This window comes from Geodermatophilus sp. SYSU D00697, assembly GCF_054050175.1.
Window position 1 is genome coordinate 281,214 of sequence record NZ_JBJGYV010000001.1, and the last position, 57,115, is coordinate 338,328.

The window sequence follows — 57,115 nt, forward strand, 5'->3', positions numbered from 1 at the left end:
TCGAGATCACCGGTGGGTTCGTCGGTGACCTCACCGTCCGGGAGAACATCCGCCTCGCGGCCGGCCTGCACGGGATGAGCAAGGCCGCGGTGGACGCCAACTTCGACGAGATCGTGGAGTTCGCCGAGATCGGCGAGTTCGTCGACGCCCCGTACAAGCACCTGTCCAGCGGCATGAAGGTGCGCGTCGCCTTCTCGGTGGTGTCCCGCCTGGAGGAGCCGATCCTGCTGGTCGACGAGGTGCTCGCGGTCGGTGACGCGGCCTTCCGCAAGAAGTGCTACGGGCGGATCGAGGAGCTGCGTGCCCGGGGGACGACGCTGTTCGTCGTCTCGCACAACGAGGCCGACCTCCGGCGCTTCTGCGAGCGCGGCCTCTACCTCAACAAGGGCGAGCTCCTCCTCGACGGCCCGATGGACGGCGTCCTGGACCGGTACCGCGCGGACATGGGCCTGACGGGGTGACCGGCGTGGTCCGCCGGGTCCGGGCGCTGGCCTCCGGCGCGCCCGGCCTCCTCGCCCTCGAGGGCCTGCTGCTCGTCGTCGCCGCAGTCGGGGCGCTCCTCGGGCAGGTGGCGGTCCTGCTGCCGGCCCTGCTGCTCGGCGCGGTGGCCGGCGCCGCGGCGCACCGTGTTCCGGGGCAGCCGGTGCCGGGGCTCGGCGCTCTCGGGCTGGTGCTGCGCGGACTGGTCGTCCTGGCCGCCGCGGCGAGCCGGGACGTCCCCGGCGCCGTCGCCGTCGCGGCCGCGGCGTTCGGGCTGCTGGCCGCGGCCGGCGTGGTCGGCGACGCCGTCGACCAGCGGGTCCGCGGCCTGCGTCGCCACCCCGCCACACGCGGGATCCCGGGGGTCGGGAGCGTCCCTCTCGTCGCCCGCCCGGAGGGGGCGCTCACCGCGCTGCTGCCCGAGTGCCTGCTCCACCTCGCGCTGCTGGTCGGGCCCGGTCGGCCGGTCCTCGTCGGGACCGCTGCCGCCGTGGGGGCAGCGGTCTGCCTCGGCGCCTGGGGTGTCTGGGCGGTCCGGCTCCGGCGCGCCCGCCGACGGGGTCGCGCCGTCCTCGAGGGGGTGCGCCGGTACCTGGAGACGACGCCGCCGGAGGTGCTGCTCTACGCGGGCGACGGCCCCGCGGCCCTGCACGAGATCGCCGTGTGGCTGCCCACGATGGAGCGGCTGTCGAGCCGCGTCCTGCTGCTGATGCGCAGCAGGGACGCCTTCGCCGCACTGCCGCCGACCACGCTGCCGGTCGCCTGCGTCCCGGGGGCCACCGAGCTCCTGGCGCTGCCGCTGGACCGGGCCCGCGTGGCGCTGTTCGTCTCCAACATCGGCAACAACATCCACGTGCTGCGGCTGCCGGGCCTGCGATCGGCGTTCATCGGGCACGGCGACAGCGACAAGAGCGCCTCGGCCAACCCCTACGCCAAGGTCTACGACCAGATCTGGGTGGCCGGCCCGGCCGGCGCGGACCGGTACCTGCGTGCCGGCGTGGGTGTCCGGCCCGACGCGCTGGTCGAGGTCGGGCGGCCCCAGGTGGAGGGGGTCCGCCGCGGGCCGCTGGCGGACCCCCCGGTGCCGACCCTGCTCTACGCGCCCACCTGGGAGGGCTGGAACGCCGACCAGGACTACTCCTCGGTCGCCACGCACGGCGCCGCCCTGGTCCGCGCGGTGCTGGCGAGCCCGGAGCGGGTGCGCCTGGTGTACCGGCCGCACCCCTACACCGGACGGCGGTCCGCAGCGGCCGCGGCGGCGCACCGCGAGATCGTCACGATGCTGCGGGCGGCCAACGAGGCGGCCGGGGTGGGCGCGGCCACGGTGCTGGACGCCGGGCCCTCCGGAGCGGGATCGCCCTCGGCCGCCGAGGCCGAGTCCGCCGCGATCGCCGCCGGGGAGGAGCGGCTGCGCCGGCTGCCGCCCGGCGCGCACGTCGCCGTGCCGTCGGGGAGCGCTCCGCTGGTCAGCTGCCTCAACGTGGCCGACGGTCTGGTCACCGACGTCTCGAGCGTGCTGACCGACTTCCTCGCGAGCGACCGGCCAGTGGCCGTGTGCGACCCACTGGGTCGGGACGTCGCGGAGTTCGTCGAGCGCTTCCCCGCCGCCGCCGGCGCCGTGGTGCTGCCCGCGGGCGACGGGCGAGCGCTGGACGGCGTGGTCGCCGTCGTCACCGGCCGGGCGCCCGACCCCGCCGCCGACCGCCGGCGCGCGCTGCGCGCCCACGTGCTGGGTCCGGACCTCCCACCACCCCTGCAGCGGTTCGACGCGGCGATCGCGGCTCTGGCCGCCCGGCCGGCCGAGTCCGAGGAGGCGGCGACCGGGGATCCGGCGGCGGCCTGACCCCGGGTTTTCTGGGCTCATTCGTCACAGCTGCCTCCCGTGGAGCGTCCTGTCGCGCTCGCTCCCGCTACGCAACGCAGCGGCTGTAACACTCACAGGCATGGCTCCGACGACCTCAGCCCCGGTCGCTCCCCGGCACGACCTGCTCCCGGGCCGCTCCGGCTCGGCCGGGCGGCTGCGCGCCCTCGACGGTCTGCGGCTGTTCGCGGCGCTGTGGGTCGCGATCTACCACTACCTGGGGCAGGACCACGGCAAGCCGCCATGGGGGCAGTGGGCTGCGACGATCTTCCCGGACTGGGACGTCCTCGCGCCGTACGGCTGGCTGGGCGTCGAGATCTTCTTCATCATCAGCGGCTTCGCGATCTGCATGAGCTGCTGGGGTCGCTCCCTGGGTGACTTCTTCCGGTCCCGGGTGACCCGCCTCTTCCCGGCCTACTGGGTGGGCATCGTGCTGACCTTCGTGGTGTCGAGCCTGGCCCCGCAGGTCACCGACGCGCCCACCGTCTGGGAAGCTGCCGTCAACCTGACCATGTTGCAGGACGGACTGCAGGTCCCCCGGGTCGACCCGGTCTACTGGACCCTCTGGTTCGAACTGAAGTTCTACCTGCTGTTCGCGGTCGTGGTGTGGATGGGCCTCACCTACAAGCGGGTGATCGGGTTCTGCTTGCTCTGGACCGTCGGCGGGGTCGTCGCCTCGGGGGCGGACTCGCCCCTGCTGAACATGGTCTTCATGCCGACCTACAACGCCTACTTCCTCCTGGGCATCGGCCTGTACCTGGTCCACCGCTTCGGCAACAGCCTGCTGACCTGGCTGGTCATCGGCGCCAACCTGGCGATGGCCCTCTACCGCGGTGCTCTCAAGACGCACGACCAGGAGGTGGTCCGGGTCCACCAGGAGATGCACGCCTGGGTGACCGCGGCCGCCCTGCTCCTCGCTGTGGCGCTGGTGTACGCCATCGCTCGCGGTCACCTCTCCTGGGTGCGCTGGAACTGGGTGACCAAGGCTGGAGCGCTGACCTATCCGTTCTACCTGCTGCACCTCTCGATCGGGTACGCGATCATCAACTGGTTGTACGTCGGGGCCGGCCTGTCCGCCCACGTCGTCCTGCCAGCCACCCTCGGTGCCATCCTGGGGCTGTCCTGGCTGGTCCACCGGTTCGTCGAGAAGCCGCTGGCGAAGGTCCTCAAGCGGCACCTGACCGACGGCCGGATGCTCACCCCGCGGGACCTGCTCGCAGGACCCGCAGCCGGCGACGCGGCCCGGTCCGGTGCGGCCGGCTCGCTGCCCATCCACGCATCCGCGCGGACCCAGCGCATCCGGTCCGTCGGCATCCCGGCCCAGACCATGACCCGGGCCCGCCACCAGGACGAGCTGACGACCGCAGGCCACTGACGGGACACCGACACCCACGGACGGGCCCCCGATCGGCGAACCTCGCCTCGCCGATCGGGGGTCGCGTCGTCGTCCGGGTCAGGCGCCCGGGCGGCCCCGCAGCCGGGAGGACGTCACGATCGCCAGGAAGTGACCGGCCACCGCCAGCAGGGACGCCGGGAGGAGCACCACGAGCAGGACGCGGGTGCCGACCAGCTCCCCGACGACGAGGTCGACGACCGCCGCGGCCAGGATGATCAGGCTCAGCTCGATCGAGTGGTAGAGCCGGTGGAAGGGCACGAAGCGGGCCAGCCGGCGCAGCCGGGCCAGCCCCCGCGCCCGCGGTGCCGTGGTGGCCTCGTCGTCCCCCACCCGGGACAGGCCCGCGGCGGCCCGGGCGACGTGCACCATGTCGTTGAGCGACTTGTTGAGCACGATCACCACGGCCAGCAGCGCGCCGAGCGTCGTCCAGCCGTAGCCGCCGGGCAGGTCGTCGAGCCCACCCGCGGCGCGCACGCCCAGGCCGATGGGGATGAGGGCCTCGGTGAGGTAGTGGCCCACGCGATCGAGGAAGACGCCGAGCGGGCTCGACGTCCCCCGCCACCGGGCCACCTCGCCGTCGCTGGCGTCCCACAGCATCTGCAGTTGGGTGAGCAGGACCGCCAGCACCGCTCCCCAGAGCCCCGGGACGAGCAGCGCGAACCCGGAGGCGGAGCCGGTCACGATCATCAGCGCGGTGACCGCGTTGGCCGAGAGGCCCGCCCGCACGAGCAACCGGGTGAGGTACGGCGAGATCTGCCGCATGTACAGGTCGCCGGTCCAGTGCTCGGCGTTGCGGCGCCCGCGGATCGCCGGCGGTTGGGTGACCTCCCGCAGCAGGGCGATGCTCGGCCAGGCCGGTCGCTCGGCCCTCACCGGCTCACCTGCGCCGCGGCCGCCTGCAGGGCGTCCCGCTCACGGACGACGTCGTCGCACGCGTCGAGGAACCGGGCCAGCGCGGCGGCCGGGTCGGCGCCTCCCAGGTAGTGCTCGACCAGCTCCGCCCGCTGGTCCTGCTCCCGGTCCTCGGTCAGGCACCGCCGCACCAGCTCCCCGGCGCGGCCGGCCTCCGCCGCCGTCAGCCGGGGGACGGCCGCCAGCAGCGGGGAGGCGCCCACCACCGCACCCGGCTCGGCCGGGACGGTCACCACGAGGGGGCGGCGGGTCGGCAGCCACTCGACGGCCACCGAGGAGACGTCGGTGACCAGCACGTCGGCGTCGGAGAACGCGCGCTCCAGCGGGACGGCGGTGTCGACGGCCGAGCCGGTCGCGCGCGCGGCGTCCTCGGCGAACACCTGTCGCAGCGCCGTGTCGGCTGCCGCCACGTCGGCCCGGTTGGCGCCGGTGCGCGGGTGCGGCCGGTAGACGACCCGGAAGCCGGCCGACAGCAGGGAGCGCACGAGGGCGGTGCCGTGCGTGGCCACCGAGCTGTAGGCCATGGACGGCTGGGCGCCCTCCCAGGTGGGGGCGTACAGCACGGTCGGGCGCTCGGGGACCGGACGCGGGTCGGGTGCCGCCGCCTGGGGCCGGCCGATGCGCACCAGCCGGTCGCGGTCGAACCACATCAGCTCGCGCACCACCCGCTCCTCCGCCGCGGCACCGGCGACGAAGGCCCGGTCGTAGGCCTTGAGCTGGTTGGACGCCGACACCGCCTTGTCGCTCTCCCCGTGCCCCAGGTAGACGTGCGCCACGCCCGCGTAGCGCAGCATCTGGAAGTTGCGGGGGTGGTGGCTGACGTAGAGGGCCAGGGCGACCCGGCTGCGCTGCACCAGGCCGTCGAGGGTGGCGGTGCGGGCGACGCAGAGCACCGGCAGGTCGGTGACCGCCCGCAGCCGCGCGGTGGTGCGGCTGTCCTGGGTGACGACGACGACCCCGTGCCGCCCGTCCAGGGCGCGCAGCGGGCCGAGCCACTGCTCCAGCTGGTAGGCGTTGCGCGGGGGTTCGGGGAAGAAGGCGACGACCCGCTGCTCGAGCACCCGGCCGGCCAGCCGCGCGTCCTCTCCGATGCCGTCGGGTTCGCCTCCGGGCACCAGACCCAGACGCCGCACCAGGCGGCCACCGGTCGAGCGCAGCCGGGCGGGCAGCGGGGGGAAGGGGGAAGGCACGTGCGGCTCCTCGGTTCGGCCGCTCCGCACGCTACCTGTCAGACGACGGGCGGCCGGCCGTGCCCGGCCATGCGGGCGACCGTGCCCCAGCTGATGGGGGACCGGGTGCCGGGGTCGGACTGCCAGCCCTCCCACCAGCCCCGGAACCAGGGCAGCAGGGTGGCGGGGGTGCGCGCCGAGCGGACCACCTGGAGCGCGGTCCAGCTGAGCACGTAGGGCAGGCCCAGCGCCCAGGGCAGGTTCCGTCGGGCCAGCCACACGCGGTTGCGCGCGTTGAGCCGGTGGAAGTCCCGGTGCCGGGTGGGCGCGGTCAGCGGGTGCTCCACGGCGAGGTCGCCGGCGTAGTGGACGCGGGCTCCGGTGTCCCACACCCGCCAGGCCAGCTCGATGCCCTCGTGCGCGTAGAAGAAGGGCGCGGGCCACCCGCCGGCCCGCTCGAACCGCGCCCGCCGGACGACGACGGCGCCCTCCCAGACGGAGAAGGCCGCGCTGGACCGCCTGCGGTCGCCGACCCGCAGGCGCGGCGTCCACCGGCGCGGGCCGGGGACCCCGCCGGGGCCGTCGACGCGCGGCTGCAGCAGGCCCAGTCGCGGGTCCTGGCCGAAGCGGCGCACCGCCTCGGCCAGGAAGCCCGGGTCGGGGAGGGCGGCGTCGTCGTCCAGGAAGAGCAGCAGGTCCCCGGACACGTGCGGGACGCCGGCGTTGCGGCCCGCCGGGATGCCGACGTTCTCCGGCAGGGCCACGCCCCGGACACCGTCGGGCAGGCCGGTGGGCGCCCATCCGTTGCCGACGACGACGACGTCGGTGGCGACGCCGGTCTGTGCCAGGACCGAACCGACCGCCCGGTCGAGGTCCGCGGGCCGGCGCCCCTGGGTGAGGACGACGACGCCGACGAGCGGGCGGTCAGCCACCGTGGACGGTGACCGACTCCACGCCCTCGGGCAGCACGTCGCCGGGCTCCTCCTCGTGGAGCTCCTCCGCGGCGACGGAGGCGTGGAGGTGGGAGGCCAGCGCGTCCTCGCGGCGGACGTCGACGATGTGCCCGGTGAAGGTCGAGATGAGCACGTCGAGCGAGGTCTCGGCGACCGCCTCCGAGGTGAGCAGGCTGTCGGCGGGCTCGTCGCCGAACGCCTTGGTCCGCATCGGCGTCGCGGTGCGCTCGGGGTTGATGCAGTTGACCCGCACCCCGTCGGCCGCCCACTCGTCGGCGAGGGCCTGGGTCAGGTTGACGACCGCCGCCTTCGCCGAGGAGTACAGGCTGTAGCCGCTGCGGCCCCGGGTGTAGGAGCTCGAGGTGAACAGCAGCAGCGACCCGCGGGTCTTCTGCAGGTGGGGCTGGAAGACCTGCGCGATGTGGATCGGCGCGAGGTAGTTGACCTCGGTCGCCATGTACACGGTCTCCTCGGAGGTCTCCGCCAGCTCGCCGCGCGGCAGCACGCCGGCGGTGTTGACCACGTAGTCGACCCGTCCGGTGGCGGCGAGCACCTGCTCGCAGGCGGCGACGATGTCGGCGCGCCGCTCGACGTGGGTGTTGGTCGCCGACCGGCTGAAGACCATGGCGGTGGCGCCGTGCGCCTCGGCCAGCCGCACGATGTCGGCGCCGATGCCGTAGCTGCCGCCGAAGACGACGATCGTCTTGCCCTCGAGCGCCTCCCGGTACTCCGCGTCGAACCGCGGACGGGGCGCCTCGTGGCTGTCGAGCTGGAAGAGCTTGTCGGCGATGTAGACGTCGATCGGCTCGGTGACCTTCATGTTCCGGTCCTCGCCGCGGACCACGGCGATGGGCACCTCGGGGGTGTACCGGAGGACGACGGTGCAGTCGTCGGTGGCCTCGAAGTCGGGGTCCTGCGCGGCGCGCTCGTAGGCGCGGCGGATGACCGAGAGGCGGAAGCACTGCGGGGTCTGCCCCCGGCGCAGCAGCGGACGGCGCAGGACCTCGTCGATGGTCTGCCCGGTGGCCTCGTCGACCTGGATGATCGTGTCGGCCGAGGGGATCGCGGTGTCGACGGCCTCGTAGCGCTCCAGGGCGTCGATGCAGTCGGCGATGACCCGCTGGCTGAGCAGCGGCCGCACGGCGTCGTGGAAGACGACGTTGCACTCCTCCGACCCGAGGGCGTCCAGCGCCCGCTGGGTGGTGGCGTTGCGGGTGTCGGCACCCTCGAGCACCTGGGTGACCTTGGGGTAGGCGCCCGGGCGGAGGATGGCGCGCACGGCGTCCAGGTGACCCGGGGCCATCAGCACGATGATCTCGTCGATCAGCGGCGAGGCGTGCAGCACACCGATCGTGTGCTCGATGATCGGCTTCCCGGCCACCTTGATGAGCTGCTTGGGGATGGACAGGCCGACCCGGGTCCCCGTGCCGCCGGCGAGGACGACCGCCACGTTCCGCAATCTGGTCACCACCTGACTGTAAGGGCGCTCCGTCGGTGAATCCTGCGTGGACGAGTCCCGTGGGACGCCTGGGGCAGACGTCTCGACGGTGACGTGCGGGACGGGTCCTTCACGCTCTCCGGGCCCGCCCACGTCCCCGGTCCCGCCTGCACGGTCGTGCCCAACCGACTCCGCTGGGTGGTCGACACGCCCACGGCGCGGGTCCGTCCGGGTGAACTCTGCCCCAACGGACGCGTACCCGGCCACCTGTCGTGGGCAGGGTGGAGGCGTGTTCCACGACCCGTCCGACCGCGGACCCCGCTGCGCCACCTGCGCACACGAACGCTCGGTGCACGAGCACAACCGTCCGGGCACCGACTGCGGGCGCTGCGGCTGCGACCGCTTTCGCCTCTCCGTGCGCGAACTCGTCGGGCAGCTCGTGTGCGGCCGGGGGCCCCTCGCCGTCCGGGCCTGACCGGCCCGTCACCCCCGGGGCTCCCTCAGTCGAAGTGGCTCTTGTAGATGACCCCGTGGACGCCGACCGTCCGGTCGACCACCTGGGAGACCTCGAAGTCGGCGGCGGCCGACAGGTACGCGTATGCCACCGAGCGGTCCATGCCCAGGTCGTGCTGCAGGAAGTCGAGGGCGTTGACGACCGCCCGGCGCGCGGCCACGTCGAGGTCGACGAACTGGCCGTCGCGGTACCCGTCGGGGTCGGAGAGCCCGATGGGCAGCCACGCGTCCGGTGACTCCCCGAACGGGTGGCGGAACGCCACCGACGGCGCGTCACCGGAGCCCGGCGTGCAGACCGTCAGCCGGAACGTGAGGCGCAGCGACCCCTCCAGGGCGGTGAGTGCCACCTCACCGTGGCCCATGGACATGTGCGGGTCGCCGACCGAGAACAGCGCCCCCTCCGCGACGACCGGCAGGTAGAGCGCCGAGCCGACGTTCAGCCGGCGGATGTCGATGTTGCCGCCGCCGGTGGTGGGCGGGATGGAGTTGAGCAGCGGGTCGTCGAGCGCCGCGGCGTCGCTGACGGTGGCGACGGCCATGAGCCCCGGGAAGCAGTCGACCGGCCAGCTCACCGAGCGCCCGCCGGTCCCCACGGGCAGCGCGGCGCGCGTCCCGTCCCGGCCGGGGGACAGCGGCGTGAACACCGAGACGTTGCCGTAGCGGGTCGGGTCCCCGGTGTCGCGTCCGTCGGTCCAGACCGGCGGCATCACCTCGGCCTCGGTGATCCCGCCCTCCGGGGTGGCCAGCTGGCGGGCGAGCGCCCCCTTGCCGTGCCGGCTGGAGACGACGCCGTAGGGCACCCGGGGCAGCGCGGTGAGCGGCTCGATCTTGAGCACGTCGCCGGGCCGGGCGCCCTCGACGAACACCGGCCCGGTGACGACGTGCGGCCCGTCGGCGTCGAAGTCGCGCTGGTGTCGCCCGTACGAGGCGGCGATGGCGACGGCGTCGTCCAGGACCTGGTCGCGCGGGACGCCGTGCTCCCCGAACCAGGCCACGGGGTCGCGGCCCTGGTCCTCCAGGATCCCCTCGTGGCTGACCGTGTCGACGGTGACCGTGCCGCCCGAGCGGACGCGGGCCACCGGCGCGTCACCGGTGCGGGGCAGGTAGCCCCACAGCACCTCCTCAGGCCGGGAGGGCAGGTAGACCTCGCCGTCGATCGGCCCCTGCCCGGGCTGCAGCACCTCGCCCGGCAGCCGGGTCCGGCCGCCGGGCGCGGCCGAGGCCGGTGCGGCCGCGGCGATGCCGGCACCGAGCAGTGCCCCCGCGGCGAGCGTGGCCTGGACGAACGCACGGCGGCCGATGCCGCGCTCGACCAGCTCGGCGGCGGTTGCGGGGTCGGGGCCGGTCGTCGGGTGCGGGGGCTGCGCCATGGGGTGCTCCGGGGTGCTGGGGACGGTGGTCGCAGCCGGGTGTACGGACCCCGTGTTGCCGTCCTGCGACGCCGCGTGTCGGCCCGGTTACCGGATGGTGTGCCCCGGACGCAGCGTCACGCGGTGTGCACCACGTGGAAGGCCTCGGCCAGCCGGCCCGCGGGCAGGCCGAAGCGGGACGCGGTCTGCCGCATCCAGCCGCCCACGAACTCCTCCAGGTCGTCGCGGTGGCTGACCTGGGTGACGTGGCTCTTCAGCGCCGCGTACTTCAGCTCGACGACGTCGGTGACGTCCACGGCGTGGTCCGCGCGGGGGCTGGCGGTCAGCCAGACCTCGTCCACCGTCCAGGCCTCGAGCCCCTCGTCGGCGAGCAGTTCGGGGAAGGCGAACGGGTTGCGCGCGTCGGGGTAGACCGCCCGCAGGGTCGACTCACCCACGGTCATGTGGTCGGGGTGGCTGGCGCCGATCCGCTCGTAGAACCGCTCCGGCGAGCTGGTCAGCACCCGCTGGGGGCGGACCTCCCGGATGACCCGGCTGATGTCGCGGCGCAGGTCGAGGGTCAGCTCCAGCCGGCCGTCGGGGTGGCCGAGGAAGCGGACGTCGGTGACCCCGACCGCCTTGGCCGCCGCCTCCTGCTCGGCCCGCCGCAGCGGCCCCATCTGCTCGCGCGGGGTCTCGTCGAAGCCGCCCGCGTCGCCGTCGGTGACGATGAGGTAGGTGACCTCGGTCCCGGCGGTGGTCCAGGTCGCGACGGTGCCGGCGCTGCCGAAGTCGACGTCGTCGGGGTGGGCGAGCACGCACAGCGCGCGGTCGACGGACTCGGCGGGACGGCGGGACTGGGGAGAGGTCACCCGGCGGAGCCTAGGAGGACCCCGTCCTCCCCACCCCTCGTGGGGAGGACCCCGTCCTCCCCACCCTTCGCGAGCTCAGGGCGGGCCCCGTCCCGAGGGCCATCACCCCGGGGGCAGGCCGCGCAGCTTGTCGGGGTTGCGCACCACCAGCACCTGCGCGACCAGCCCGTCGACGAGCACCAGCGACATCGTCAGGTACGGCGCGCCACCGGCCCACACGACCACGCCCGGCGCGCCGTTGAGGTCGGCCACCTCGGTGCGCAGGCCGGGCAGGGACAGGCCCTGGGCGGCCGTGGCGAGGAGGAAGCGGGCCACCTTGTCCGCGCCGGCGATCGGCCGCAGTGCCGCCTTGGCCTTGCCCCCGCCGTCGGTCACCAGCACCACGTCCGGGGCGAGCGCGGCCAGGAGCGCCTCGACGTCCCCGCCGGCGCAGGCGGCGAGGAAGCGCTCGGTCACCGCCCGCTGCGCCGACCGGTCGGCGTCGAACCGCGGCTGCCGGGACTGCACGTGCTCGCGGGCCCGGTGGGCCATCTGCCGGACGGCGGCCTCGCTGCGGCCCAGGGTGGCGGCCACCTCCGCGGCCGGCAGCCCGAACACCTCCCGCAGCACGAACACGGCCCGCTCCGCGGGGGAGAGCGTCTCCAGGACGACCAGCAGCGCGAGGGAGACCTGCTCACCGAGCTCCGCGGCGTCGTCCGGGCCCGGTGGGGGAGCGGCGCCGGCGACCGGCTCCGCGCCGGTGAGCAGGGGCTCGGGCAGCCACGGCCCGACATAGCGCTCCCGCCGTGTGCGGGCGGCGTCCAGCCGGTCCAGGGCCAGCCGGGAGGCGGTCCGCACGAGGTAGGCGCGCGGGTCGGCCACGGCGGACCGGTCGGCCGCCGACCAGCGCAGCCAGGCGTCCTGGACGACGTCCTCGGCATCGGCGACGCTGCCCAGCATCTGGTAGGCGACGGTGAACAGCAGCCGCCGGTGCCGGTCGAAGGCGGCCAGCGGGGCGGTCATGCCCCGGCCGGGAGCTCGCAGCGGTCCCGGAAGCCCTGGCTGGTCAGGCCGAGCGCGCTGTTGAACCGCGACCGGACGTTCTCCACGGCGACCATCATCGTGAGCTCGACCAGCTGCGCGTCGTCGAGTTCCCGTCGCAGCCCGGCCACCATCTCGTCGGTCACCGCGGGCGGGGTCGCCGTCACGGCCTCGGCGTAGGCCATGACCTGCCGCTCCAGGTCGGTGAAGACGTCGCTGTCCCGCCAGGTGGGGACGGCGCGCAGCTTCTCGGCGTCCACCCCCTCCTGGCTGCTGATCCAGTAGCCGAAGTCCACGCACCAGGAGCAGCCGATCGAGACCGCCGAGGCCATGACGGCGAGGGCCTTGAGCGTGCGGTCCAGCCGGCTCCAGCGGGCGAGGGAGGTCTCGAACACGGCGTCGGTGACGAGGACCCCCGGGTGGTGGGCCATGGCGGCCAGCGGGTCGGGCAGCACGCCGTAGGTCCGGCGCGCGTACCACTCGGCGAGCCGGGTGACCAGCGTGCGGGGCGGGTCGAGGGGGATGCGGGCCATGGTCGTCGTCCTCTCCATCGGGTGGTGCTCATGGAGACGGGACAGCCGGCCCGGACGTGACACGTCTGCGGGGGTTCCGGTCCCTCTCCGGCCGGAGGACCCTGGCGTCGCACGGGGCCGGTTCCGGTGGCCCGCGCGGCGGGTCCGCCGGGAGAGGAGCGGACGTGGACCCGGACTTCAGCAAGACCCTGCAGCGGACGGCCGAGGCCCTGGCGGCCATGGGGGCGGGCGACCCGGAGCCCTACGCGACGCTGTGGGCCCGGTCGGACGACGTCACGCTCTTCGGCGCGTGGGGCCCGATCGAGAAGGGTCACGAGGCGGTCACGCAGACCTTCCGGTGGGTGGGCAGCCGGTTCAGCGACGGGGCGCTCACCCCCACCCACGAGGTCGTCCACGTCGATGGGGACCTCGGGTACACGGTCGGGTCGGAGCGCGGGATCGTCCGGGTCGACGGCGGGGAGCCCTTCCCCATGACCATCCGGGTCACCCACGTCTACCGGCGGCTGGACGGCGAGTGGTGGCTGGTGCACCGCCACGCGGACTTCCCGCCCCCCGACCAGCGCCGCGGCTGACGGCGCCCCGCGGGACGGGCCCCCTACAGGCGGCCGCGGCCCTGGCGGAGCAGCATCATGCCCAGGGTCGCGCCGTCGCGGCCGAGCGCGTCCTGGAACCGGGAGAGCACCTGCTGCTCGCGGGCCAGCGACAGCCGGGTGCCACCGGCGGCGCGGCGCAGCTCGCCGATCTGCTGCGAGACGGCGAGCCGGCGCTGCACGAGCCGGATGATCTCGGCGTCGCAGTCGTCGATCTGCTCGCGGAGCTCGGCGATGCGCTCGTCGGCAGCTGCAGTGGTGGGGACCGTGGCGGTCATGGGGTTCCTCCGGGGCGGGCGGGAGGCCGTCGGACCCCGGAACGAGGAACGCCCCGGGCTCCTCGGGCCCGGGGCGTCTGTTGCGGCGTGTGCTCAGCCAGCGGTGACGGACACCGGGACCCGGTGGCCGTAGAAAAAGCTGAGCGCGGCGAGCACGGCGGGGAGTCTGCCACATCCCCGGGCGGGATCGCCACGGCGTCCCGGGGACGGGTGTGGCGACTGTTCCGCGGGCCCCGGGACGCGTCACCCGACCGGCTTACAGTGATGTCGTCATGAGCAGCGTCCAGCAGGCCCTCCCCGGTGCCCAGAAGTCCCTTCCAGGTACGGAGGCCCTCCAGCGCTCCGCCTCCGGCCAGGTGGGCCGCGAGCTGGACCGGATGCTGGCCGGCCTCAACGGCCCCCAGCGGCAGGCCGTCGTCCACGAGGGCAGCCCGCTGCTCATCGTCGCCGGCGCCGGCTCGGGCAAGACGCGGGTGCTCGCCCACCGGATCGCCTACCTGCTGGGCGCCCGCGGGGTGCAGCCCGGCGAGGTCCTCGCGATCACCTTCACCAACAAGGCTGCCGGGGAGATGAAGGAGCGCGTCGCCGCCCTCGTCGGTCCCCGTGCCCGCGCGATGTGGGTGTCGACCTTCCACTCGATGTGCGTGCGGATCCTGCGCGCCGAGGCCGCCAAGCTGGGCCTGAAGTCGTCGTTCACGATCTACGACCAGGGCGACTCGGTCCGGCTCATGACGATGGTCGCCCGCGACCTGGACCTCGACGCCAAGCGCTACCCCGGTCGCAGCCTCGCCGCGCAGGTGTCGAACCTCAAGAACGAGCTGGTCGACGAGGAGTCCTTCACCCCGGTCACGGCACCGGAGAAGGTGCTGGCCGAGGCCTACACGCTCTACCAGCAGCGGCTGCGCCAGGCGCACGCGCTGGACTTCGACGACCTGATCATGACGACGGTCAACCTGCTGCAGGCCTTCCCCGACGTCGCCGAGCACTACCGCCGCCGGTTCCGGCACGTCCTGGTCGACGAGTACCAGGACACCAACCACGCGCAGTACGTGCTGGTCCGCGAGCTCGTGGGCACCGGCGAGGGGCCGGTGCCGCCGGCCGAGCTGTGCGTGGTCGGTGACGCCGACCAGTCGATCTACGCCTTCCGCGGCGCCACCATCCGCAACATCGACGAGTTCGAGCGCGACTACCCCGACGCGACCACGATCCTGCTGGAGCAGAACTACCGCTCCACCCAGCGGATCCTCAAGGCGGCCAACCAGGTCATCGCCAAGAACACCGGCCGCCGGCCCAAGAACCTCTGGACCGACGCCGGGGACGGCGAGCTGATCGAGGGCTACGTCGCGGAGAACGAGCACGACGAGGCCGCCTGGGTCGCCGAGCAGATCGACGCCCTGGTCGACGAGGGCACGGCCAAGCCCAGGGACATCGCCGTCTTCTACCGGACCAACAACGCCTCCCGTGTCTTCGAGGAGGTGTTCATCCGCGTCGGCATGCCCTACAAGGTCGTCGGCGGGGTGCGCTTCTACGAGCGCAAGGAGGTCCGCGACGCGCTGGCCTACCTCAAGGTGGTCGCCAACCCGGCCGACGTCGTCAGCCTGCGCCGGGTCATCAACGTGCCCAAGCGCGGCATCGGCGAGAAGGCCGAGTCCTGCATCGAGTCCTTCGCCGACCGGGAGCGGATCGCCTTCGCCAACGCGCTGCGCCGCTGCTCGGAGGTCACCACCCTCGCCCCGCGGTCGCTCAAGGCGATCCAGGAGTTCGTGTCGCTGCTCGAGGAGTTCGAGAACCTGGTCGAGACCGGCTCGGGGCCGGCCGCGCTGCTGGAGAGCATCCTCGACCGCACCGGCTACCTCGCGGAGCTGCAGGCCAGCACCGACCCGCAGGACGAGGGCCGGGTCGACAACCTCAACGAGCTCATCTCGGTGGCCGCGGAGTTCGAGGCGGCCAACCCCGGCGGCTCGGTGACCGACTTCCTCGAGCAGGTCTCGCTGGTCGCCGACGCCGACCAGATCCCCGTCGCGGGGGACGAGGCCGGCGTCGTGACGATGATGACCCTGCACACGGCCAAGGGCCTGGAGTTCCCCGTCGTCTTCCTCACCGGCATGGAGGACGGCGTCTTCCCGCACCTGCGCGCCCTGGGCGACCCGCGGGAGCTGGAGGAGGAGCGCCGGCTGGCCTACGTCGGCATCACCCGCGCGCAGCAGCGGCTGTTCCTCTCGCGGGCGACGGTGCGCACCAGCTGGGGGCAGCCGGCCTACAACCCGCCGTCCCGCTTCCTCGACGAGCTGCCGTCCGACACCGTGCAGTGGGCGGGCAAGGAGCCGGTCCCGGCGCCGAGCACCGGGTACCGCTCCGCCCAGCAGCGGGTCGCCGCCACCGGTCTGTCGACCGGGGGCCTGCGCGGCGGCGCCGGCAACCGCGCGGTCATCTCCGTGGAGGTCGGTGACCGAGTCAGCCACGACGCCTTCGGTCTGGGCACCGTCGTCGAGGTGACCGGCGCCGGCGACAAGGCCCAGGCGACGGTCGACTTCGGCTCGGGCGGTACCAAGCGCCTGGTCCTGCGCTACGCCCCGCTCGTCAAGCTCTGATCCCCGCCGTCCACGGGGCCGGCACAACTGTGCTCCGCGGGTGTTCCCCGTGCTGCGGCGGTGCTGCAGCACCCGCGGAGCCTGAGGAACACCCGCGCAGCGGTGGGTGGGCCGGTCGGATCAGATCCCCACGCCGCGGTCGGCGAGGTACTGCTCGGGGTCGATGGGCCGGCCGGTCATGCCGCCGCGGTGGATCTCGTAGTGCAGGTGGGGCCCGGTCGACTGGCCCTCGCTGCCGACCTTGGCGATCGGGTCGCCGGCGTGCACGATGTCGCCGGCCTTGACCGAGTAGTAGCGCATGTGGCCGTAGATGTGGACGTTGCCGTCGGCGTCCTGGATGTAGATGGCGTTGCCGTAGCCGGAGGCGGCACCGGCGCGGATGACGACGCCGTCGACGGCGGTCACGATCGGCGTGCCGAGCGGCGCGGCCAGGTCGATGCCCCAGTGCATGGAGCCCCACCGCATGCAGAAGCAGGTACTCATCCGGCCCGGGGTCGGCAGGACCGTCTTCGGCTCACGCGCGGCCCGGGACGCGGCCAGCTCACCGAGGCGGGCCTGGGCCTCGGCCTCGGTGATGCCGCGACGCACGCCGGCGTCCTCCATGTCGCTGATGAGACCGACGTCGGAGGCGGTGCCCAGGCCGTACTCGGCGGCGCTCACGCTGATGTCGGCGACGTCGGACCCCAGCGCGCTGGGGAGCGCGGCGACCACCGCCCCGGCGACCAGGGCGGCCAGCCACAGCGGGCCACGCCGACCGGGCGGGCGGGGCACCGTGCGGCGCCGGGCAGGTGTCTCGGGGACGTCGACGTCGTCGGTCGCGGGTTCGGGAGCCGGCGTGGCCGCGATGAACTCGGGAGAGGAGCGCGGGGTCGGGACGACGGGGCCCGGCTCGCGGTCGGTCCTCGGTCGCTCCAGGAGTGCGGGCCCGGTCTGCGGGGTCACGGAGCACCTTCTTCGTGAGCGACCCTCCGGGCGTGCCGCGCGGGCACACCGTCGGGGGAGCGACGGCGGATGAGACGTCCGGGGGACGCCCGCCGGCGGGTGCCGGCGCCGTGATCGGACCGTAACGATCTGTCAGGTCGCCGACGGTCAACGACACTCCGTGTCGCCTTGTCTGCAACGTGTGATCTGCATGGGGCGTGCCGGGGCCCCGGTGAGCGCGAGCCGGGCGTGCGCCGGCCGGCCGTGCGGGGACCCGGTGCGGCGACCGGGTGCGGCGACCGGGCGGCGCGCCGACGGCTCAGGCGACGGCGGTCGGTGCCGGCCGCAGGGCCTGCGGGCTGCGCACGCCGGCCAGGGTGGCGGCGACCTCGTCGAGGACGCCGCGGTGGAACGGCAGCGAGGTGTGGCCGACCCCGCGGACGAGCACGTTGCGCGCCTGCAGGTCCGGGTGGTCGCAGCGGCCCGCGGCGGTGGGGATGACGACCTGGTCGAGGTCGCTGTAGATCGCGGTCAGCGGGGTGCGGATGCCCCGCGCCGGCTCGGCGAGCTCCTGCAGCACGGGGGACCCGGGACGGAGCTGGCGGACCAGCGGGGTGGGCAGCAGGTGCGCCAGCAGCGAGCCCTGGTGCGGCGTCCCGAGGGTCACCAGCTGGTCCACCCGGCGGTCGCCGCCCTGGCGCTGCACGTGGTACCGGGCGATGAGGCCGCCCAGGCTGTGGCCCACCACGTGTACCCGCTCGTGCCCGGTCTGCTCGCAGATCCGCTCGAGGTGCACGCCGAGGTCGCGGGCGCCGCGGGCGACGTCGGACAGCAGGGGGCTGTAGTTCCAGGAGCAGACGTGGGCGAACCCGCGTCGCCGGAGGCCGCGGCGCATCACCGCGAAGATCGAGTGGTTGTCGACCAGGCCGTGCACGAGGACGACGGGGACACGGGCGGCCAGCGGGTCGGCGGCGAACAGCGCCCGGACGCCGGGGGGCTGCTCGCCGGGCCGGCAGCGCGGGTCCGGCCGCAGCGCGTCGGTGCGGGTGCCGAGCGGGTACATGAGGACGTGCGCCCCGACGAGCGCCAGCTCGGTGATCCCGCCGGTCACCGCGGTGCGGGTCACGAGGGAGCGCAGCCCGCCCCGTGGGGTCCGGGGCGGGGCGGCTGCGGTGTGCGACGCTGGTCCGGACCCGGGGTCGCCGAGTGGGCGCATCTGTCAGTCCTCCCCGTTCGTGACCACCGGTGCAGCCCGGGTCCGACGTCGACCGGTGGTGTGAGGTCTGCCCCCAGCCATGCCCGGTTAACCCGACGGTAAAGCCGCCGTGTGACACCCGTCACACGACGACGCCGTGCTGAGCTCGGATCGACGCCGGTTCGTGACCTACGACGAAGGGGGATGCGTGGCCGCGCGCGATGGCTCCGCTCGGGACCGCGACAGCACCCGGGCCGCCGGTCCCGACCGGGGCGGCGCCGCCCGGGAGAGCGCGGTGCCCGCCCGGGACCGGACGGCGTCCGCCCGCCGCACCGGTCCCCGCCGGCCCGCCGCCACCCCCGCGCCGGCCGGTCCGGCGGACGGGCTGGTGGTCGGCGAGGTCCCGCCGACCGCCCGGGTCTGCGGGGTGCTGCTCGTCCTCGCCGGGCTCACCGGTGCAGCCGGCGCCTTCCCGACCTACCTGCACGTGGGCGGGGAGGCGCTCAGCCAGGCCGGCGGGTTCGGCGGTGCGCTCGTCGCCCTCCTGACCCCGGTCGTCACGGGGGCCGTCGGCGCAGTCCTGGCGGCGGGACGCATCCCGCGGCTGGGGCTGGCCTACGCCGGCGTCGGCGGCGCCCTGGCGCTGGGCCTGCTGCTCATCGAGCTCTACCGGGCGCGGACCTCCACCGTCCGGCCGGCCGTGGAGGTGCTCGCCGGTCAGGAGGCCCTGACCAGCTCGGTGGAGATCGGCGCCGGCTGGGTGCTCGGGGTGGTCTCCCTCGGCCTGACCGTGCTGGCGGGGCTGCTGTCCGTCGTCGCCCGGGGTCGCACCGTCATGGAGGACGCCGGCTCGCTCGACCCCGTGCGCCCGGCCCTGGCCGGCCTCGCCGCACTCCTGGGCGTGGGCACGGTGCTGTGCCTGGTGCTGCCCGCCGCCGACGTCCCCGACCGGCTGGTCACCGACCCGGTGACCGGGATGCAGACGGTCGTGGAGCAGGCCGGTCCGCAGGGCCTGCTGGAGCGGCCCGGCCTGGCGCTCCTGGGTGGCCTGCTCCTGGCGGGGGCGGTCGTCCTCTGCTCGGTGCTGGCCCCCTCCCTGCGGCCCCGGCTGGCCGCGGTGGGCGGCCTGCTCGCCATCGCCGTCGTCGTCCTCACCGCGGGGCTGTCGGGCCTGCGCGACGCCGCCGTCTCCGACGAGCTGGAGTGGACGCTCCCCGGCGCCGGCCTGCTGGTGGCCGGGCTCGGCTACGGCGTCCTCACGGCGCTGGCCTGGCGGTGGCGCCGGCCCTCCTCCGCCGGCTGAGACGCCCCCGGTCCCGCCGTGCAGGAACCCGGCGGGAAGCGCTGTGATGCCGACCACGGCTCCCGGAGCCGATGGGACGACGGGGACCGCCGAGCGTTACCGTGCCTGTTCGTGGATCTCTTCGAGTACCAGGCCCGTGACCTCCTGGCGTCCCACGGCGTACCCGTCCTCCCCGGCGGCGTCGCCGAGACCCCCGAGCAGGCCGAGGCGATCGCGCGCGAGATCGCCCGGCCCGTCGTCGTCAAGGCCCAGGTGAAGACCGGTGGCCGCGGCAAGGCCGGCGGCGTCAAGCTCGCCGACGACGCCGACGAGGCCCGCGCGCGGGCCCAGGACATCCTCGGTCTGGACATCAAGGGCCACATCACCCACCGCGTGATGGTCGCCCAGGCCAGCGACATCGCCGAGGAGTACTACTTCTCCTACCTGCTCGACCGCGCCAACCGCACCTTCCTGGCCATGGCCAGCGTCGAGGGCGGGATGGAGATCGAGCAGCTCGCCGTCGAGCGCCCCGAGGCCCTGGCCCGGATCCCCGTCGACGCCACGGTCGGTGTGGACACCGCGAAGGCCGCCGAGATCGTGGACGCCGCCGGTTTCCCCGCCGAGGTGCGCGACCAGGTCATCGCGATCGCCGTCCAGCTGTGGGACGTCTTCAGCAAGGAGGACGCCACCCTGGTCGAGGTCAACCCGCTGGCCAAGGCGCCCGATGGCACCGTCCTCGCGCTCGACGCGAAGGTGAGCCTCGACGAGAACGCCCGCTTCCGGCACGCCGACCACGAGGCGCTCGAGGACACCGCCGCGGCCGACCCGCTGGAGGCCGCGGCCAAGGAGAAGGACCTCAACTACGTCAAGCTCGAGGGCGAGGTCGGCATCATCGGCAACGGCGCCGGGCTGGTCATGAGCACCCTCGACGTCGTCGCCTACGCCGGCGAGGAGTTCGGCGGGGTCAAGCCGGCCAACTTCCTCGACATCGGTGGCGGCGCCTCGGCCGAGGTCATGGCCAACGGCCTGCACATCATCCTGTCCGACCCGGCCGTGAAGAGCGTGTTCGTCAACGTCTTCGGCGGTATCACCGCCTGCGACGCCGTCGCCAACGGCATCGTCACCGCGCTGCAGCTCCTCGGCGACGAGGCGACCAAGCCGCTGGTCGTCCGCCTGGACGGGAACAACGTCGAGGAGGGTCGGCGGATCCTCGCCGAGGCCAACCACCCCCTGGTCACCCTGGTCGACACGATGGACGGCGCCGCACGCCGGGCCGCCGAGCTCGCCGCCTGAGCACGGACCCCCTTCCTCCCCACCCCTCGCTCGCTCGGGTCGGGCCCCTGGAAGGGGGCCGCCCTTCCACTCCTGACAGGACCAGAGAGATGTCGATCTTCCTCAACGAGAACAGCAAGGTCATCGTCCAGGGCATGACCGGTTCCGAGGGGCGCAAGCACACCCAGCGCATGCTCGCCTCGGGCACCTCCATCGTCGGCGGCGTGAACCCGAAGAAGGCCGGCCAGAGCGTCGACTTCGAGGGCGGCGCCAGCGTGCCGGTGTTCGGCTCCGTGGCCGAGGCGATGAAGGAGACCGGCGCCGACGTCAGCGTCATCTTCGTGCCTCCGGCCGGTGCCAGGAACGCCGTCATCGAGGCCGTCGACGCCCAGATCGGGCTGGCCGTGGTCATCACCGAGGGCATCCCGGTGCACGACTCGACCTACTCCTGGGCCCACGCCCAGGGCGGGTCCACCCGGATCATCGGGCCGAACTGCCCCGGTCTCATCAGCCCCGGGCGGTCGAACGCGGGAATCATCCCGGCCAACATCACCAAGCAGGGCAAGATCGGGCTGGTCAGCAAGTCCGGCACGCTGACGTACCAGATGATGTACGAGCTGCGCGACATCGGGTTCTCCACCTGTGTCGGCATCGGCGGCGACCCGGTCATCGGCACCACGCACATCGACTGCCTCCAGGCCTTCCAGGACGACCCGGAGACCGAGGCCATCGTGATGATCGGTGAGATCGGTGGGGACGCCGAGGAGCGGGCCGCGGACTTCGTCAAGGCCAACGTGACCAAGCCGGTCGTCGGCTACGTCGCCGGCTTCACCGCGCCCGAGGGCAAGACGATGGGCCACGCCGGTGCGATCGTGTCCGGCTCGGCCGGCACCGCGCAGGCGAAGAAGGAGGCCCTCGAGGCCGCCGGTGTCCGGGTGGGCAAGACCCCGTCGGAGACCGCTCGCCTCATGCGCGACATCGTCGGCTGACCGAACGGCTCGCCACGCCGGATCCGGCCGGTGGACCGCTGCCCGGTGACCTCGGTGAGGTCACCGGGCAGCGGTGTCTCCGGGGGGACTCGATACCGTCACGGACGGGTGCGGGCGGGCGCGCCGCGTCGCCGCCGCTCTCGGACGCCGTGCAGGATCGCGTCCAGTGATCACGCCACTGCCGAGGAGTTCCCCGCGATGACCAGTCAGCCGCCGCCCCCGCCGGGCGGGTACGGGCAGCCGGGGTACGGCCAGGATCCCGGTCGACCGCAGGAGCCCGGCCAGCAGCCGCCGTACGGCCAGCAGCCGGGGCAGCCTCCGCAGTACGGGCAGCAGCCCGGCCAGCCCTACGGGCAGCAGCCCTACGGGCAGGGCCCCTACGGTCAGCCCTATGGCCAGCAGCCCTACGGGCAGGGCCCCTACGGTCAGCCCTACGGCCAGCAGCCCTACGGCCAGCAGCCCTATGGGCAGGGCCCCTACGGTCAGCCCTACGGCCAGCAGCCCTACGGCCAGGGCCCCCATGCCCAGCAGCCCTACGGCCAGAGCCCCTACGGTCAGGCCTCTGGCCAGGCGCCTCACGGCCAGCAGCCCTACGGCCAGGGCCCCGCCGGCCGGCCGGCCGGGACCGGTGGCGGCGCCGGCTTCGACCCCAAGCGGCTGAAGCTGGCCGACTACGTGGTCGCCGGTGGTGCGCTGCTGTTCCTGGTCCTCGCCTTCTTCCCCTGGTACCGGTTCGACGACGCCTTCTTCGGAACCGACTTCAGCTTCAGCGGCTGGGAGTCCGGACAGGTCAAGACCGCGTTCTTCTTCTTCCTGCTCGCGGCGGTCTGGGCCGTCCTGCCGGCCTTCGTCGACCTGCGGCTGGGCTTCCCGAGGTCGTCGATCACGGTCGGCCTGTCCGCCCTGGGTCTCCTGTTCGCCCTGCTCGCCTGGCTGGACTCGTTCAGCGAGGGCTTCGCGTTCTCCATCTGGGCGCTGCTCGGCTTCCTCGTGGCCCTGGCGATCCTGGCGTTCGCCGTCCTCGCCCTGCTGCCCGAACTGAGGAACCGCCCCGCCCTGCCCGGTGGCCTGGCCGGGGCGACCCAGTGGGCCAACCAGCCCGCGCCGCAGTTCGGGGGACCCGGCGGCCAGCAACCGGTCCACGGCCAGCAGCAGCCCTACGGCCAGCAGCAGCTATACGGCCAGCAGCCCTACGGCCAGCAGCAGCCCTACGGTCAGCCGCAGGCTCACGACCAGCAGTGGCCCGGTGAGCAACCGCACGGCCAGCAGACCCCCGGCCAGGCCGTTCCGGGTCAGCCGGGGCCGGCCCAGCCGGGCGCCGAGCAGCCCGGCTCGACCCAGGCGGCGCGGTCGGCCCCGCCGCCCCCGCTGCCGTCGGCTCCGGGCTCCGGGACGGGTGCCGGTGCCGACCCCGCGGTCACCGACCCCGGCCGCGGAGAGCCGGGCGGGTCGACCGCCTCCGGCTCCGGGCAGCCCTCGGGCACCGCCTGACCGGGACGTCCCGCGAGGACGGCCCGACCCGTCGACGGGAGGCGGCGGCGGGTGGGCCGCCGCCTCCCGCCGGCTTTGTGGGGACGGTTGGGCGCGGATCACGGCGATCGGCGTCCGGCCTTGCGACAGTGGAGGCGTGGTCTCCCTGCTGGCACGCCTGACCCTGCCCGGGCAGCGGGAGCCCGCCGCTCCCGGGCTGCGGCACCCCGCCGTGCTCGCGGCCGCGGCCGCGGCGGTGGCCGCGGTGCTGGGCCTGCTGGGCCTGGGGCTGGCCGTCGTCGTCGTGCAGACCCTCGACCCGGCCGGCGGCCTCCCCGTCGCGGGCTCCGCCCGGCTGGCCGGCCGGCTGTGGCTGCTGGCCCAGGGCGGCGGGCTCACCCTCGGGTCCGGCCCGCTCGTGATGGCGCCGCTGCTGCTGACCCTCGCCGTCGCCTGGGGGCTGTCCAGCGCCGCCCGGGGCATCGTCCGGGCCTGCGACGTCGACACGGGCCGCTGTGCCGCCGTCGTGCTGAGCGCCCTGGTCGCCACGCACACCGTGGTGGCGGTCCTGCTGGGGCTCGCCCTCGACGCACCCGGAGCCGGCGTCGACCTGCTGCGCTGCGCCGTCGGGAGCGCGGTGCTGGCCGTCCTCGCCGCGGGCTGGGGCACCGTGCGCGAGGCCGGCGTCCTCGAGCCCCTGCTGGACCGGCTGGCGGCGCCGGTGGGACCGGTGCTGCGCGGGGTCCTCGCCGGGTTCCTGACGGCGCTCGCCCTGGGCCTGGCCGTGGTGGCGGTGGCGCTGGCGTCCGACACGCGGGGGTACGCCGCGCTGTCGGGCTCCCTCGGCGGAGCCGGTGCGGGAGCGGTGGGCCTGCTGGCGCTCGGCGTGCTGCTGCTGCCCAACGCCGCCGCCGCGGCGATCGGGCTGGCCGCCGGACCGGGCTTCGTCGTCGGCACCGGCACGTTGGTGTCGGTGCACGGCGTCACGCTGGGCGCGGTGCCGGCCCTGCCACTGCTCGCGGCGCTGCCCGACACCCAGGCGGTGCCCCTGGTCGCGTTCGTGTCGCAGGCGGTGCCCGCCCTGGCCGGGCTGGTCGCCGGCATCACCCTCGGCCGCCGGCTGGGCGACCGGGACGGCGGCTCGGTGACCGCCGGGCTGTGGGGCGTGCTCGCCGGTGTCCTCGTCGGCCTCGCCTGCGGGCTGCTGGCCTGGGCGGCCGGCGGGTCGCTCGGCGACGGCGCGCTGGCCCGGGTGGGCGCGCCCGCCGTCGCCACGGGGCTGGCCGTCGCCGCCCAGGCCGGGATCGCCGCCGCGGTGGGTGCCGCGGTCGCCCGGTGGCGCGCCCTGGCCTGAGGCGCCTGCACCCGTCGGGGGAGCCGGACGGGGCCCTCATAGGATCGCGGGCGTGCCCGCACCCGAGCCTCTCCCGCGGGCACGGGTGGTAGTCCTGCTCTCCGGCACCGGGTCCCTCTGTGCGGCGCTGCTGGCGGCCGCCGACGAGCCCGGCTACCCCGCGACCGTCGTCGCCGTGGGCAGCGACCGCGACGCCGCCGGCCTGGAGCACGCCCGCCGCCGCGGCATCCCGACCTTCGTCCGCGCCCTGCGCGACCACCCCGACCGGGCCGCGTGGGACCGGGCGCTGGCCGGCGCGATCGCCGAGCACCGGCCCGACCTGGTCGTCTCTGCCGGCTTCATGAAGATCGTCGGCCCTGCGGTCCTCGACGCCTTCGGTGGCCGGCTGGTCAACACCCACCCGGCGCTGCTCCCGGCGTTCCCCGGGGCCCACGCCGTCCGGGACGCGCTGGCCGCGGGCGTGGAGGTCACCGGCAGCACCGTGCACCTGGTCGACGCCGGCGTCGACACCGGCCCGGTGCTCGCCCAGCGCGAGGTTCCCGTCCTCCCGGGGGACGACGAGGCCCGGCTGCACGAACGGATCAAGACCGTGGAGCGCGAGCTCCTGGTGGAGACGGTGGCGCGAGTCGTCACCCAGCACACGGAGGACCCCCGATGAGCGACCGCACCCCGATCCGCCGCGCGCTGCTCGGCGTCTACGACAAGACCGGGATCGAGGAGCTGGCGCGCGGGCTGGCCGACGCCGGTGTGGAGTTGGTGAGCACCGGGGCCACCGCGCGGCGCATCGCCGAGGCCGGTGTCCCGGTGACCCCCGTCGAGCAGGTCACCGGCTTCCCCGAGTGCCTGGACGGCCGGGTGAAGACGCTGCACCCCGCCGTCCACGCCGGCATCCTGGCCGACCGCCGCAAGCCCGAGCACGTGCAGCAGCTCGAGGAGCTCGGCGTCGCCGCGTTCGACCTCGTCGTGGTCAACCTCTACCCGTTCACCGAGACCGTCGCCTCGGGCGCCACCCCGGACGAGTGCGTCGAGCAGATCGACATCGGGGGCCCGGCGATGGTGCGCGCGGCGGCCAAGAACCACCCGTCGGTCGCCGTCGTCGTCGACCCGGGCCGGTACGGCGACGTCCTCGCGGCCGTCACGGGAGGCGGCTTCACGCTCGCCGAGCGGCAGGCCCTGGCCGCCGCCGCGTTCCGGCACACCGCCTCCTACGACATCGCGGTCGCGTCCTGGATGGGCAGCGTGCTGGCGCCGGAGACCGACACCGTCTTCCCGGCCTGGGTGGCGGCCAGCTGGGAGCGCGCCGACGTGCTGCGCTACGGCGAGAACCCGCACCAGCAGGCCGCGCTCTACCGCGGCGGCCAGCCCGGCCTGGCCCACGCCGAGCAGCTGCACGGCAAGCAGATGTCCTACAACAACTACGTCGACACCGACGCCGCGTGGCGGGCCGCCCACGACCACACCGACCCGTGCGTGGCGATCATCAAGCACGCCAACCCCTGCGGCATCGCCGTCGGCACCGACATCGCCTCGGCCCACCGCAAGGCCCACGCGTGCGACCCGGTCTCGGCCTTCGGCGGGGTCATCGCCGCCAACCGCGAGGTCGACCTGGCCATGGCCGAGCAGGTCGCCGGCGTCTTCACCGAGGTGGTCGCCGCGCCGTCCTTCACCGACGACGCCCTGGAGGTGCTGACCGGCAAGAAGAACATCCGGCTGCTGCGCCTGCCCTCCGCCGGCCGCCCGGCGACCGAGCTGCGGCCGGTGAGCGGTGGCCTGCTGCTGCAGACCGCCGACCGCCTCGACGCCGCCGGCGACGACCCCACCACCTGGACGCTGGCCACCGGGGAGCCGCTGGACGCCGCCGGCCTCGACGACCTGGTCTTCGCCTGGCGCAGCGTGCGCGCGGTGCGCAGCAACGCGATCCTGCTCGCGCACGACAGGGCGACCGTCGGCGTCGGGATGGGGCAGGTGAACCGGGTGGACGCCGCCCGCCTCGCCGTCGCGCGGGCGGGGGAGCGGGCCGCGGGGTCGGTCGCCGCCTCCGACGCGTTCTTCCCCTTCGCCGACGGGCTGCAGGTGCTGCTCGAGGCAGGGGTGCGCGCGGTCGTGCAGCCGGGCGGTTCGGTGCGCGACGAGGAGGTCATCGCGGCCGCGGCGGCCGCCGGCGTGCCGCTGTACCTCACCGGCACCCGCCACTTCGCGCACTGAGGGAGGAGGACCCCGTGCCCCCCACACCGGGCAAGCCCGGCGCGGGTCCCTCCGCGGGGCCGAAGCCGCACGTCGGACCTCCGGCCGCCGGATCCGAGGTGGAGGGGGAGGACTTCGCGCGGGTCGACTGGTGGGGCGTCCAGCTCGACGGCGTGACCTTCACCCGGTGCCGGTTCGACGACGCCGGGCTGGAGGAGCTGGTCACCCGCCGGTGCGTGTTCGACTCCTGCGTGCTGACCGGCGTCCGGATGGGCGGCTCCCGGCACCTGGGGACGGCGTTCCTGTCCTGCCGGTTCGACCGCGCACGGCTGTTCGACGTCGTCTGGGACGGCTGCAAGCTCACCGGCTCGCAGTTCCCCGGTGCGCAGCTGCGGCCGATGACCTCGACCGACTGCGACTGGTCCTGGACGTCGCTGCGCGGGGTCGACCTCTCCGGCCTGGACCTCTCCGGTCAGCGGTTCCGGGAGGCCGACCTGACCGACGCCGACCTGCGGGAGAGCGACCTCGCCGGCGCCGACCTCGACCACGTCCGCCTGCAGGGCGCCCAGCTGCGCGGGGCCGACCTGCGCGGCGCGTCGACCGACGGGGTCCACTGGCGGGCGCTCGACCTCAGCGGCGTCCGGGTGGACCTGGTCCAGGCGGTGCAGGTCACCCGCGCCCACGGCGCGCTGGTCGCCGACTGAGCACCTCGTCGTCCTCCCGGACCCCGGGGCGGCGCCCCGGCGACCGGGCAGTGCTCAGGCGCGGGGGCCGTGGGTCCCGTACCGGGGGCCGGTGAACATCGCCTTCAGCGCGCCCAGCAGGCCCAGGGCCGGGACCGCGACGGCGAACCAGAAGCCGGTGTCGATCTCGTCGACGTCCCACCCGATGTCCACGAGCGGGACCATCACGCCCGCCGCGGCCACCAGGCTGACCAGGAGCGCCAGCACCCCGAGGAAGCGGTGCGTGCGGGCCGGCAGCACCATGAGCAGGCCCAGGACGAACAGCACCCCGCCGCCCAGGACCACCGCCATGGGCTGCCAGAAGCCGCTGTCGAACAGCGCTCCGAGGCCGCCGCCGTCGAGGTCCTCGAAGCCGCGGCGCACGAGGTCCAGCCCGGTCAGGTCGCTGCCCGGCAGCCAGCGCAGCAGCAGGCTCACCGCGGCCGCGATGCCCGCGAGGATGAGCAGCAGGCTGGCGAAGGTGTCGGGACGGCGGACCGTCACCGGCGTGGTCGAGTACTCCGGCGTGGTGGACGGCCTGGCCCCGGACCAGCCCGGGTACCCCGCGTCGGTCTGCGGGCCGCCCGACGGGGCGATCCCCGGACTGGTCTGCTCCCGCCAGTCGCCGGAACCGCTCTGCGTGCCGGCCGGGGACTGGTCGCGCTCGGTCATCTGCTCTCCTCGCGGATCGGCAGGCGGGGAAGGCGCCCGCTGCCCGCGAGCCTAGGGCCGCAGTCGGTCCGGTGGAGCGTCCTCGGGCAGACTGTCGGCCGTGCCCGCGACGATCCTCGACGGCAAGGCCACCGCAGCAGCCATCCGGACGGAGCTGACCGAGCGCGTCGCCGCCCTCACCGCCGCCGGCCACCGGCCCGGTCTCGGCACGCTGCTGGTCGGCGACGACCCCGGCAGCCGCTGGTACGTCAACGCCAAGCACTCCGACTGCGCCCAGGTGGGCATCGCCAGCATCCAGCGCGAGCTGCCCGCCACGGCCACGCTGCAGGACGTCCTCGCCGTCGTCGACGAGCTCAACGCCGACCCCGCGTGCACCGGCTACATCGTCCAGCTGCCCCTGCCCGAGGGGATCGAGGAGAGCGCCGTCCTCGAGCGGATGGACCCGGCCAAGGACGCCGACGGACTGCACCCGGTCAACCTCGGCCGGCTGGTGCTCAACGTCCCCGGCCCGCTGCCGTGCACACCGGTCGGCATCGTGGAGCTGCTGCGCCGCTACGGCGTGCCCATCGCCGGCGCCGAGGTGGTGGTCGTCGGCCGGGGGATCACCGTGGGTCGGCCGCTGGGCCTGCTGCTCACCCGGCGCACCGAGAACGCCACGGTCACCCTCTGCCACACGGGCACCCGTGACCTGGCCGCCCACCTGCGGCGGGCCGACATCGTCGTCGCCGCCGCCGGCGTCCCCGGGCTGGTCACCAGGGACGTCGTCCAGCCCGGAGCCGCCGTCCTCGACGTCGGCGTGAGCCGGGTGGAGGGCAAGATCGCCGGCGACGTCGCCACGGACGTCTTCGACGTCGCCGGGTTCGTCGCACCCAACCCCGGCGGGGTCGGCCCGATGACCCGGGCGATGCTGCTGCAGAACGTGGTCCTCGCCGCGGAGCAGGCCGCCGCCACGGACGTGCTCAGCGCCTGATGTCCCGCCCGCCGCTCCACACCCGCCGGCCCTTCCTGGCCGGCCTGCTCCGGCAGCTGCCGCTGCTGGCGGTGCTCGTCGGGGTGGCGGTGGGGCTGCTCATGGTGACCGTGGAGCACTGGCGGCGCGGGCTGGTCGTCGTCGGGCTGGCCCTCGTGGGCGGCGGGGTGCTGCGGTTGCTCCTGCCCCTGCGCCGGGTGGGCTTCCTCGCCGTCCGCAGCCGGCCGGTCGACGTCGTCCTGATGGTCGGCGTCGGGGTCACGCTCGCCGCCTTCGCGCTGGCCATCCCCGGCGATTGAAGGGAGAGCCCGTGCCACCCGCTCAGGCGGGGCGGCGCCCGGAGCGTTAGGTTGGCCGCCATGGCAGAGCAGCCCAGGAACGGCAAGGTGACCGTCGTCGGTGCCGGGTTCTACGGCTCGACCACCGCCCTCCGCCTCGCGGAGTACGACATCTTCGAGACCGTCGTCCTCACCGACATCGTGGAGGGCAAGCCCGAGGGGATCGCCCTCGACATGAACCAGTCCCGGCCGATCGAGGGGTTCGAGACGAAGGTCGTCGGCGTCGGCGGCGGGTCGTACGAGGGCACCGAGGGCTCGGACGTCGTCATCATCACCGCGGGGCTGCCCCGCAAGCCCGGCATGAGCCGGATGGACCTCATCGAGACCAACGCCAAGATCGTGCGGCAGGTCGCCGAGAACATCGCGCGGACCTCACCCGACGCCGTGGTCATCGTCGTCTCCAACCCGCTGGACGAGATGACCGCGCTCGCGCAGCTGGCCACCGACTTCCCGAAGAACCGCGTGATGGGCCAGGCCGGCATGCTCGACACCGCCCGGTTCTCCAACAACGTCGCCGAGGAGCTCGGCGTCCCGGTGCGCTCGGTGCGCACCCTCACCCTGGGCTCGCACGGCGACACGATGGTGCCGGTGCCCTCCCGCTGCACCGTCGACGGCAAGCCGCTGGCCGACGTCCTGCCCGCCGACCGCATCGAGCACCTCGTCGACCGCACCCGCAACGGCGGGGCGGAGGTCGTGGCGCTGCTCAAGACCGGTTCGGCGTACTACGCGCCCTCGGCCGCCGCCGGGCGCATGGCCCGCGCGGTCATGGAGGACGCGGGCGCGGTGATGCCGGTGTGCGCCTGGGTCGACGGCGAGTACGGCATCTCCGGGGTCTACCTGGGGGTCGAGGCCGAGATCGGGCGCGAGGGTGTCCGGCGGGTCGTGGAGGGCGACCTGACCGAGAGCGAGCTGGCCGGGCTGCGCGAGGCGGCCGAGGCCGTGCGCGCCAAGCAGGCCGACGTAGCCGACCTCTGACCGACCCGGTCAGAGCTGCAGAGAGGGAAACGAAGACGTGAGCAAGATCAAGGTCGAGGGGACGATCGTCGAGCTCGACGGCGACGAGATGACCCGGATCATCTGGCAGTTCATCAAGGACCAGCTGATCCTCCCGTACCTCGACGTCAACCTCGAGTACTACGACCTCGGCATCGAGAAGCGCGACGAGACCGACGACCAGATCACCGTCGACGCGGCCAACGCGATCAAGGAGCACGGGGTCGGCGTCAAGTGCGCGACGATCACGCCGGACGAGGCGCGGGTCGAGGAGTTCGGGCTCAAGCGCATGTACCGCTCGCCCAACGGGACGATCCGCAACATCCTCGGCGGCGTCATCTTCCGCGAGCCGATCATCATGTCCAACGTGCCGCGGCTGGTGCCGGGCTGGACCAAGCCGATCGTCGTCGGCCGCCACGCCTTCGGTGACCAGTACCGCGCCACCGACTTCCGCTTCCCGGGCGAGGGGACGCTGACCCTCACCTTCACGCCCAAGGACGGCGGCGAGCCGATCGAGCACGAGGTCTTCCAGTCGCCGGGCGCCGGCGTCGCGATGGCGATGTACAACCTCGACGAGTCGATCCGCGACTTCGCCCGGGCCTCGATGAACTACTCGCTGCAGCGCGGGTACCCGCTGTACCTGTCGACCAAGAACACGATCCTCAAGGCCTACGACGGCCGGTTCAAGGACCTGTTCCAGGAGGTCTTCGAGACCGAGTTCAAGGACCAGTTCGAGAGCGCCGGCATCACCTACGAGCACCGGCTGATCGACGACATGGTCGCCGCCTCCCTCAAGTGGGAGGGCGGCTACGTCTGGGCCTGCAAGAACTACGACGGTGACGTGCAGTCCGACACCGTGGCGCAGGGCTTCGGCTCGCTGGGCCTCATGACCTCGGTGCTGATGAGCCCCGACGGCCGCACCGTCGAGGCCGAGGCCGCCCACGGCACGGTCACCCGGCACTTCCGGCAGCACCAGCAGGGCAAGGCGACGTCGACCAACCCGATCGCGTCGATCTTCGCCTGGACCCGGGGTCTGGCCCACCGCGGCAAGCTCGACAACACCCCCGAGGTGACCCGCTTCGCCGAGACGCTGGAGAAGGTCTGCATCGACACCGTCGAGAGCGGTCAGATGACCAAGGACCTCGCGCTGCTGATCAGCAAGGACCAGCCGTGGCTGACCACCCAGGACTTCCTGGGGGCCATCGACAGCAACCTGCAGAAGGCCATGGGGTAAGACCCTCACCGAACGCGCGTCGGGGTGCGACTCAGGCGCCGAACAGCTGGGTCCACCACGGGCCGCCGGGGCCCTCGGCCACGCCGACACCGAGCGTGGTCAGCTCGCAGTCGAGGATGTTCGCCCGGTGGCCGGAGCTGTTCATCCAGTCCTCCATCACCGCGGCCGCGTCCGGCTGGCCGTAGGCGATGTTCTCCGCCCGCGCGTGGCCCACCCCGGCCTGGTCGGCCCGGTCGAACGGCGAGAGCCCCTCGGGCGTGGTGTGCGAGAAGTAGTCGCGGTCGCGCATGTCGGCGCTGTGCGCCCGGGCCACGGCCGCCAGGGCGCCGTCGGCCACCAGCGGGGCGCAGCCGGCGTCGGCGCGGGCCTCGTTGACCAGCGCCAGCACCTGGCCCTCTGCCGTCGGGTCGGCGGGCGCGGCGGCCGCGACACGCGGGGCGGCGGCCGGCTCGGCGCGGGCCGCCGCGGGCTCGTCGGCCGGCTCCTCGGCGCGGGCCGGCGCGGGGACCTCCTCCTCGACCGGGGTGGGGGAGGACGGCGGGGTCGAGGCCTCGGCGGGAGCGGTCGGCGCCGCGGCCTCGGGCGCGGGCGCGGGGACCTCCACCGGGGCGGGCGTCGTCGTCCCCGGGACGGGGGCCTCGGACGCCGTCCCGGGCGCGGCGGCGGGCGCGCCGTCGACGCCCATCTGCACCGTCGCGCCGCGCGGAGCGCCGCCGGAGGACGACGGGTCGCGGGGGGCCGTCGCACCGGACGACGAGGACGACGCGTCCAGCGCCACCTGGTCCGAGGTGGTGGTCAGCGCGCCGGACACCATCGGGACGGTGAGGGCGACCCCGGCCACCGCCGCGGCGACGGCCAGGAGCGGGACGACCCGGCGCAGGCCGAGCGCGCGACCCAGGGTGCGGAGAAGGCGACCCAGAGTCGCGACGATGCGGGAAGAGAGCGGCGGACCCGCCGGCATGTGGTGCACCAGGTAACCCTCACGAGTTGCTAGATCACGATCTGTGACTTCGTTGAGAGTAGCCGGACACGGGGCCTGATCGGCACCGAGATGTGAGCGACCTCACAGGGCGTTCGACTTCACCCCCGTCGAGCGGTGTCCCGCAGGGCCGGGGCGGGCAGCATGGGAGCGTCCTGCCCGCAGTAGACCGAGGAGCACGCCGCCGGTGAGCGACGTCTGGCTCAACATCGTCATGGTCGTCGTCTTCGTCCTGATCGGCGGCGCCTTCTCCGGGGCGGAGATCGCGCTGGTGAGCCTGCGCGAGTCCCAGGTGCGCGCGATGGCCGAGGGCGGGGGACGGCGCGGCAAGGCCGTGGCCCGCCTGCTCAGCGACCCCAACCGGTTCCTGGCCGCCGTCCAGGTCGGGGTGACGCTGGCCGGCTTCTTCTCGGCCGCCTTCGGTGCCAGCACCCTCTCCGAGCCGTTCGCCGACTGGCTGGTCAGCATCGGCGTGGGTGAGCGGGTGGCCGGCACCCTGGCCCTGGTCCTGGTCACCATCGCGATCAGCTACCTGTCACTGGTCGTCGGCGAGCTGACCCCCAAGCGGCTGGCCCTGCAGCGGGCCGAGGGGTTCTCGCTCCTGGTCGCCGCCCCGCTCAACGGCATCGCGAAGGTCTCCCGGCCGGTGATCTGGCTGCTCTCGAAGTCCACGAACGTGCTGGTGCGCGTCCTCGGCGGGGACCCCAAGGCCAGCGGCGAGGCGATCAGCCAGGAGGAGCTGCGCGACCTGGTCGCCGCGCACGAGTCCCTGAGCACCGACGAGCGCCGGCTCATCGGCGAGGTGTTCCGTGCCGGCGACCGCGAGGTCCGCGAGGTCATGACGCCGCGCACCGAGGTCGACTTCCTCGAGGCGTCGATGACGGCCAGCCGGGCGGCCAAGCAGGTGCACGACTCCAGCCACTCCCGCTACCCCGTGGTCGGCCGGGACGAGGACGACGTCCTCGGGTTCGTGCACGTGCGCGACCTGTTCCTGCCCAACCACCCCGCGGGCCGGGCGGCGACCGTCGGCGACCTGGTCCGCGAGGTCAAGCGCCTGCCGGGCACCGCCGGCGTCCTCACCGCGCTGTCGGAGATGCGGCGGGAGAACCACCACCTGGCGATCGTGGTGGACGAGTACGGCGGCACCGACGGCATCGTGACCCTCGAGGACCTCATCGAGGAGGTCATCGGTGAGATCTACGACGAGTACGACGAGGAGGTCGCCGACGACGGCGAGGACGTCCCGGGTGGGCCGCACGAGGTCGACGGGCTGCTCAACCTCGACGACTTCCGCGAGGTCACCGGTCTCCAGCTCCCGGAGGGGCCGTACGAGACGGTGGCCGGTTACGTGCTCGCCGACCTCGGCCGGCTGCCCGAGCCCGGCGACGAGGTGACGGTCGAGGGCCGCACGCTCACGGTGCTGGAGCTCGACGGACGGCGGATCGCCCGCCTGTCGGTCTCCCGCGCGGCCGACCCCGAGCCGGCGTCGGGGGAACCCGCCGCCGGCTGAGCCGTCCCCGAGGGCTCAACCGCGGGCCCGGGCGGTGTCCCAGGCGTCGCGGACGATCCCGGCCAGGTCGGTGTGCTGTGGCGTCCAGCCGAGGTCGGCGCGGATCCGGTCGCTGGAGGCCACCAGCTGGGCGGGGTCACCGGCCCGCCGCTCCCCGACGACCACCGGCACCGGGTGCCCGGTGACCTGCCGGACGGCGTCGACGACCTCCTGCACCGAGAAGCCGGTGCCGTTGCCCAGGTTGTAGATGCGGTGCTCGCCCGGCTGCGGGGCGGTCAGGGCGAGCAGGTGGGCGTCGGCCAGGTCGGCGACGTGGATGTAGTCGCGGATGCAGGTGCCGTCCGGCGTCGGGTAGTCCTCGCCGTAGACGGTCATCGCCTCCCGGGTGCCCGCCGCGACCTGCAGGGCGATCGGGATGAGGTGGGTCTCGGTGGTGTGCCGCTCCCCGAGGCCGTACGCAGCGCCGGCCACGTTGAAGTAGCGCAGGCTCACCGCGGCGAAGTCGTACGCGGTGGCGTAGGAGGTGAGCATCGCGTCCACGGCGAGCTTGGTCGCGCCGTAGGTGTTGGTCGGCCGGGTCGGGGCGTCCTCGCGGATCGGCACCTGCTCGGGCTCGCCGTAGGTGGCGGCGGTGGAGGAGAAGACGATCCGGCGGCAGTCGACGGCGCGCATCGCCTCGAGCAGGGCCAGCGTCCCGGACACGTTGGTGTCCCAGTAGATCTCCGGCCTGACCTGCGACTCGCCGACGAGGCTCTTGGCCGCGAAGTGCAGCACCGCCTCCGGGCGGACGTCGGCCAGCACCGGGCCCGACTCGTGCAGGGACGCCCGGACCAGCCGCGCGCCCTCCGGCACCGCGTCGGCGTGCCCGGTGGAGAGGTCGTCGAGCACCGTGACCTCGTGGCCACCCGCGAGCAGGGCGGCCGTGACTACGCTGCCGATGTAGCCGGCTCCACCGGCGACGAGAACGCGCATGCGCCCACCCTAGAGATCCGCGCGACCCGGGGTCGGCGTGGTCAGGAGGCAGAGCCTGTGGTCAGCGCACGACCGGCGGTGCAGCAGCTGCCCGCCTACAAGCCGGGGCGCAACCCCGCCGACCTCGCCCGGGAGATCGGGGTGGCGCGGGCGGTCAAGCTGGCCAGCAACGAGGTCGCCTTCCCGCCCCTGCCGGCGGTCGTCGAGGCGCTGGCCGCCACGGCCGCGGAGACCAACCGCTACCCGGACAACGGCGCGGTCGTCCTGACCGGCGCCCTGGCCGAGCGCTACGGGGTCGACCCCGCCCAGATCGTGACCGGCTGCGGCGCGGTCATGCTCTGCCAGCAGCTGGCCCAGTCGTTCAACGACCCCGGCACGAGCATCGCCTTCGCCTGGCGGTCGTTCGAGATGTACCCGCTCCTGGCGCAGGTGGCCGGGGCCCGGTCCGTCCGGGTGCCGCTGGTCCCCGGTCGCCGCGGCGGTCCGGCCGACACCCACGACCTCGAGGCCCTCGCCGCGGCCGTCGACGAGACCACGCGCGTGGTGTTCGTCTGCAACCCGAACAACCCGACGGGGACGGCGGTGCGCCTGCCTGCGCTCCAACGGTTCCTCGACGCCGTCCCGGCCGACACCCTCGTCGTCCTGGACGAGGCCTACCGCGAGTTCGTCACCGACCCCGACGTCCCCGACGGGCTGGAGCTGATGCGCGGGCGGCCCAACGTGGTCGTGATGCGCACCTTCTCCAAGGCGTGGGGGCTGGCCGGCCTGCGGGTGGGCTACCTCGTCGCCGAGGACCCCGCGGTGGCCGAGGCGGTGCGCAAGACCCACGTCCCGTTCAGCGTGAACATGCTCGCCCAGGCCGCCGCGGTCGCCGCCCTGGCCAGCGAGGACGAGGTGCGCCGGCGGTGCGCGGCGGTCACCGCCGAGCGGGAGCGGCTGACCGCCGCCCTCCGCGAGCGCGGCCTGGACGTCGCCGACAGCCAGGCCAACTTCGTGTGGCTGCCGGTGGGGGAGGACGCCGCGGCGCTGGCCGCCGCCCTCGAGTCGCGGGCGGTCATCACCCGCCCGTTCGCCGGCGAGGGCATCCGGGTGACCGTCGGCACCCCCGAGGAGGACGACGCCTTCCTGGCCGCGCTGGACCAGGTGCGCTCGGCCACACCGGCCGCGTGACCCGCCGACCGTGACGAGGACGTTCGGGACGTGCGGCGCCGCGGCTCGGGAACGGCTGGTTTGATGGCCGACGTGCCTCTTCCCCGTGTGCTCTCCGGCATCCAGCCGACGGCGGGTTCCTTCCACCTCGGCAACCACCTGGGTGCGCTGCGGCAGTGGGTGCGGCTGCAGGAGACCACGGAGGCCTTCTACTGCGTGGTCGACCTGCACGCCATCACCGTCGCGCAGGACCCGGCGGAGCTGCGGCGCAACAGCCTCGTGTCGGCCGCCCAGCTGCTGGCCCTGGGCGTCGACCCGGAGCGGAGCACGCTGTTCGTCCAGAGCCACGTGCCGGAGCACCTGCAGCTGTCGTGGGTGCTCGAGTGCCTCACCGGGTTCGGCGAGGCCAGCCGGATGACCCAGTTCAAGGACAAGAGCCAGCGGGAGGGCGTGGCCGGCACGACGGTCGGCCTGTTCACCTACCCGGTGCTGATGGCCGCCGACATCCTCGTCTACCGCGCCGACCAGGTGCCCGTCGGTGACGACCAGCGCCAGCACCTCGAGCTCACCCGCGACCTCGCGACCCGCTTCAACGGCCGCTTCGGCGACACCTTCCCGCTGCCGGAGGGGATCATCCCCGCGGGCGCGGCGCGGGTCATGGACCTGCAGTCGCCGGACAAGAAGATGAGCAAGAGCCTGCCCCCGGCGGGCTGCGTCTTCCTGCTCGACGACCCGAAGGTGACGGCGAAGAAGATCCGCTCGGCGGTCACCGACACCGGCCGCGAGGTGGTGGCCGACCCGGTGGAGAAGCCGGGCATCACCAACCTGCTCACCATCCACAGCGCGCTGTCGGGCACCCCGGTCGCCGAGCTCGAGGAGCGGTTCGCCGGGCGCGGCTACGGGGACTTCAAGAAGGAGCTGGCCGAGGTCGTCGTCGACTTCGTGACGCCGGTCCGGGAGCGGACCCAGGAACTGCTCGACGACCGGGCGGAGCTGGAGCGGATCCTGGCCGCGGGGGCGGCCCGTGCCCGGGAGGTCGCCGCCACGACGGTCGCCACGGTGTACGACCGGGTCGGGTTCCTCCCGTCGGCGGGGGCGGGCGCGTGAACGACGACACCTTCGTACCGCGCAGTCGCAGCGTGGTGCCGCAGACCGCCGTCCTGGGCGTGGTCGTGCCCATCCCCGAGCCGTGGTCGCAGCTGTTCGTGGACTGGCGGACGAAGGTGGGTGACCCGCAGGCGAGCCTGGTCCCGCCGCACGTGACGATCCTGCCGCCCACCGAGGTGGCCGTCGCCGACCGGGCGGCCATCACTGCGCACCTCGCCGACGTGGCCCGGGCGCACCCGCCCTTCGACATGCACCTGTCCGGCACGGGCACCTTCGCGCCGGTCTCGCAGGTCGTGTTCGTCGCGGTGGCCCGGGGCATCGGCAACTGCGAGCTGATCGCCAACGACGTCCGCCGCGGCCCCCTGGCCCGCGGGCTGTCCTACCCGTACCACCCGCACGTGACCGTGGCGCACGACGTCCCGCCGGACATGCTCGACCTCGCCTACTGCGGGCTGGCCGACCTCTCGGCCCAGTTCCGCGTCGGCCACTTCACCGAGTTCGAGCAGACCCCCGAGGGCGCCTGGGAGGTCGCGCGCGAGTACCCCCTCACCGGCCCGCCGCACTGAGAGAGGACCCCGTCCTCCCACGCTCGCGGCGGGGCCCTGCGGGGGGCCGTTCCAGTCCGTCACCAGGGTGGCGACCGGGTCGCCCGCCGGGGAACCGGACCGCAGACTGGTCGCGATGACTGCGACCCGGGCCGAGCGGTCCGCGCCACCCGGCCGGGAGCCGCCCGCGGCGCAGAGCCGATGGAGCCGGGTGACCCGCCTGGCCGAGAGCTGGGACGCGCTCGTCACCCGGCTGCGCCACCGGCAGCCCTGGTTCGACCACCTGGCCCGCGCCGGCGGCCGCTACCGGCGCACGCAGGGCGACCTCATGGCCGCCGGGGTCACGTACTTCGTGTTCCTCGGCCTGGTGCCGGTCCTGCTGCTGGCCGCCTCCGTCATCGGCCTGGTGCTCGCAGGGAACCAACTGCTGCAGGACGAGCTCTACGCCGCCATCCGCGACGCCTTCCCGGGCTCCACCGGCGAGCAGATCGTCCAGGAGCTGCGCAGGGCGGTGGGTTCGGCCGGCGTCGTCGGCGTCATCGGGCTGGCCGGGTTCGTCTACGCCGGGCTGCGCGCCATGGACAAGCTGCGGATCGGCATGGAACGGATCTGGCGGGGGCGGGCCGACGAGCCGGAGTTCCTCCGCGACAACCTCCAGGACCTGCTCGCACTCCTCATGCTGGGGGCGACCGGCCTGCTCAGCCTCGGCTTCACCGGCGTGGTCACGCAGGCCACCGGCTGGCTGCTCGGTCTGCTCGGCCTCGACGACGCCCCCGGCCTCGGCGTGCTCACCTCCGTCCTGGGCCTGGCCCTGGCCGTCGCCACCGACGTGCTCGTCTTCCTGTGGCTGCTCAAGGTGGTACCGGGGACGTCCCACCCGCTGCGCCGGCTGCTGCCCGGGGCGCTGTTCGGTGCGGCGGGGCTGGAGGTGATGAAGCTGCTGGGCAGCCTCTACCTCTCGCTGATCTCCGGCAGCGTGACCGCCTCGGCCTTCGGTGGCGCCGTCGGCATCCTCGTGTGGATCAACCTCGTGTGCCGGTTCGCGTTCTTCACCGCGGCGTGGACCGCGACCCTGCCCCGGGTCCAGGGGGCCGCCCACGTGGTGCAGGACCGCGCCGAGCCGGTGGTGCCGCCGGCCGACCGCTGACCGGCGTCGGGACCACGTGGACCGCGCGGCGCACGCCGACCACCGTCGCGACGACGATCGAGACGGCGGCGACGCCCAGCGCCGCCGGCACGATCGGGGAGTCCGCGGTGTCCCCGCCCGCCGAGGGGGTGCCGGCGACCGCGGCCGCGGCCGCGGGCCGGGGCGCCGACGGCGTCGCCGCGACGTCCGCGCCCGAGTCGACCAGCACACCGACCCCGTTGGTGCCCTCGGGGACGGTGAACCCCCAGTCGAGCAGCAGGGCGGCCTGGTCGGCGGCGCGCAGCGGGGTGTTCTCGGTGCCCATGACGCTGACCACCAGCCGGCGCCCGTCCCGCTCGGCGGCGGTGACGAAGGTGTGCCGGGCGGCGTCGGTGAACCCGGTCTTGCCGCCGAGGTTGCCCGGATAGGTGGTGAGCAGCGGGTTCTGGCTCTGGATCTGGTACCCCTCCGACCGCCCCTCGACGGCCGGCATCGCGGCGAGCCGGGTGGTGAGGATCGCCGCGGTGCGCCGGTCGTCGAGCAGCCGGCGGAAGACCAGCGCCAGGTCGTAGGGGGAGGAGGACTGGCCGGCGACGTCCAGCCCGGACGGTGACCCCGCGACCGTGTCGTGGGCCCCGATCGCGGCCGCGGTCTCGTTCATGGCCTCGACCGTCGCCTCGACCCCTCCGGCCGCGCGGGCCAGCGCGTTGGCAGCGTCGTTGCCCGACTGCATCACCAGCGCCTCGAACAGCACCGACACCGGGTAGCGCCCGCCGGCCACCATCCCGACGCGGCTGCCCTCCATCTGCTCGTCCTCCTCGGTGCCCTCCACCACCAGCTCGGGGTCGAGCACGGGGACGAGGGTGAGCAGGGTCAGCGTCTTCAGCGTGCTCGCCGGGTAGTAACGGCCGTGCGGGTCCCGCGCGGCCAGCACCGCGCCCGTGCCGGCGTCCGCGACCAGCCACCCCGGGGCGAGGACCTCCTCGGGCGGCGGAGGAGCGTCGTCGACGGCCACGGTGCCCCGGGTGTCCAGGCCCTCGCCGCCGACGGTGACCCCACCGGGACCGCTGCCCTGGGGCGGGCCGCCCGGGATCGGCGCGGTGGGCGTGGGAGCCGACGGGTCGGCCGTGGGCCGGGCGTCCTCGGCGAGGGCCACGCCGGGGGCGAGCGCGAGGCCGGCCGCCAGGACGAGGGACGCGAGCCGGGCTGTCGCCGTCCGCCGTCGCACGAGGGCACGCTAGACCCGACGGCGGCCGGCGTCTCCCCGAACCCGCGCGTGGCCCACGCCACGCGCTCGAGCCGCCTTCGCAACGATCGCGTCTCTATCTCCTCCCCGGCCTGCGGCGGGGCCGCCGAGCGCGGTTAGCGTGCCCAGGTCGCGCGTTCTGCGGCCCCGGCGGCGCCGGTCCGGCGGCGCGTGACCCGGATCCCACCGGGGCGGGCTGGTGCACGTGTACGGCTCGTCCCCCCAGAGAGGAGAGCGTCTTGCGCCGAGCGCGGAGGATGAAGGCCAGCGCCAGGGCCATGGCGTTGCTGCTGGCCGGCAGCATGGCCCTGGCGGCCTGCGCCAGCGACGAGGAGGGCGGCGGCGGCGGCACCGGCACCGGCGGCGGCGAGGCCGCCGGCGACCTGCAGATCGGCCTGGCGTTCGACACCGGCGGCGAGGGCGACCGATCCTTCAACGACGCGGCCGTGGCCGGCGTCGAGGCCGCCATCGAGGAGCACGGTGGCGAGGTCACCAAGCTCAGCCCCAACGCCGACGCGTCCAACCGTGCCGACCTGCTGACCCAGCTGGCCGATCAGGGCTTCAACCCGATCATCGCCGTCGGCTTCGCCTACAGCGACGTCATCGGCGAGGTGGCCGCGCAGTACCCCGACGTCACCTTCGCGCAGGTCGACGGCTCGGTCGCGGACGCCGGGAACCCGGAGAACCTGACCGGCCTGCTCTTCGCCGAGGAGCAGGGCTCCTTCCTGGCCGGCGTCGCGGCGGCGCTGAAGACCGAGAGCAACCACATCGGCTTCGTCGGCGGTGTGCAGACCCCGCTGATCCAGAAGTTCGAGGCCGGCTACGTCGCCGGCGCCCAGGCGGTCAAGCCGGACGTCACCATCGACCGGCAGTACATCTCGCCGGCGGGTGACTTCTCCGGCTTCAACGACCCCGCCCGTGGCCAGATCGTGGCCCAGGGCATGTACGACGCGGGCGCCGACATCGTCTACCACGCCGCCGGCGGGTCCGGGATCGGTGTGTTCCAGGCGGCCGCGGCCTCGCAGGGCCGGGCGATCGGTGTCGACTCCGACCAGTACCAGACGGTCGACGACCCGGCTCTCCAGGCCGTGATCATGACCTCGATGCTCAAGCGGGTCGACGTCGCGGTGGAGACGTTCATCGGCGAGTTCGTCGACGGCAACGTGGCCGGGGGCCAGGACGAGCGGTACGACCTGGAGTCCGACGGCGTCGGCCTGGCCACCACCGGTGGCTTCATCGACGACATCCAGGACGACCTCGACACCTACCGCCAGCAGATCATCGACGGCACGATCACGGTCCCGACCACCCCGTGACGTCGATCGGCTGACACAGGCACGACCGGCAGCGGGCCCGGGGGAGCACACGCCCCCGGGCCCGCTGTCGCGAGCGGGGAGGGACCCTGCCCGCCTCCCCGCGGAGGCCCGTGCGCGATCATGCGGCGGGCCGGTGGAACCCGGGCCGGGGAACGGTGGCGGCGGTCGATCCCGCGCCACCGATGCAGCAGAGTGGACGTGCCCCGCACACCAGCAGGGCGCAGCGAGGGGAAAGGCCCACCATGCCTCCAGGATCCGGGGCCGCAGGCGTCCCGACAGGGGAGCCCGCGGACGGCGGCGCGCCGCTGGCCGTCGAGCTGCACGGCATCACCAAGCGCTTCCCCGGCGTCGTCGCGAACAAGGACATCGAGCTGCGGGTCCGCCGCGGCGAGGTGCACGCCATCGTGGGCGAGAACGGCGCCGGCAAGTCGACGCTGATGAAGACGCTCTACGGCGAGCACCGCCCGGACGAGGGCCAGATCCTCGTCGAAGGCCGCCAGGTGCACTTCCGCAGCCCGGCCGACGCGATCGCCGCCGGCATCGGCATGGTCCACCAGCACTTCATGCTGGCCGACAACTTCACCGTCCTGGAGAACATCGTCCTGGGCAGCGAGCCCACCCGCGGCGGCCGGCTGGACCGGGCCGAGGCCCGCCGCCGCATCCGCGAGCTCTCCGACGCCTACTCCCTGGGGCTGGACCCCGATGCGCTGGTCGAGGACCTCGGCGTCGGTGACCGGCAGCGGGTCGAGATCGCGAAGGTGCTCTACCGCGACGCGCGCACGCTGATCCTCGACGAGCCCACCGCCGTCCTCGTGCCGCAGGAGGTCGACGAGCTGTTCGGCAACCTCGCCGAGCTCAAGCGGGAGGGCCTCACCGTCATCTTCATCTCGCACAAGCTCGACGAGGTCCGCAAGGTCGCCGACTCGATCACCGTGATCCGGCGCGGCACCACCGTCGGCACCGCCGACCCGAAGACGACGACCAGCCGCCAGCTGGCCGAGATGATGGTCGGCACCGAGCTGCCCTCGCCGGAGACCCGCACGTCCACGGTGCGGCCCACGCCCGTGCTCGAGCTGCGCGAGGTGACCGTGCCCGGCGTCGGCGGGCGCCCGCTGGTCGACGCGGTCGACCTGACCGTCCGGGAGGGAGAGGTCGTCGGCATCGCCGGCGTCGAGGGCAACGGCCAGGCCGAGCTGGTGGACGCCGTCATGGGGCTGCGCGCGGTCTCGTCCGGCGCGGTGCTGCTGGGCGGGGAGGACATCACCTCCTGGCGCACCCGCGCCCGCCGGGAGGCCGGCCTGGGCTTCATCCCCGAGGACCGGCACCGCCAGGGCATGCTGCTGGACGCGACGCTCTGGGAGAACCGCATCCTCGGCCACCAGACGCGGCCGCCGTCGGTGAAGGGGCCGTTCATCGACCGCAAGGGCGCCCGCGCCGACACCGAACGGATCATGCGGGAGTACGACGTCCGCGCGCCCGGTCCCGACACCCTCGCCGTCGCGCTGTCCGGCGGCAACCAGCAGAAGCTCATCGTCGGCCGGGAGATGAGCGCGACCCCGCGGCTGCTCCTGGCCGCCCACCCCACCCGCGGCGTCGACGTCGGCGCCCAGGCGGTGATCTGGGAGCTCCTCAAGGAGGCCCGCGCCGGCGGCATGGGCATCCTGCTGGTCTCCGCCGACCTCGACGAGCTGATCGGCCTGTCGGACACCCTGCACGTGATGCTCCGTGGCCGCCTGGTGGCGACCCTCGACCCGTCGCGCGTCACCCCGGAGGAGCTCGGCGGCCACATGACCGGAGCGCGGACGACGGCGGGGGCGGCATGAGGACCACCCCCGAGGACGCCCCGCCGACGGTCCCCCTCCCCGCGGGGGCCCCGGAATGAAGGGGCTGCGCCGCCTCGGGGCGACCCTGGTCGCGCCGCTGCTCGCCGTCGCCGCGGCGGTCGTCATCTCCGGCCTGGTGATGGCCGTCCTGGGCGTCAACCCCTTCGAGGTGTTCGCCGTGATGGTCGACTTCGGCGACACCCCGTCCCAGCAGGTCACCGCCATCGTGGTGGTCCTCAACCGGGCGATCCCGCTGTTCATCTCCGGGCTCGCGGTCGCGATCGCGTTCCGGATGGGCCTGTTCAACATCGGCGTGGAGGGCCAGTACCGGCTGGCGACCGTCATGGCCGCCGCGGTCGGGGCCGCCGTCGCGCTGCCGGGCCCGCTGCACGTGCTGCTGATCGTGGTGGTCGCGATGGCGGTCGCCGCGATCTGGGCGGGCATCGTCGCCGTCCTCAAGGTGACCCGCGGCGTCAGCGAGGTCATCAGCTCGATCATGCTCAACTTCATCGCGCTGGGCATCGCGTCGTTCCTGCTCACCGGGCCGTTCCGGGGGAGCCCGGAGGGCGCGTCGATCATCAGCACCGCGGAGATCCCGGAGTCCGGCTGGATGCCCAGCCTCAACGGGCTGTTCGATCTGTTCGGGCTGGCCAACCCGCCGCGGCAGCTCTACGGCTTCCTCGTGGTCGCCGCGCTGCTCGGCGTCGTGATCGCGGTGCTGCTCAACCGCACGCGGTTCGGCTTCGACCTTCGGGCCACCGGGCTGTCGCCGTCGGCGGCGCGGGCCAGCGGCGTCGACGCCCGCGCGATGGTCGTCAAGACGATGCTGCTGTCGGGCGCGGTCGCCGGGCTGATCGGCATGCCCGACCTGCTCGGGACGACGCACAGCTACACGACCGACTTCACCTCCGGCCTGGGCTTCCTGGGCATCGCGGTGGCGCTGCTCGGGCGCAACAACCCGGTCGGCATCGCGTTCGCCGCGCTGCTGTTCGCCTTCCTCGACCGGGCGCTGGTGCCGCTGCAGATCGCGAACTACCCGGCCTCGGTCGTCACGATCATCCAGGGCGTCATCGTGCTCGCCGTCGTCATCTCCAACGAGGTCGCCCGGCGGGTCGCGCTCCGCTCGGCCGAGCGCGGGTCGGCGCAGGCCGGTCCCACACCGACGGCGGGGGACGGCGGCGCCGGGACAGCGCGCACCGCGGACGGCGCGGACGCGGGCACCGGGGCGGGCGTCAGCCGCGGCGCCGGGGCGGGCCAGCAGACCGACGAGCGGCAGGAGACCCAGGCATGAGCGCCGCGACGACGTCGACCGGGGAGCGGGACGAGTCCGGAGTCGAACGATGAGCACCGTGGCGACGGCGCGGGACGCCGGGCCCGGCCGCGGCCCGGTCGGCGAGCTGTTCCTCGGCGGCGGGCGGGCCCGCCGGATCACCTGGCTGATGGTCGGTGCCGTGGTGCTGGTCTCCGCGGTCCGCGTGATCAGCGGCGAGCAGGCGCTGACCTCCTCCTCGACGATCTCCGCGGCGCTGCTGCTCGCCGTGCCGATCGGGCTGGCCGCCCTGGGTGGCCTGTTCTCCGAGCGGGCCGGCGTGGTGAACATCGGCCTCGACGGGATGATGACGCTGGGCACCTGGGGAGCCGGGTTCGCCGGCTACCAGTGGGGCTGGGCGGCCGCCCTGGTCGGGGGCATCGTCTTCGGCGCGCTCGGCGGGCTGCTGCACGCCGTCGCCACGGTGACCTTCGGGGTCGACCACGTCGTCTCCGGCGTGGCGATCAACATCCTCGCCGCCGGCGTCGTCCGCTTCCTCTCCGAGCTGCTCTACACCGACAACCCGGCCGGCGGTGGGGTCACCCAGTCGCCCGCGCTGTCGAGCGACCCGCCCGAGTTCTCGGTGCCGGTGCTCTCCTCGGGCCCGGACCTGCTCGGCGACCTCGAGCGCCAGCAGTGGTTCCTGGTCAGCGACGTCGCCGGCATCCTGCGCGGGCTCACCGCCGGCGTGGGGCTGCTCACCGTCCTCGCGGTGCTGCTCGTGCCGGCGTCCTACCTGCTGCTGTGGCGGACCGCCTTCGGGCTGCGGCTGCGCTCGTGCGGGGAGAACCCGGCGGCCGCGGACTCCCTCGGCGTGCCGGTCTACCGGCTCAAGTACATCGCGGTCGTGATCTCCGGTGCCCTGGCCGGCATGGGCGGGGTCTTCCTCGTCTTCATCGCCGGGATCTACCGGGAGGGGCAGACCAACGGCCGCGGGTTCATCGGCCTGGCCGCGCTGATCTTCGGCAACTGGCGCCCCGGTGGCCTGGCGGCCGGCGCCGGCCTGTTCGGCTTCGCCGACGCGCTGCAGCTGCGCAGCCGGACGGCGGTGGTCGCGCTGTTCCTGCTGCTGGCCGTGCTGCTGGCCGGGGTGGCGGTCTGGCAGGCGGTGCACCGGCGCGCGGTGCGGGCCGTGGTGGCCGGGGTGGTCGCCACCGGCTCGCTGATCGCCTTCCTGACCATCGACGAGCTCGCGCCCGGCCTGGTGTCGTTCACGCCCCACCTGACCACGCTGCTGGTGCTGTCGCTGGCGTCCCAGCGCCTGCGGATGCCCGCGGCCGACGGTCTGGTCTATCGACGAGGAGAGCACTAGTGACGGACCTCGACTGGGACGCCCTGCGGGCGGCGGCCCGGGAGGCCATGACGCACGCCTACGCCCCGTACTCGCGGTTCCCGGTGGGCGTCGCGGGCCTGGTGGACGACGGCCGGGTGGTGACCGGCTGCAACGTGGAGAACGCCTCCTACGGACTGGGCCTGTGCGCCGAGTGCGGCATGGTCAGCGACCTGGCCCGCACCGGCGGGGGTCGGCTGGTGGCGGTCGCCTGCGTCGGCGGGGACGGGCAGCCGCTCATGCCGTGCGGGCGCTGCCGGCAGCTGCTGTGGGAGCACGGCGGGCCGGAGATGCTCATCGAGACCGTCTCGCTCGGCATCGTGCCGATGCGCGAGGTGCTGCCCGACGCCTTCGGCCCGGAGGACTTGACGGCGGCCGCCGCGCGGTCCGCCGGGGGAGTGGCGGCCGCAGCCGAGCGGGGACAGGGCTGATGGACGCCATCGACGTCATCCGGGCCAAGCGGGACGGCGCCGCGCTGACCCCGGAGCAGATCCGCTGGGTGATCCGGTCCTACACCGACGGGACGATCCCCGACGAGCAGGTCAGCGCGCTGCTGATGGCGGTGTTCTTCCGCGGGATGTCGCCCGAGGAGCTCGCCGTGTGGACCCAGGCGATGATCGACTCGGGGGAGCGCAAGGACCTCTCGCCGCTGGGCCGGCCGACCGCCGACAAGCACTCCACCGGCGGGGTCGGCGACAAGACCACGCTGCCACTGGCGCCGCTGGTCGCCGCGTGCGGGGTGGCGGTCCCGCAACTGTCCGGTCGCGGACTGGGGCACACCGGCGGCACGCTGGACAAGCTGGAGTCGATCCCCGGCTGGCGGGCCGACGTGCACGAGGAGGCATACCTCGCGCAGCTGCGGGAGGTCGGCGCGGTCATCTGCGCGGCCGGTCACGACCTCGCCCCGGCGGACAAGAAGCTCTACGCGCTGCGCGACGTCACCGGCACCGTGGAGTCGATCCCGCTGATCGCGAGCTCGATCATGAGCAAGAAGATCGCCGAGGGCGCCGACGCGCTGGTGCTCGACGTCAAGACCGGGTCGGGGGCGTTCATGAAGGACCCCCACACGTCCCGCGAGCTGGCCCGCACGATGGTCGGGCTGGGCGAGGCGGCGGGCGTCCGCACCGTGGCGCTGGTGACCGCGATGGACCGGCCGCTGGGCCGTGCCGCGGGCAACGCCGTCGAGGTCGCCGAGTCGGTGGAGGTGCTCGCCGGGGGTGGTCCGGCCGACGTCGTCGAGCTGACCCTGGCCCTGGCCCGGGAGATGCTGGCCGGCGTCGGGCGCTCCGACGTCGACCCCGCGGACGCGCTGCGGGACGGCCGGGCGATGGACGTGTGGCGGCGCATGATCGCCGCCCAGGGCGGGGACCCCGATGCGCCGCTGCCGCAGCCCGCGGAGAAGCACGTGGTCCCCGCGCCGGCGACCGGCACGCTGACCCGCCTGGACGCCTACGCGCTCGGGGTGGCCGCCTGGCGGCTGGGCGCCGGCCGGGCCCGCAAGGAGGACCCGGTGTCCGCCGCCGCCGGGGTCACCTGGACCGCCGGCGTGGGGGAGCGGGTCACCGCGGGCCAGCCGCTGCTGGAGCTGCACACCGACGAGCCGGCGCGCATCGAGCGGGCGCTGGCGGCCCTCGACGGGGCGGTCGGCGTGGACACCGGCGAAGGGCCGCTGCCGCTGGTCCTCGATCGCATCACGGCCTGAGCAGCACCGCCCTGCCGCGATCATGGAGTTCGGGAAGCGGCACGCCGTCGGATCCCGGCGGGTCGCTCCCGCGACTCCATGATCGCGGGGATGGTCGGGGAGACCACCGGCTCCCGCGGGCCGGGTGGGAGACTGTCTCCCCGTGCAGAAGGACTCCCTCCTCCCCACCAGGAAAGGACCCCGTCCTCCCCACCCTTCGCAGGCTCAGGGTGGGACCCGGGACGGGGCCACGGCGGGACCCGGGAGGGAGCCTGACCCGGAGGCGGCGATCTCCGTCCGCGGGCTGGTGAAGCGCTACGGCGGGTACACCGCCGTCGACGGCCTGGACCTCGACATCCGCCGCGGCGAGATCTTCGCGCTGCTGGGGCCCAACGGCGCCGGCAAGACGACGACGGTGGAGATCTGCGAGGGCTTCCGCGGCCGGGACGCCGGTGAGGTGCGCGTCCTCGGGGCCGACCCGGCGCAGGCCACCCGGCAGTGGAAGGCGCAACTGGGCATCGTGCTGCAGTCCGGCGCGGGCGACAGCCAGCTGACCTGCCGGGAACTGCTGCGCGCGCAGGCCTCGTACTACCCGGACCCGCGCGACCCCGACGAGGTCCTGGACCTGGTGGGGCTCACCGAGAAGGCCGGCGCCCGCGGCCGGTCGCTCTCCGGCGGTCAGCGCCGCCGGCTGGACGTCGCCCTCGGCATCGTCGGCCGGCCCACGCTGCTGTTCCTCGACGAGCCGACGACCGGGTTCGACCCGGAGGCCCGGCGCCAGTTCTGGGCGCTGATCCGCTCCCTCCGGGACCTGGGCACCACGATGCTGCTCACCACGCACTACCTGGACGAGGCCGAGGCGCTGGCCGACCGGGTCGGGGTCATCACCCGCGGCCGGCTGGTCGAGGTCGCCGTCCCCTCGGCCCTGGGCGGCCGGGGGCAGGCGCCGGCCGTCGTCACCTGGACCGAGGACGGCGCCCGGCGGACCGAGGCCACCTCGACGCCGACCGCGTTCGTCCAGCAGTTGGCCACGCGCTTCCCGGGCGAGGTGCCCGACCTGGCCGTCGCCCGCCCCACCCTCGAGGACGTGTACCTGCAGATGATCGGGGAGCGCGCATGACCGCCGTCCGCGAGGCCCGGACCCCGGCGCGGACCGCGCTGCCCTCAGTGCTGCGGGTCTGCGGGTCCCGGGCCTCGGTGGAGCTCAAGGAGTTCTTCCGGCAGCGGGAGTCGGTCGTCTTCACGCTGGCCTTCCCGGTGATCCTGCTGGTCGTCTTCGGGGCGGTCCTGGACTACGACATCGGCGCCGGCGTCACGTTCACCCAGTACTTCATGGCCGGGATCGTCGCCGCGGGCATCCTCGGCGCCAGCCTGCAGAACATGGCGATCAGCATCGCCACCGAGCGCTCCGACGGGACCCTCAAGCACCTGTCGGGCACCCCGATGCCCAAGAGCGCCTACTTCGTCGGCAAGGTCGTGCAGGTCCTCGCGGTCACCGTGCTGATCGTGCTGATCCTGCTGGCGGTCGGCCGGCTGGCCTACGGCGTCCCGCTGCCGTCGGGCGGCGACTGGTTCACCTTCCTGTGGGTGGCCGCGCTCGGGTCCTCGGCGTGCACGCTGCTGGGGATCGCCGTCTCCAGCCTGGCGAGGAACGGCCGCTCGGCCTCGGCGATGGTCACCCCGATCGCGCTGGTGCTCCAGTTCATCTCCGGCGTCTTCTTCCAGTTCAGCCAGGTGCCGACGTGGATGCAGACGATCGCCGCGCTGTTCCCGCTCAAGTGGATGGCGCAGGGCCTGCGGTCGGTGTTCCTGCCCGACGTCCTGGCCGCGCAGGAGCCGGCCGGCACCTGGGAGCTGGGCCGGGTCGCGCTGGTCCTGGGCCTGTGGTGCGTCGCCGGCCTGGTCCTGTGCGTGCTCACCTTCCGCTGGCAGGACCGCGGCACCGACTGAGTGGGTGCCACGGCCGTCCCCGGCTCAAGTCCGCGTGCACACCGAACGACAATGTCACCGTGAGTGCACCGCTGACCGCTGACGACCTCCGCCGCGCCCCCAAGGTCCTGCTGCACGACCACCTCGACGGCGGGCTGCGACCGCAGACGGTGCTCGAGCTGGCCGACGCGGTGGGCTACCGCGAGCTTCCCGCGGACGACGCCGAGACGCTGGGCCGCTGGTTCCGGCAGGCGGCCGACTCGGGCTCGCTGGTGCGGTACCTGGAGACGTTCGCGCACACCGTCGGGGTGATGCAGCGCCCCGAGGCCGTGCAGCGGGTCGCCCGCGAGTGCGCCCTCGACCTGGCCGCGGACGGCGTCGTCCACGCCGAGGTGCGCATGGCGCCGGAGCTCCTGACCGCGCAGGGCACGCCGATCGAGGAGGCGGTCGAGGCGATCCTCGACGGCTTCGCGAAGGGCAGCGCGGAGGCCGCGGCGGCGGGGACGCCGATCACCGTCGGCACGCTGCTGTGCGCCATGCGGCAGAACGACCGGTGGGACGAGGTGGCCGGCCTGGTCGTCCGCCACCGGGACGCGGGGGTGGTCGGGTTCGACCTGGCCGGTCCGGAGATCGGCTTCCCGCCGGACCGGCACCCCTCGGCGATCGCCCTGCTGGACCGGGCCGGGGCGCACCGCACCGTGCACGCCGGCGAGGCGGCGGGCATCGACAGCATCGTCGCCGCGCTGGACGGCGCCCGCGCCGAGCGGCTGGGCCACGGCGTGCGGATCGCCGACGAGGTGGCCGCCGACGGGACCCTCGGGCCGGTGGCGCAGCGGGTCCGCGACCGCGGCGTGCCGCTGGAGGTCGCGCCGTCGTCCAACGTGCAGACCGGCGCCTATCCCTCGCTCGCCGAGCACCCGGTCGACCGGCTGCACCGGCTGGGCTTCGCGGTCACCGTCAACACCGACAACCGGCTGATGAGCGGGGTGTCGATGACCAGCGAGCTCACCGACGTCGTCGCCACCTTCGGCTGGGGCTGGGACGACGTCCAGACCGTCACCGAACGGGCGCTGGCCGCCGCGTTCCTCCCCGCGAGCGAGCGGGAGCGGCTGCTGACCGACGTGGTCCGCCCGGGGTTCGCCGCGCTGCGCGGCTGACCGTGGCGGGGGCCACCTCCCACTCGGGAATCCCTCGGCGCGCTGCGCTGCTACCGTCTGTGTACCGGCACTCGCCGGTCATCCTCCCGGACGGTCCGTCCGGGCATGAGCGCATCCGTGCAGATCAGCAGCGTCTCCTGACGTCGTGATCGCCAGTGAGGACGCCGGTCTGCCGGTGTCCGCGCACCACCACGGGACGCGCCCGAGTCGTATCGGAGTCCCACACCCGCATGACCACGTTCGACACTGTCGACGTCCAGACCACCCCTGAGATCCCCGAGGTCGTCGCCCCGGAGCCCGAGGCCCCGGCCGGCCCGACCTTCGCCCAGCTGGGCCTGCCCCAGCCGCTGGTGACCGCGCTCGAGCGGCGCGGCATCCGGCACCCGTTCGCCATCCAGGCCTCCGCCCTCCCCGACGCCCTCGCCGGGCGCGACGTGCTGGGCAAGGCCGCCACCGGGTCGGGCAAGACGCTGGCCTTCGGCCTGCCGCTGCTCTCCCGGCTCGGCGAGGACTTCCAGCGGGGCCGCCGTGCCCCGCGCGGGCTGGTCCTCGTGCCGACCCGCGAGCTCGCCCAGCAGGTGCACGACAACCTCGCCCCGCTGGGCCAGGCCATCGGCATCCAGCTGGCGACCGTCTACGGCGGCGCCTCGATGTACCGCCAGATCCAGCAGCTGCGCCGTGGCGTCGACGTCGTCATCGCCACGCCGGGCCGGCTGCAGGACCTCATCGGCCAGGGTGAATGCACCCTCGACGAGGTCGCCGTCACCGTCATCGACGAGGCGGACTTCATGTCCGACCTGGGCTTCCTGCCGGTCGTGCAGGAGCTGCTCGACCAGACCCGCCCCGACGCCCAGCGGCTGCTGTTCTCGGCCACGCTGGACGGCGAGGTCGACACCCTGGTCCGCCGCTACCTGAAGGACCCGGCCCGCCACGAGGTCAAGCGCCCCGGCGACGACGCCCCGCCGGCCGAGCACCTGGCCTACAGCGTCGCGTTCCGGGACAAGGTGCCCGTGACCCAGGAGCTGGCCGCCCGCCCGGGCCGCACGATCGTCTTCGCGCGGACCCAGCTCGGCGTCGACCGGCTCACGGAGAACCTCAAGGCCGTCGGGATCAAGGCCGAGGCCATCCACGGCGGGCTCCCGCAGTCGGCCCGCCGGCGGGCCCTGGAGGCGTTCACCGACGCCCGCAGCCCGGTGCTGGTCGCCACGGACGTCGCCGCGCGCGGCATCCACGTGGACGACGTCTCGCTGGTGCTGCACTACGACCCGCCGACCGACCACAAGACCTACCTGCACCGCTCGGGCCGCACCGCCCGCGCCGGTGCCGCCGGGGTGGTCGTCTCGCTGTTGCTGCCCGACCAGGTGGGCCAGGCCAAGCGTCGCTTCCGCCAGGCCAAGGTGGAGCCGGTGGTCAGCCGGATCCGCCCGGGTGACGCCCCGATCGCCGACCTGGTCGCCAGTGGCGTGCACGTCGAGCCGGTGGAGCGCCCGGTGCGCGAGTCCCGGCGTCCCTCCGGCGGCCACGGCGCCCGGCGCCCGCGCCGCGAGGGGGAGCGTCCGCGCCGCGACGGCGACCGGCCGCGTCGTCCCTACGGCGACCGGCCGCGCCGGGACGGCGAGCGCCCGGCGGGGGAGCGGTCCTTCGGCGAGCGTTCCCGTGGGAACGGCTCCTACGGCGAGCGGTCGGGTTCGGCCGACCGCCGCGGCGGCGAGCGGCGGTCCAGCCCGTACCGCGGGCAGGGACGGCGTCCCAGCCACTCGGCGGACTTCTCCGACTGACGGAGACCTTCCTGCCCCCCCGCCACTCGCAGTTCGCGGCGGGACCTGCAGGAGGGCACACACGGCAGCGGCCGGTCCCGGTTCTCCGGGGCCGGCCGCTGCCGTCTGTGCCCCGGGCAGCGCTGCCGCTGCGACGGGGTCCTTCCTCAGTCGCGGAAGACCAGCGCCCCGCTGACCTGGGTGACCACCTCGTCCCAGGCCCCGCGCAGCTGGGCGGCGTCCTCGGCGCGCAGGACCGCCTCGGGCTCCCGCTCGGCGCGGGCCACCGCTCGGCCCAGCGGCTCGGCAGGGCGCAGCAGCTCGTCGACCCGGGTCAGCCCGGCGTACTCCGCGATGTCACGGACCCCCTCGACCGGCTGGGTGAGGGCGCGGTGGTCGGCGAGCCCCGCCGCGCCGTCGGCGACCTCGCGGAGGACGTCGGTGAGCTCGGTGAGGTCGTAGCGGTCCTGCTCCGCCGGCAGCGGCGGGGTGTCGGTGTCGGCGACCTCCGGCCAGGACGCGATCTCGGCGAGGTCGTGGTCCTCGCTGCCGGCGCAGAACCGGGTGAGGTCGGCGGGGGTGGCGAAGAGGTAGACCTGGCCGTCGCGGCCGAGGAACCGGGCGCGGTCGTCGACGTAGCAGCGCAGCGTCACGCCCGCGCCGTCGGGGACGACGACCTCCACCGGCAGGATCCCCACGGCCTCCCAGAACTCGGCGGCCTTGGCCACCTCCGACGGGGACGCGGCGATCCGGCCGGGGCGCGCGATGGTGCTCACCGGGGCCGCGGCCGGGGCGGCGGGTGCCGCCACCTCGGCCTCCGCCTCCTCCTCGGCGTCCTCGTCGGCCTCGGCCGCGGAGGGGTAGTCCTCGAGGGCGACCGTCCCGCCGCCGGTCCAGTCCAGGTGCGCGTCGAGCTCCTCGAGGACGTCCTCCCACAGGTCGTCGAGGGCGTTCCCGACGCCCAGCCACGCGTCCTCCCCGGATCGGCCGAGGAAGGCGTCCACGCCCAGGCCCAGGGAGCCGACCTCGGGCCGGGCGACCAGCTCGGCGAGGGCGCCGAACTCCCCGCCGCGCTCCACGTCGGCACCCGGCCGGCGGTCGAGGTCGATGTCGGCGTCGACGTCGCGCTCGTCGTCCTCGTCGGTGAGCTCGTCGTCCTCCTCGCCGGTGTCCTCGTCGACGTCCAGGCACTCGGCCAGCCGGCTGACGATGTCGATGGTGGCCGCGAGCTCCTCCACCGCCCAGCGGTCGGGGTTCTCCGCGGCGACGTCGTAGACGCCGTCGAGGTCGTAGCGGTGGTCGTCGTCCGGGGTCAGGTCGGCGGCCCCGAGGCCGACCACGACCGGCCAGACCGGGTGGTCGGCGAGGTCGTGGTCGGTGCGGGTGCGGCAGAAGGCCGCCAGCGCCGCCGGGGTCGGGAAGAGGTGGACGGTGGCCCGGTCACCTTCGGACGTGCCGAGGAAGGCCTGCCACTCCTCGCCGTCCTCCTCCCACGGCGGGGCCCACAGGGTGTAGCCGGTGCGGTCGTCGAGGGTGAGGGCGATGGGGACGATGCTCGGCCTTGCCACGGGGGACATCCTGCCCGGTCCCCCTGGGAGCGCACCTCCGGGTTGCGGTCGTGGCCCCGGAGGCGGGCCTCAGACGCCCATGGGGTGCCAGACCGTCTTCGTCTCCAGGAACCGGGTCAGCCGGGTGAGCCCCGGGTCGGCCGTCCAGTCCGGCTCCTCGGCCGGCGGGCGCAGCACCCGCTTGATGCTGCCGGCGGCCAGCCGCTCGAGCTCCATCGCCCGGTCGGCCGGGGCGCCGGTGAGGTCGACGGCGTCGACGTCGTCGTGCTCGGCCAGCCACGGGCCCAGCTCCCCGGCGTCGCCGGTCAGCAGGTTGACCACGCCCCCCGGGACGTCGCTGGTGGCCAGCACCTCGGCGAGGGTGACCGCCGGCAGCGGCCGCTCCCTCGACGTCACCACGACCGCGGTGTTGCCGCCGGCGAGCACCGGCGCGAGGACGCTGACCAGTCCCAGCAGCGAGGAGCGCTGCGGTGCGAGGACGGCGACCACCCCGGTGGGCTCGGGCAGGGAGAAGTCGAAGTACGGGCCGGCGACCGGGTTGGCCCCGCCCAGGACGGCGCCGAGCTTGTCGGTCCACCCCGCGTACCAGACCCAGCGGTCGATGGCGGCGTCCACCGCGGCGCGGGCGCGGGAGGTCGACAGGCCCTCGCCCGCGGCGACCTCCTCGCAGAACTGGACGTGCCGGCCCTCCATCACCTCGGCCACCCGGTAGAGCACCTGGCCGCGGTTGTACGCGGTGGCGCCGGACCACTTCGCGAAGGCGGCGCGGGCGGCGACGACGGCGTCCCGGGCGTCCTTGCGCGACGCCAGGGCGGCGTTGGCGAGGAAGTGGCCCTTGGCGTCGGTGACCTCGTAGGTGCGCCCCGACTCCGAGCGGGGGAAGCCGCCGTTGAGGTAGAGCTTGTAGGTCTTGCGGACGGCGAGACGGTCCGGACTCACTGGGCCACCACGCTCCCTCGCTCCGCGAGGCCGTTCGCTCCGCTCCTCGCTCGCCGGCGCTCGCTGCGATGCTCACTCACTGGTCGGCCTCCTTCAGGTAAGCGGCCAGCCCGTGCCGACCGCCCTCGCGGCCGTAGCCGGACTGCTTGTAGCCGCCGAAGGGCGACGTCGGGTCGAACTTGTTGAACGTGTTGGCCCAGACCACGCCGGCGCGCAGCTGGGCGGCGATCTTGAGGATCCGCGAGCCCTTCTCGCTCCAGATGCCGGCCGACAACCCGTAGGTCGTGTTGTTGGCCTTGGCGACCGCCTCGTCCGGCGTCCGGAAGGTCAGCACGCTGAGCACCGGCCCGAAGATCTCGTCTCGGGCGATGCGGTGGGCGGGGGAGACGTCGGTGAACACCGTCGGCGGGAACCAGAAGCCGCGGTCGGGCAGCTCGCAGGCCGGCTGCCACCGGGAGGCGCCCTCGGCCTCGCCGATGTCGGAGAGCTCCCGGATCCTCGCCAGCTGGTCGGCGGAGTTGATCGCGCCGATGTCGGTGTTCTTGTCCAGCGGGTCGCCGACGCGCAGGGTGCCGATCCGCCGCTGCAGGCTCGCGACGACCTCGTCGTGGACGTTCTCCTGCACCAGCAGCCGGCTGCCTGCGCAGCACACGTGCCCCTGGTTGAAGAAGATGCCCTGCACGATGCCCTCGACGGCCTGGTCTATGGGGGCGTCGTCGAACACGATGTTGGCCGCCTTGCCGCCGAGCTCCAGCGTCAGCGACTTGCGGGTGCCGGCGACGGCCCGGGCGATGGAGCGGCCCACCTCGGTCGAGCCGGTGAACGCCACCTTGTCGACGTCGCCGTGCTCGACCACGGCCCGGCCGGTGTCGCCGGCGCCGGTCACGATGTTGACCACGCCGGGCGGCAGGTCGGCCTGGCGGCAGACCTCGGCGAACAGCAGCGCGGTCAGCGGGGTGGTCTCGGCCGGCTTGAGGACGACGGTGTTGCCGGTGGCCAGCGCCGGGGCGACCTTCCACGCCAGCATCAGCAGGGGGAAGTTCCACGGGATGACCTGCCCGGCGACGCCGAGCGGGCGGGGGCCGGGGCCCAGGCCCGCCCAGTCCAGCTTGTCGGCCCAGCCCGCGTGGTAGAAGAAGTGCGCCGCGGCGAGGGGGACGTCGACGTCACGGGACTCCCGGATCGGCTTGCCGTTGTCCAGCGACTCCAGGACGGCGAACTCCCGCGCCCGCTCCTGCAGCAGCCGGGCGATCCGGAACAGGTACTTGCCCCGGTCGGCCGGGCGCATCGGCCCCCAGGTCCGGGTGAACGCCCGGCGGGCGGCGCGGACCGCGCGGTCGACGTCGGCCTCGGTGCCGGCGGCCACCTCGGAGAGGACCTCCTCGGTGGCCGGGTTGACCGTCTTGAACGACTCGCCGCTGCCGTCGACGAACTCGCCGTCGACGAACAGGCCGTAGGACGGCGCGATGTCGACGATCGACCGGGACTCGGGCGCGGGGGCGTACTGGAACGGGTTCTCGGTCATCGCCTCAGTCGATCGTCACGTGGTCGGGGCCGGAGTAGTGGCCGGTGCGCAGCTTCTGCCGCTGCAGGAGCAGGTCGTTGAGCAGGCTGGAGGCACCGAAGCGGAACCGGTCGGGGGAGAGCCAGTCGGGCCCGGCGACCTCGTTGACGAGGACCAGGTGCTTGACGGCGTCCTTCGTCGTCCGGATGCCGCCGGCGGGCTTGACCCCGACCTGCCGGCCGGTGGCGGCGCGGAAGTCGCGGACCGCCTCCATCATCACCAGGCAGACCGGCAGCGTCGCCGCGGGGGAGACCTTGCCGGTGGAGGTCTTGATGAAGTCGCCCCCGGCGAGCATCGCCAGCCAGGAGGCGCGGCGGACGTTGTCGAGGGTGACCAGCTCACCGGTCTCGAGGATGACCTTGAGGTGGGCGTCGCCGCAGGCCTCCTTGACCGCGACGATCTCGTCGAAGACGTCGAGGTACCGGCCGGCGAGGAAGGCGCCGCGGTCGATGACCATGTCGATCTCGTCGGCGCCGTTGGCGACGGCGTCCCGCACGTCGGCGAGCTTCACCGCCCGGCTGGCCCGGCCGCTCGGGAAGGCGGTGGCGACGGCGGCG

51 protein-coding genes (2 of these 51 only partly in view) are annotated in these 57,115 nt (G+C 74.3%); 32 read left to right on the forward strand and 19 right to left on the reverse strand.

What is annotated here, in order from left to right; genetic code table 11:
- The 3 genes from ACI79C_RS01450 to ACI79C_RS01460 form a co-directional block, all read left to right on the forward strand.
- Nucleotides 1-461, forward strand: the 3' portion of a protein-coding gene (locus ACI79C_RS01450; protein WP_456943820.1) for an ABC transporter ATP-binding protein. Its footprint begins 280 nt before the window's first position; 461 of the gene's 741 nt are visible here — the last part of the coding sequence; its start codon lies beyond the left edge, outside the window; it ends in the stop codon at nucleotides 459-461.
- 5 nt (nucleotides 462-466) lie between these two features.
- Nucleotides 467-2,323 (forward strand): hypothetical protein, encoded by a 1,857-nt coding sequence (locus ACI79C_RS01455; protein WP_456943821.1) that lies wholly within the window; start codon nucleotides 467-469, stop codon nucleotides 2,321-2,323.
- 100 nt (nucleotides 2,324-2,423) lie between these two features.
- On the forward strand, nucleotides 2,424-3,716 hold the full coding sequence (locus ACI79C_RS01460; protein WP_456943822.1) for an acyltransferase family protein: 1,293 nt from the start codon (nucleotides 2,424-2,426) through the stop codon (nucleotides 3,714-3,716).
- Between the two features lie 78 nt (nucleotides 3,717-3,794).
- Here the strand turns inward: ACI79C_RS01460 and ACI79C_RS01465 are convergent, their stop codons facing one another.
- The 8 genes from ACI79C_RS01465 to ACI79C_RS01500 form a co-directional block, all read right to left on the reverse strand.
- Complete coding sequence (locus ACI79C_RS01465) at nucleotides 3,795-4,610, reverse strand: CDP-alcohol phosphatidyltransferase family protein (protein WP_456943823.1); 816 nt, start codon at nucleotides 4,608-4,610, stop codon at nucleotides 3,795-3,797.
- Nucleotides 4,607-5,839, reverse strand: a complete 1,233-nt coding sequence (locus ACI79C_RS01470) for a CDP-glycerol glycerophosphotransferase family protein (protein ID WP_456943824.1) — start codon at nucleotides 5,837-5,839, stop codon at nucleotides 4,607-4,609. Before ACI79C_RS01470 ends, ACI79C_RS01465 begins: the two co-directional genes overlap by 4 nt.
- Nucleotides 5,840-5,877: 38 nt before the next feature.
- Complete coding sequence (locus ACI79C_RS01475) at nucleotides 5,878-6,750, reverse strand: glycosyltransferase family 2 protein (protein ID WP_456943825.1); 873 nt, start codon at nucleotides 6,748-6,750, stop codon at nucleotides 5,878-5,880.
- Nucleotides 6,743-8,239, reverse strand: a complete 1,497-nt coding sequence (locus tag ACI79C_RS01480) for an SDR family NAD(P)-dependent oxidoreductase (protein WP_456943826.1) — start codon at nucleotides 8,237-8,239, stop codon at nucleotides 6,743-6,745. The genes ACI79C_RS01475 and ACI79C_RS01480 overlap by 8 nt, the downstream gene beginning before the upstream one ends.
- Nucleotides 8,240-8,709: 470 nt before the next feature.
- Nucleotides 8,710-10,092, reverse strand: a complete 1,383-nt coding sequence (locus ACI79C_RS01485) for an acetamidase/formamidase family protein (RefSeq protein WP_456943827.1) — start codon at nucleotides 10,090-10,092, stop codon at nucleotides 8,710-8,712.
- A 116-nt stretch (nucleotides 10,093-10,208) separates the two neighbouring features.
- Nucleotides 10,209-10,943, reverse strand: a complete 735-nt coding sequence (locus ACI79C_RS01490; protein ID WP_456943828.1) for a PIG-L deacetylase family protein — start codon at nucleotides 10,941-10,943, stop codon at nucleotides 10,209-10,211.
- A 102-nt stretch (nucleotides 10,944-11,045) separates the two neighbouring features.
- Nucleotides 11,046-11,945, reverse strand: coding sequence for an RNA polymerase sigma factor SigJ (gene sigJ / locus ACI79C_RS01495; protein ID WP_456943829.1), 900 nt, complete (start codon nucleotides 11,943-11,945; stop codon nucleotides 11,046-11,048).
- On the reverse strand, nucleotides 11,942-12,496 hold the full coding sequence (locus ACI79C_RS01500) for a carboxymuconolactone decarboxylase family protein (RefSeq protein WP_456943830.1): 555 nt from the start codon (nucleotides 12,494-12,496) through the stop codon (nucleotides 11,942-11,944). The genes sigJ and ACI79C_RS01500 overlap by 4 nt, the downstream gene beginning before the upstream one ends.
- A gap of 164 nt (nucleotides 12,497-12,660) precedes the next feature.
- On the opposite strand from ACI79C_RS01500, the gene ACI79C_RS01505 reads away from it, so the two are divergent.
- Nucleotides 12,661-13,068 (forward strand): YybH family protein, encoded by a 408-nt coding sequence (locus ACI79C_RS01505; RefSeq protein ID WP_456943831.1) that lies wholly within the window; start codon nucleotides 12,661-12,663, stop codon nucleotides 13,066-13,068.
- 23 nt (nucleotides 13,069-13,091) lie between these two features.
- On the opposite strand, the gene ACI79C_RS01510 is transcribed toward ACI79C_RS01505, so the two are convergent.
- Nucleotides 13,092-13,364, reverse strand: coding sequence for a chorismate mutase (locus ACI79C_RS01510; RefSeq protein ID WP_456943832.1), 273 nt, complete (start codon nucleotides 13,362-13,364; stop codon nucleotides 13,092-13,094).
- A gap of 272 nt (nucleotides 13,365-13,636) precedes the next feature.
- Here ACI79C_RS01510 and pcrA point away from each other — a divergent pair, with 272 nt between their 5' ends.
- Nucleotides 13,637-15,955, forward strand: a complete 2,319-nt coding sequence (gene pcrA, locus ACI79C_RS01515) for a DNA helicase PcrA (RefSeq protein ID WP_456943833.1) — start codon at nucleotides 13,637-13,639, stop codon at nucleotides 15,953-15,955.
- Between the two features lie 120 nt (nucleotides 15,956-16,075).
- Here pcrA and ACI79C_RS01520 read toward each other — a convergent pair whose 3' ends face one another.
- The gene (locus tag ACI79C_RS01520) at nucleotides 16,076-16,897 is read right to left on the reverse strand and encodes a M23 family metallopeptidase (protein WP_456943834.1); all 822 of its coding nucleotides are present in this window, start codon (nucleotides 16,895-16,897) and stop codon (nucleotides 16,076-16,078) included.
- 298 nt (nucleotides 16,898-17,195) lie between these two features.
- Nucleotides 17,196-18,002: an esterase/lipase family protein gene (locus ACI79C_RS01525; protein ID WP_456943835.1), complete on the reverse strand. Its 807-nt coding sequence runs from the start codon at nucleotides 18,000-18,002 to the stop codon at nucleotides 17,196-17,198.
- A 277-nt stretch (nucleotides 18,003-18,279) separates the two neighbouring features.
- Here ACI79C_RS01525 and ACI79C_RS01530 point away from each other — a divergent pair, with 277 nt between their 5' ends.
- The 8 genes from ACI79C_RS01530 (at nucleotide 18,280) to ACI79C_RS01565 (ending at nucleotide 27,326) form a co-directional block, all read left to right on the forward strand.
- The gene (locus ACI79C_RS01530; RefSeq protein ID WP_456943836.1) at nucleotides 18,280-19,374 is read left to right on the forward strand and encodes a hypothetical protein; all 1,095 of its coding nucleotides are present in this window, start codon (nucleotides 18,280-18,282) and stop codon (nucleotides 19,372-19,374) included.
- A 111-nt stretch (nucleotides 19,375-19,485) separates the two neighbouring features.
- Nucleotides 19,486-20,646, forward strand: coding sequence for an ADP-forming succinate--CoA ligase subunit beta (gene sucC, locus ACI79C_RS01535; RefSeq protein WP_456943837.1), 1,161 nt, complete (start codon nucleotides 19,486-19,488; stop codon nucleotides 20,644-20,646).
- An 89-nt stretch (nucleotides 20,647-20,735) separates the two neighbouring features.
- The gene (gene sucD, locus ACI79C_RS01540) at nucleotides 20,736-21,614 is read left to right on the forward strand and encodes a succinate--CoA ligase subunit alpha (RefSeq protein WP_456943838.1); all 879 of its coding nucleotides are present in this window, start codon (nucleotides 20,736-20,738) and stop codon (nucleotides 21,612-21,614) included.
- Between the two features lie 198 nt (nucleotides 21,615-21,812).
- Nucleotides 21,813-23,105: a hypothetical protein gene (locus tag ACI79C_RS01545; RefSeq protein ID WP_456943839.1), complete on the forward strand. Its 1,293-nt coding sequence runs from the start codon at nucleotides 21,813-21,815 to the stop codon at nucleotides 23,103-23,105.
- A gap of 136 nt (nucleotides 23,106-23,241) precedes the next feature.
- Complete coding sequence (locus ACI79C_RS01550; RefSeq protein ID WP_456943840.1) at nucleotides 23,242-24,438, forward strand: cell division protein PerM; 1,197 nt, start codon at nucleotides 23,242-23,244, stop codon at nucleotides 24,436-24,438.
- A gap of 52 nt (nucleotides 24,439-24,490) precedes the next feature.
- The gene (gene purN, locus ACI79C_RS01555) at nucleotides 24,491-25,096 is read left to right on the forward strand and encodes a phosphoribosylglycinamide formyltransferase (RefSeq protein ID WP_456943841.1); all 606 of its coding nucleotides are present in this window, start codon (nucleotides 24,491-24,493) and stop codon (nucleotides 25,094-25,096) included.
- Entirely contained in the window at nucleotides 25,093-26,643 is a 1,551-nt protein-coding gene (gene purH / locus ACI79C_RS01560) for a bifunctional phosphoribosylaminoimidazolecarboxamide formyltransferase/IMP cyclohydrolase (protein ID WP_456943842.1), read from the forward strand. Before purN ends, purH begins: the two co-directional genes overlap by 4 nt.
- Before the next feature lie 14 nt (nucleotides 26,644-26,657).
- Complete coding sequence (locus ACI79C_RS01565; RefSeq protein ID WP_456943843.1) at nucleotides 26,658-27,326, forward strand: pentapeptide repeat-containing protein; 669 nt, start codon at nucleotides 26,658-26,660, stop codon at nucleotides 27,324-27,326.
- A 54-nt stretch (nucleotides 27,327-27,380) separates the two neighbouring features.
- Here ACI79C_RS01565 and ACI79C_RS01570 read toward each other — a convergent pair whose 3' ends face one another.
- Nucleotides 27,381-28,016, reverse strand: coding sequence for a hypothetical protein (locus ACI79C_RS01570; protein ID WP_456943844.1), 636 nt, complete (start codon nucleotides 28,014-28,016; stop codon nucleotides 27,381-27,383).
- A gap of 100 nt (nucleotides 28,017-28,116) precedes the next feature.
- Between ACI79C_RS01570 and ACI79C_RS01575 the strand changes: the two genes are divergently transcribed.
- The 4 genes from ACI79C_RS01575 to ACI79C_RS01590 are packed head-to-tail and all read left to right on the forward strand — an operon-like array spanning nucleotide 28,117 to nucleotide 31,551.
- On the forward strand, nucleotides 28,117-28,986 hold the full coding sequence (locus ACI79C_RS01575; RefSeq protein WP_456943845.1) for a bifunctional methylenetetrahydrofolate dehydrogenase/methenyltetrahydrofolate cyclohydrolase: 870 nt from the start codon (nucleotides 28,117-28,119) through the stop codon (nucleotides 28,984-28,986).
- On the forward strand, nucleotides 28,986-29,285 hold the full coding sequence (locus ACI79C_RS01580; RefSeq protein ID WP_456943846.1) for a DUF3017 domain-containing protein: 300 nt from the start codon (nucleotides 28,986-28,988) through the stop codon (nucleotides 29,283-29,285). Before ACI79C_RS01575 ends, ACI79C_RS01580 begins: the two co-directional genes overlap by 1 nt.
- Before the next feature lie 60 nt (nucleotides 29,286-29,345).
- Nucleotides 29,346-30,299 (forward strand): malate dehydrogenase, encoded by a 954-nt coding sequence (mdh, locus tag ACI79C_RS01585; RefSeq protein WP_456943847.1) that lies wholly within the window; start codon nucleotides 29,346-29,348, stop codon nucleotides 30,297-30,299.
- A gap of 37 nt (nucleotides 30,300-30,336) precedes the next feature.
- Nucleotides 30,337-31,551 (forward strand): NADP-dependent isocitrate dehydrogenase, encoded by a 1,215-nt coding sequence (locus ACI79C_RS01590; protein WP_456943848.1) that lies wholly within the window; start codon nucleotides 30,337-30,339, stop codon nucleotides 31,549-31,551.
- Nucleotides 31,552-31,582: 31 nt separating this feature from the next.
- On the opposite strand, the gene ACI79C_RS01595 is transcribed toward ACI79C_RS01590, so the two are convergent.
- A complete protein-coding gene (locus ACI79C_RS01595; protein WP_456943849.1) occupies nucleotides 31,583-32,512 on the reverse strand; it encodes a CAP domain-containing protein in 930 nt (309 codons plus the stop codon).
- 205 nt (nucleotides 32,513-32,717) lie between these two features.
- Between ACI79C_RS01595 and ACI79C_RS01600 the strand changes: the two genes are divergently transcribed.
- The gene (locus ACI79C_RS01600) at nucleotides 32,718-34,040 is read left to right on the forward strand and encodes a hemolysin family protein (protein ID WP_456943850.1); all 1,323 of its coding nucleotides are present in this window, start codon (nucleotides 32,718-32,720) and stop codon (nucleotides 34,038-34,040) included.
- Between the two features lie 15 nt (nucleotides 34,041-34,055).
- Here ACI79C_RS01600 and galE read toward each other — a convergent pair whose 3' ends face one another.
- A complete protein-coding gene (gene galE / locus ACI79C_RS01605) occupies nucleotides 34,056-35,012 on the reverse strand; it encodes a UDP-glucose 4-epimerase GalE (RefSeq protein ID WP_456943851.1) in 957 nt (318 codons plus the stop codon).
- A gap of 57 nt (nucleotides 35,013-35,069) precedes the next feature.
- Here galE and hisC point away from each other — a divergent pair, with 57 nt between their 5' ends.
- From hisC to ACI79C_RS01625, 4 genes are all read left to right on the forward strand, one after another.
- Nucleotides 35,070-36,182: a histidinol-phosphate transaminase gene (hisC, locus tag ACI79C_RS01610; RefSeq protein WP_456943852.1), complete on the forward strand. Its 1,113-nt coding sequence runs from the start codon at nucleotides 35,070-35,072 to the stop codon at nucleotides 36,180-36,182.
- A 63-nt stretch (nucleotides 36,183-36,245) separates the two neighbouring features.
- Nucleotides 36,246-37,268, forward strand: coding sequence for a tryptophan--tRNA ligase (trpS, locus tag ACI79C_RS01615; protein ID WP_456943853.1), 1,023 nt, complete (start codon nucleotides 36,246-36,248; stop codon nucleotides 37,266-37,268).
- A complete protein-coding gene (locus ACI79C_RS01620; protein WP_456943854.1) occupies nucleotides 37,265-37,834 on the forward strand; it encodes a 2'-5' RNA ligase family protein in 570 nt (189 codons plus the stop codon). The genes trpS and ACI79C_RS01620 overlap by 4 nt, the downstream gene beginning before the upstream one ends.
- Nucleotides 37,835-37,949: 115 nt before the next feature.
- On the forward strand, nucleotides 37,950-38,960 hold the full coding sequence (locus tag ACI79C_RS01625; RefSeq protein WP_456943855.1) for a YihY/virulence factor BrkB family protein: 1,011 nt from the start codon (nucleotides 37,950-37,952) through the stop codon (nucleotides 38,958-38,960).
- Here the strand turns inward: ACI79C_RS01625 and ACI79C_RS01630 are convergent.
- Nucleotides 38,863-40,167, reverse strand: coding sequence for a D-alanyl-D-alanine carboxypeptidase family protein (locus ACI79C_RS01630; protein ID WP_456943856.1), 1,305 nt, complete (start codon nucleotides 40,165-40,167; stop codon nucleotides 38,863-38,865). The two genes, ACI79C_RS01625 and ACI79C_RS01630, sit on opposite strands and share 98 nt — an antisense overlap.
- Before the next feature lie 296 nt (nucleotides 40,168-40,463).
- Here ACI79C_RS01630 and ACI79C_RS01635 point away from each other — a divergent pair, with 296 nt between their 5' ends.
- The 10 genes from ACI79C_RS01635 to ACI79C_RS01680 all read left to right on the forward strand — a co-directional run bounded on the left by ACI79C_RS01635 (nucleotide 40,464) and on the right by ACI79C_RS01680 (nucleotide 52,508).
- Nucleotides 40,464-41,501 (forward strand): BMP family lipoprotein, encoded by a 1,038-nt coding sequence (locus tag ACI79C_RS01635; RefSeq protein WP_456943857.1) that lies wholly within the window; start codon nucleotides 40,464-40,466, stop codon nucleotides 41,499-41,501.
- Nucleotides 41,502-41,743: 242 nt separating this feature from the next.
- Nucleotides 41,744-43,324 carry an ABC transporter ATP-binding protein gene (locus tag ACI79C_RS01640; RefSeq protein ID WP_456943858.1) on the forward strand — a complete coding sequence of 527 codons (1,581 nt, stop codon included), beginning with the start codon at nucleotides 41,744-41,746 and terminating at the stop codon, nucleotides 43,322-43,324.
- Nucleotides 43,325-43,379: 55 nt separating this feature from the next.
- On the forward strand, nucleotides 43,380-44,615 hold the full coding sequence (locus tag ACI79C_RS01645; RefSeq protein ID WP_456943859.1) for an ABC transporter permease: 1,236 nt from the start codon (nucleotides 43,380-43,382) through the stop codon (nucleotides 44,613-44,615).
- Between the two features lie 49 nt (nucleotides 44,616-44,664).
- A complete protein-coding gene (locus tag ACI79C_RS01650; RefSeq protein ID WP_456943860.1) occupies nucleotides 44,665-45,945 on the forward strand; it encodes an ABC transporter permease in 1,281 nt (426 codons plus the stop codon).
- Complete coding sequence (locus ACI79C_RS01655) at nucleotides 45,945-46,394, forward strand: cytidine deaminase (RefSeq protein ID WP_456943861.1); 450 nt, start codon at nucleotides 45,945-45,947, stop codon at nucleotides 46,392-46,394. The genes ACI79C_RS01650 and ACI79C_RS01655 overlap by 1 nt, the downstream gene beginning before the upstream one ends.
- Nucleotides 46,394-47,665, forward strand: coding sequence for a thymidine phosphorylase (locus tag ACI79C_RS01660; RefSeq protein WP_456943862.1), 1,272 nt, complete (start codon nucleotides 46,394-46,396; stop codon nucleotides 47,663-47,665). The genes ACI79C_RS01655 and ACI79C_RS01660 overlap by 1 nt, the downstream gene beginning before the upstream one ends.
- A 286-nt stretch (nucleotides 47,666-47,951) precedes the next feature.
- Complete coding sequence (locus tag ACI79C_RS01665) at nucleotides 47,952-48,764, forward strand: ABC transporter ATP-binding protein (protein WP_456943863.1); 813 nt, start codon at nucleotides 47,952-47,954, stop codon at nucleotides 48,762-48,764.
- Nucleotides 48,761-49,594, forward strand: a complete 834-nt coding sequence (locus tag ACI79C_RS01670) for an ABC transporter permease (protein WP_456943864.1) — start codon at nucleotides 48,761-48,763, stop codon at nucleotides 49,592-49,594. Before ACI79C_RS01665 ends, ACI79C_RS01670 begins: the two co-directional genes overlap by 4 nt.
- A gap of 59 nt (nucleotides 49,595-49,653) precedes the next feature.
- Nucleotides 49,654-50,730, forward strand: a complete 1,077-nt coding sequence (locus tag ACI79C_RS01675) for an adenosine deaminase (RefSeq protein ID WP_456943865.1) — start codon at nucleotides 49,654-49,656, stop codon at nucleotides 50,728-50,730.
- A 230-nt stretch (nucleotides 50,731-50,960) separates the two neighbouring features.
- A complete protein-coding gene (locus ACI79C_RS01680; protein WP_456943866.1) occupies nucleotides 50,961-52,508 on the forward strand; it encodes a DEAD/DEAH box helicase in 1,548 nt (515 codons plus the stop codon).
- 146 nt (nucleotides 52,509-52,654) lie between these two features.
- Here the strand turns inward: ACI79C_RS01680 and ACI79C_RS01685 are convergent, their stop codons facing one another.
- From ACI79C_RS01685 to deoC, 4 genes are all read right to left on the reverse strand, one after another.
- On the reverse strand, nucleotides 52,655-54,055 hold the full coding sequence (locus ACI79C_RS01685) for a hypothetical protein (RefSeq protein WP_456943867.1): 1,401 nt from the start codon (nucleotides 54,053-54,055) through the stop codon (nucleotides 52,655-52,657).
- Nucleotides 54,056-54,124: 69 nt separating this feature from the next.
- Nucleotides 54,125-54,994, reverse strand: coding sequence for an aldehyde dehydrogenase family protein (locus ACI79C_RS01690; protein ID WP_456943868.1), 870 nt, complete (start codon nucleotides 54,992-54,994; stop codon nucleotides 54,125-54,127).
- 76 nt (nucleotides 54,995-55,070) lie between these two features.
- Entirely contained in the window at nucleotides 55,071-56,519 is a 1,449-nt protein-coding gene (locus tag ACI79C_RS01695) for an aldehyde dehydrogenase family protein (RefSeq protein ID WP_456943869.1), read from the reverse strand.
- A 4-nt stretch (nucleotides 56,520-56,523) separates the two neighbouring features.
- A protein-coding gene (deoC, locus tag ACI79C_RS01700) for a deoxyribose-phosphate aldolase (RefSeq protein ID WP_456943870.1) crosses the window boundary here: on the reverse strand, nucleotides 56,524-57,115 show its 3' portion. It continues 404 nt past the right edge of the window; the window shows 592 of its 996 coding nt (coding positions 405-996); its start codon lies off the right edge, out of view — the gene reads right to left on this strand; its stop codon occupies nucleotides 56,524-56,526.

Excerpts from the sequence above, each read along its gene's own strand:
- ACI79C_RS01460 (WP_456943822.1), top strand. The coding sequence starts at position 2,424 with ATGGCTCCGACGACCTCAGCCCCGGTCGCTCCCCGGCACGACCTGCTC.
- ACI79C_RS01485 (WP_456943827.1), bottom strand. The coding sequence starts at position 10,092 with ATGGCGCAGCCCCCGCACCCGACGACCGGCCCCGACCCCGCAACCGCC.
- sigJ (WP_456943829.1), bottom strand. The coding sequence starts at position 11,945 with ATGACCGCCCCGCTGGCCGCCTTCGACCGGCACCGGCGGCTGCTGTTC.
- ACI79C_RS01500 (WP_456943830.1), bottom strand. The coding sequence starts at position 12,496 with ATGGCCCGCATCCCCCTCGACCCGCCCCGCACGCTGGTCACCCGGCTC.
- ACI79C_RS01510 (WP_456943832.1), bottom strand. The coding sequence starts at position 13,364 with ATGACCGCCACGGTCCCCACCACTGCAGCTGCCGACGAGCGCATCGCC.
- pcrA (WP_456943833.1), top strand. The coding sequence starts at position 13,637 with ATGAGCAGCGTCCAGCAGGCCCTCCCCGGTGCCCAGAAGTCCCTTCCA.
- sucD (WP_456943838.1), top strand. The coding sequence starts at position 20,736 with ATGTCGATCTTCCTCAACGAGAACAGCAAGGTCATCGTCCAGGGCATG.
- ACI79C_RS01545 (WP_456943839.1), top strand. The coding sequence starts at position 21,813 with ATGACCAGTCAGCCGCCGCCCCCGCCGGGCGGGTACGGGCAGCCGGGG.
- purH (WP_456943842.1), top strand. The coding sequence starts at position 25,093 with ATGAGCGACCGCACCCCGATCCGCCGCGCGCTGCTCGGCGTCTACGAC.
- ACI79C_RS01570 (WP_456943844.1), bottom strand. The coding sequence starts at position 28,016 with ATGACCGAGCGCGACCAGTCCCCGGCCGGCACGCAGAGCGGTTCCGGC.
- ACI79C_RS01580 (WP_456943846.1), top strand. The coding sequence starts at position 28,986 with ATGTCCCGCCCGCCGCTCCACACCCGCCGGCCCTTCCTGGCCGGCCTG.
- mdh (WP_456943847.1), top strand. The coding sequence starts at position 29,346 with ATGGCAGAGCAGCCCAGGAACGGCAAGGTGACCGTCGTCGGTGCCGGG.
- ACI79C_RS01595 (WP_456943849.1), bottom strand. The coding sequence starts at position 32,512 with ATGCCGGCGGGTCCGCCGCTCTCTTCCCGCATCGTCGCGACTCTGGGT.
- galE (WP_456943851.1), bottom strand. The coding sequence starts at position 35,012 with ATGCGCGTTCTCGTCGCCGGTGGAGCCGGCTACATCGGCAGCGTAGTC.
- trpS (WP_456943853.1), top strand. The coding sequence starts at position 36,246 with ATGGCCGACGTGCCTCTTCCCCGTGTGCTCTCCGGCATCCAGCCGACG.
- ACI79C_RS01625 (WP_456943855.1), top strand. The coding sequence starts at position 37,950 with ATGACTGCGACCCGGGCCGAGCGGTCCGCGCCACCCGGCCGGGAGCCG.
- ACI79C_RS01635 (WP_456943857.1), top strand. The coding sequence starts at position 40,464 with ATGGCGTTGCTGCTGGCCGGCAGCATGGCCCTGGCGGCCTGCGCCAGC.
- ACI79C_RS01640 (WP_456943858.1), top strand. The coding sequence starts at position 41,744 with ATGCCTCCAGGATCCGGGGCCGCAGGCGTCCCGACAGGGGAGCCCGCG.
- ACI79C_RS01645 (WP_456943859.1), top strand. The coding sequence starts at position 43,380 with ATGAAGGGGCTGCGCCGCCTCGGGGCGACCCTGGTCGCGCCGCTGCTC.
- ACI79C_RS01650 (WP_456943860.1), top strand. The coding sequence starts at position 44,665 with ATGAGCACCGTGGCGACGGCGCGGGACGCCGGGCCCGGCCGCGGCCCG.
- ACI79C_RS01660 (WP_456943862.1), top strand. The coding sequence starts at position 46,394 with ATGGACGCCATCGACGTCATCCGGGCCAAGCGGGACGGCGCCGCGCTG.
- ACI79C_RS01670 (WP_456943864.1), top strand. The coding sequence starts at position 48,761 with ATGACCGCCGTCCGCGAGGCCCGGACCCCGGCGCGGACCGCGCTGCCC.
- ACI79C_RS01680 (WP_456943866.1), top strand. The coding sequence starts at position 50,961 with ATGACCACGTTCGACACTGTCGACGTCCAGACCACCCCTGAGATCCCC.
- ACI79C_RS01695 (WP_456943869.1), bottom strand. The coding sequence starts at position 56,519 with ATGACCGAGAACCCGTTCCAGTACGCCCCCGCGCCCGAGTCCCGGTCG.